Origin of the sequence: Cupriavidus sp. SK-4 (assembly GCF_000611125.1) — a bacterium.
In the GTDB taxonomy this organism is placed as follows: domain Bacteria; phylum Pseudomonadota; class Gammaproteobacteria; order Burkholderiales; family Burkholderiaceae; genus Cupriavidus; species Cupriavidus necator.
Genome location: NZ_JFJW01000181.1, coordinates 1 through 56,973, shown reverse-complemented (window position 1 = coordinate 56,973; position 56,973 = coordinate 1). Strand labels below are relative to the sequence as shown.

Sequence of the window (56,973 nt, the reverse complement as noted above, 5' to 3'; positions counted from 1 at the left end):
TTGATTCATTGCATCTTCCGTTATTTCAGGATGAAGCCGCCTTCAGGACGGCGGGGCTTGTCTCTCGGCACGGTTCAACGCTGCGGGGCGCGCATGCCGCCCCGCGGCAGGCAGCCGAGCAGCCTGTCGAAGGCCGGCGCGATGTCCTCCTCCGGCACGCAGGCGTACCCCAGCAGCAGGCCTCGCTGCACGGCATCGCCGATGAAATAGCGCGACAGCGGCCGCACCACGATGCCGCGCGCGCGGGCGGCGGCGGTGATGGCCACGTCGTCGGCATCGTCGGGCAGGCGCAGCACCAGGTGCAGGCCGGCATTGCTGCCGTGCTCGTGCAAGGCGCCGGGGCCGAGGTAGCGCTCGATCAACGCGGCCAGGATGGCGCGCCGCCTGGCATACAGCGGCCGCATGCGGCGGATGTGGGCGGCATAGTCGCCGGCCTGCATGAATTCGGCGACGGTCGCCTGCGTCATCAGGTGGCCGGCCCGGTATAGCTCTGCGTGCGCGGTCTGGAAGGCGCCGGCCAGGCTGCGCGGCAATACCAGGTAGCCCATGCGCAAGCCCGGATAGAGCGTCTTGCTGAAGGTGCCGATATAGATCACCGGCGCATCCGGTTCCATACCCTGCAACGACGGAATCGGCTGCCCGGAAAAACGGAATTCGCTGTCGTAGTCGTCTTCCACGATCCAGCTGCCACGCTGGCGGGCGTATTCCAGCAGCGCGCGCCGGCGCTTCAGGCTCATCACGGCGCCGAGCGGGTACTGGTGCGAGGGCGTGACGAAGATAAAGCGCGGCGCGGGCATCTCCCTGCCGGCTTCGGTGTCGGGCAGCGTCAGGCCCTCGTCGTCCACCAGCTTCGGCACCATGCCGATATCGCTGACCTGCAGCACGCCGCGAATGCCCCAATAGCTGGGTTCCTCCACCCACGCCTGGTCGCCGGGCGAGCCCAGCATCCTCACCACCAGGTCGATGGCCTGGTGAATGCCCTCGGTGATCAGCACCTGGTCCGGATCGCAGCGCACCGAGCGCGCCACCCGCAGATGCGCCGCCAGGGCTTCGCGCAACGCCGGCAGCCCACCGCCATGGCTGTAGCTCAGCCACTCCGGGTGCGGGTTGCGCCACACGCGGGCCGAGATCTGGGCATAGCGGCGATGCGGGAAGCGCGTGACGTCGGGCACGCCCGGCATGAAGGCGCCCCATTGCGTGGCCGAGGCCGAGGCATTGGCCAGCAGCCGCTGTCCGCGCGGCGACAGCCCGGGCATGGCCTGCGGCCCGACCTCGGTAGCCGGCACCGCGGCGGCGTTCAGGTAGCGCTCCGGCGCGGTGGCGGCAACGAAGGTGCCGCTGCCGGTGCGCGCGTACAGGTAGCCCTCGGCCAGCAGCTGGTCGTAGGCAAACATCACCGTATTGCGCGACAACCCCAGCTCGGCGGCCAGGTCGCGTTGCGGCGGCAGGCGCGTGGCCGGCGCAAGGCTGCCGTCCTGTATCGCGGCGCGGATGCATTCGTAGAGGCCGCGGTTGAGCGGTTTGCCCAGTGCCGCCGTGCCTTCGGGGCCCAGGCGCTGGAGCAGCTGGTCGCCGCAGATCGATTTCAAATTGGCACCATCGGAATTGCGAAAGCGGTACTGGATTATAGGGCCAAGGCCGGTTGAAATGGCTGGCATCGCTGGGCCCCTGCCAGCGGTGCCCGTTTCGCGAGTCGGCCGGTGCCGACAGTCCTTACCGCACAAAGACCATGAAAAACCTCGAACTGAACCAACGCCGTACCCTCGCGACGCCGCGCGGCGTGGGCGTGATGTGCGATTTCTACGCCGACCGCGCCGAGAACGCCACGCTGTGGGATGTGGAAGGCCGTGCCTACACGGACTTCGCCGCCGGCATCGCCGTGCTCAACACGGGCCACCGCCACCCGCGCGTGATGCAGGCCATCGCCGCGCAGCTGGAGCGTTTCACGCATACCGCTTACCAGATCGTGCCCTACCAGGGCTATGTCACGCTGGCCGAGCGCATCAACGCGCTGGTGCCGATCCAGGGCCTGAACAAGACGGCCCTGTTCACCACCGGCGCAGAGGCCGTTGAGAACGCCATCAAGATCGCCCGTGCGCATACCGGCCGCCCCGGCGTGATCGCTTTCTCTGGCGCCTTCCATGGCCGCACGCTGCTGGGCATGGCGCTGACCGGCAAGGTGGCGCCGTACAAGATCGGGTTTGGCCCGTTCCCCTCCGACATCTATCACGCCCCGTTCCCCAGCGCGCTGCATGGCGTCAGCACTGAGCGGGCGCTGCAGGCGCTTGAAGGCCTGTTCAAGACCGATATCGATCCGGGCCGCGTGGCCGCGATCATCGTTGAGCCGGTGCAAGGCGAAGGCGGCTTCCAGGCGGCGCCGGCCGATTTCATGCGGGGCCTGCGGGCGGTGTGCGACCAGCACGGCATCGTGCTGATCGCCGATGAAGTGCAGACCGGCTTTGGCCGTACCGGCAAGATGTTCGCGATGTCGCACTATGACGTGGAGCCGGACCTGATCACCATGGCCAAGAGCCTGGCCGGCGGCATGCCGCTGTCGGCGGTCAGCGGCCGGGCCGCGATCATGGATGCGCCGCTGCCCGGCGGCCTCGGTGGCACCTATGCCGGCAATCCGCTGGCGGTGGCCGCAGCGCACGCGGTCATCGACGTCATTGAGGAAGAAAGGCTGTGCGAGCGCTCCGCCAGCCTTGGCCAGCAGTTGCGCGAGCACCTGCTGGCGCAGCGCAAGCACTGCCCCGCAGTGGCCGAGGTGCGCGGGCTGGGTTCGATGGTCGCCGCCGAATTCTGCGATCCCGCCACGGGCCAGCCCAGCGCCGAGCATGCCAAGCGCGTACAGGCCCGCGCGCTGGAGGCCGGCCTGGTGCTGCTGACCTGCGGCACCTACGGCAATGTCATCCGCTTCCTCTATCCGCTCACCATCCCGCAGGCGCAGTTCGACGCGGCGCTGGCGGTGCTGGCACAGGCGCTGGCCGAATAAGGGGAACACATGGAACTCCAACATACCGCGCTGTTGCGCAGCCATTGCCTGATCGACGGCGAATGGACCGGGGCGCAAAGCGGCGCAGAACTCGCCGTCTTCAACCCGGCGACTCAAGAACGGATCGGCTCGGTGCCCCTGGCCGGCGCGGCTGAAGCCGAACAGGCGGTGCGCGCCGCCGAGCGTGCGCTGCCGGCGTGGCGCGCGCAGACGGGCAAGGCGCGCGCCGCCGTGCTGCGCCGCTGGGCCGACCTGATGCTGGCGCACCAGGAAGACCTGGCCCGGCTGATGACCGCCGAGCAAGGCAAGCCGCTCGCCGAGGCGCGTGGCGAGGTGGCCTACGCCGCGAGCTTCCTCGAGTGGTTTGGCGAGGAAGCCAAGCGGGTCGATGGCGAGGTGCTGGCCAGCCCGCGCAGCAGCCAGAAGATGCTGGTGCTGCGCGAGCCGGTGGGCGTGTGCGCGGCCATTACGCCGTGGAACTTCCCCGCGGCGATGATCACGCGCAAGGTCGGCCCGGCGCTCGCCGCCGGCTGCACCATCATCGTCAAGCCCGCCGAACAGACGCCGCTCACGGCACTGGCGCTGGCCGTGCTGGGCGAACAGGCCGGCGTGCCGCGTGGCGTGCTGCAGGTGGTGACCGGCGACGCCGTGCAGATCGGCGGCGTGCTCTGCGCCAGCCCGGTGGTGCGCAAGCTCAGCTTTACCGGCTCGACCGCGATCGGCAAGCTGCTGATGGCGCAGTGCGCCGGCACCGTGAAGAAGCTCTCGCTGGAACTGGGTGGCAACGCGCCGCTGATCATCTTCGACGACGCGGACCTGGATCGCGCGGTCGAGGGCATCCTTGCCTCCAAGTTCCGCAACAGCGGCCAGACCTGTGTCTGCGCCAACCGCATCTATGTGCACGACCGCGTCTACGACGAGGTCGCGCGCCGGCTGGTCAGCGCGGTCGAACAGCTGCGGCCCGGCCATGGCGTCGACAGCGGGGTCACGCAAGGCCCGCTCATCGACGCCGATGCGGTGGCCAAGGTCGAAGCGCATATCGCCGATGCGCTCGCGCACGGCGCCACGGTGCTGACGGGCGGCCAGCGCCATGCGCTCGGCGGCACCTTCTTCGCGCCGACGGTGCTGGCCAATGCGACTGCGTCGATGCGGGTCGCGCGCGAGGAGACCTTCGGCCCGCTGGCACCGCTGTTCCGCTTCACCAGCGAAGCCGAAGTGGTGGCAATGGCCAACGATACCGAATCGGGGCTGGCCGCTTACTTCTTCTCGCGCGACATGGCGAAGATCTGGCGCGTGGCGCAGGCGCTCGAGTACGGCATGGTCGGCATCAATACCGGGCTGATCTCCAACGAGGTGGCGCCGTTCGGCGGCGTCAAGCAATCGGGGCTGGGCCGCGAAGGCTCACGCCATGGCATCGACGAGTATCTGGAGACGAAGTACCTCTGCATGGAAGTCGAATAACAGCAATGGGGTAAAGCACACCCCACCACCAGGGCGGGGCATGGCGCACCCACGCAGTGCGCTGGCCCCATGGAGACAAGACAGTCCGGCAAATGCCGGTGCCAGGTGGGCGATGGCGGTGCAAGACCTGCGCAAACTTCCAGGAAAGGGAAGGGGGCGGACAGGACGCGCGCCGGGATCGGCCCAACGCCAATGGCACGCATATTGCGGACTGAGAAGTGCCATCCGTTGCTATCAGCGGATGCCATTTCTTCTATCGATGAGGGTACAAAGATGCGTTCCACTGCTATCCGCAGCCTGCTTGCAGTCACCATGCTGGCGGCCTCTTCACTGGCACTTGCGCAAGGCGCCCGCGACTGGCCCAGCCAGCCGGTGCGTATTGTCGTGCCGTTCCAGGCCGGCTCGGCCACCGACCTGATCTCGCGGCAGATCGGCATCGGGCTCGGCAAGGAATACGGCCAGACCTTCGTGGTTGAAAACCGGCCGGGCGCCGCCGCGATGATCGGCAGCGAGGTGGCCGCGCGCGCGCCGGCCGATGGCTATACGCTGCTGATGTCCGGGCCGGCGTCGATGGTGACCAACCGGTTCCTGTACAAGAAGCTCAGCTATGACCCGGATGCGTTCGAGAAGGTGGCGGTGGTCGCGGTCACGCCGAATATCCTGTTGTCCAACCCGTCGCTGCCGTTCAAGACGCTGCCCGAGATGGTCGCTTATGCCAAGGCCAATCCGGGCAAGCTGACCTATGCCTCGTTCGGTGCCGGCACCACTTCGCATATCGCCGGGGAGATGCTGAAGGCCGCGGCCGGCATCGATATCGTCCATGTGCCGTACAAGGGCGCGGGCGAAGCGATCCCGGCGTTGCTGTCGGGCCAGGTGTCGATGTATTTTGACACCATCATGACCGGCCTGCCGTATGTGAAGGCAGGCAAGCTGCGCGCGCTCGGCATGTCCACCGCAAAGCGCTCGCCCAACGCGCCGGAGATTCCGACGATTGCCGAGCAGGGTTATGCCGGCTTCGATATCGCGCCCTGGTATGGCATTGTCGCGCCCAAGGGCACGCCGGCCGACGTGGTCAGCAAGCTCAATGTCTCGATCAACAAGCTGCTCAAGGCCCCGGAATTCCGCGAGCGCCTGGCTGCCACCGGCGCCGAGCCGCGCGGCGGCAGCGTCGGCGATTTCAGCGCGATGGTCAGCGCGGAGATCCCGCGCACCGAAAAGCTGGTCAAGCAATCCGGCGTGACGCTGCAATAAGCCGCGTGCAGCAACCCTGGGGCGCCGCCCGCGCGCCCTTTTACCTGTTCTGAATGGAGTTCCCGATGTTGCCTTTCGACTGGACCTTTCCCTACCCGTCGCAAAAGATGCCGCTGCTGGCCGCCAACGCGGTCAGCACCAGCCAGCCGCTCGCCGCGCAGGCGGGGCTGCGCATGCTGTACGAAGGCGGCAATGCCATCGACAGCGCCATTGCCAGCGCGATTGCGCTGACCGTGGTGGAGCCGGTCATGAACGGCATTGGCGGGGACATGTTCGCGCTGGTCTGGCACGAGGGGCAGCTGTACGGGCTCAACTCCAGCGGCCGGGCGCCGGCGCGCTGGACCCTGGATCATTTCGCCGGCCACGACAGCATGCCCCAGGTGGGCTGGGATACGGTCACCGTGCCGGGCCAGGTCGCGGGCTGGAAGGCGCTGTCGGCCCGCTTCGGCAAGCTGCCGTTCGCGCGGCTGTTTGCTCCGGCCATCGAGTACGCTGAACAGGGTTTCCTGGTGTCGCCGCAGATCGCACGGCAATGGGCCGCGCAGGTGCCGGTGCTGGCCGGCCAGCCTGGCTTTGCCAAGGCGTTCCTGCGCGACGGCAGGGCGCCTCAGGCGGGCGAGCGCTGGCGCTTCCCGGAGCAGGCCGCCACGCTGCAGCGCATTGCCGAGAGCGATGGCGCAAGCTTCTACACGGGTGAACTCGCCGTGCGCATCGTCGCGTTCGCCGAGGAAACCGGAGGCGCCATCCGCGCCGACGACCTGGCCGCGCATCGCGCCGCCTGGGTCCAGCCGATGGCGCAGCAGTTCCGCGGCTACACGCTCCATGAAATTCCCCCGAACGGCCAGGGCATCGCCGCGCTGATCGGCCTTGGCATCCTGGACCGCTTCGACGTGGAAAGCATGGGCTGCGACAGCGCCGGCTTCTATCACGCCAGCATCGAGGCGATGAAGCTGGCCTTCGCCGACCTGCACCGCCACGTGTCGGACCCGTCCACCATGCAGCACGCACCCGCCGCCTTCCTGGATCCGGCCTATCTTGCAGAGCGCGCGGCGCTGATCGATATGAAACGCGCCGGCACACCCACCGCTGGCGTCCCGAAGAGCGGCGGCACCGTCTACCTGTCCAGCGCGGATGCCGCGGGTTCGATGGTGTCGTATATCCAGTCCAACTACCGCGGCTTTGGCTCCGGCGTGGTGGTGCCCGGCACCGGCATCGCGCTGCATAACCGCGGCGCGGGCTTCAACCTGAAGCCCGGCCACGCCAACTGCGTGGCGCCGGGCAAGCAGCCGATGCACACCATCATCCCGGGCTTCGTCACCCGCAATGGCGAGCCGGTGATGTCATTCGGCGTGATGGGCGGCTCGATGCAGGCGCAGGGTCATGTGCAGATGATGGCGCGGCTTGCTGCCTTCGGCCAGAATCCGCAGGCCATGAGCGATGCCCCGCGCTTCCGCGTGGAGCACGGGCCGGTGGTGAATGTCGAGGCGCATCTGCCGCCGGACGTGGTCTCCACGCTGCGCGGCATGGGCCATCGCGTTGAAGTGGCCCCGCGCGACAGCCTGGAGTTCGGCTCGGCGCAGCTCATCTACAAGGCGCCGGACGGCTATATCGCGGCGTCGGACTCGCGGCGCGACGGGCAGGCAGTGGGGTTTTAAGCGGGCGCGGGCGTTGCGGGGCAACCCAGCCGCGCCGGCGTCGATGGCTGGGTCAGCTCAGCTTAATCTGTGCCTCGCGAATCAGCGCGCCCCATCTGGCGTGCTCCGCGCGGATATGCGCGGCGAATGCGGCGGGCGGCGTCGGGGTCGCGATGCTGCCTTCCTGCTTCAGCCGTTGCTGGACATCTGGCCGGTTCATGACCTGGAGGGTTGCTGCCGCGAGCTTTGCTGTCACCTCGGCCGGCAGGCCCGCCGGCGCAACCAGGCCGAGCCAGGTTGTTGCCTCGAAGCCCGCGAAGCCCTGTTCCGCGACGGTGGGAACGGCTGGCAGCGCGGACAGGCGCTGCGCCGAGGTCACCGCCAGCGCGCGGATCTTGCCGGCAGCAAGCTGAGGCATGACCGACACCGTGTTGCCGAAGCAGGCAGCCACCTGGCCGCCAAGCAGGTCGTTCATGGCCGGGCCCGCTCCCTTGTAAGGCACTTGCATAAGGCGCACGCCGGCCCGCCGCGCCAGCATTTCTCCCGCCAGGTGTGCGACCGTGCCGTTGCCCGGCTGGGCAATGCCGGTCTCGCCGCTGCGCGCTTTTGCTGCCTGGATGAAGTCGGCGAGCGTGCGCAGCGGGGAGTCCTGCCGCACGACCAGCACCACCGGCTGTGCCGCGACGCCGGCAATGGGCGTGAAGTCCTTCAGCGGATCGAACGGCATCTTCGGGTAGAGCCCGGGATTGATGGCGAGATTGGCAGCCTGGCCCATGCCGATGGTGTAGCCGTCCGGCGCGGCCTTGGCCACCATGTCCAGGCCGATGTTGCCGCCGGCGCCGGGCTTGTTGTCGATCACTACGGTCCAGCGCTCGAGCGTTGCCAGCTTCTCGGCGATCAGCCGCGAGGTGGCATCGGTGCCGCCCCCGGGCGGGAAGGGCACCACCAGCCGGACAGGCTTCTGCGGCCAGGGACCTTGCGCCCGGACCAAGCCGGAGGCGGCCAGCGTCATCGCTGCGCCGGCCTGGATAAACTGACGTCGTTGCATCGTTGTCTCCGTAATCTTTGTTGTGAGGCCATGACGTAAGGCGAAGGCCCGTCAGACCGGCAGCCCCTTGGCCCGCAGCGTGGCATCGAAGCGCTCCGGATCCGACGTTCCCGTGGCATTGCCGGCGCGGATCTTTGCTTCCTTCTCCAGGTGGGCGCGCGTGCGCGCGAGGATCTCGGCGGCCTGCGCTGCCGGCACCGCGATCACGCCGTCCGCATCGCCCACGATCAGGTCTCCCGGCATCACGGCCATGCCCGCGCAGGTGATCGGCACGTTGATCTCCCCGGGACCGTCCTTGGTCGGGCCGCGATGGGTATTGCCGCGCGCGAAGAGGGGCATGCCGTCTTCCGCCCATTCCAGCACGTCGCGGATCGCGCCGTCGATCACCAGGCCGGCAAGCCGTTTTGCCACGCAGGTGGTGCGCATCAGTCCGCCCACCAGCGCCTGGGTGACATCGCCTGCGCCGTCGATGACGAGCACGTCGCCCGGGCGGACCATCATCAGGGCCTTGTGGATCATCAGGTTGTCGCCCGGGCGCACGCGCACGGTAACGGCCGGGCCGCACAGCACTGCCTCTGGCCGCCGATGGTAGGGACGCAGGCCGATCGTGCCGATCTGGCGGCTCATGGCGTCCCCGATGGCCGGCACCGGCAGCTCGCGGAATGCCGCGATCAGCGGGGCCGGAAAGCCGTCGGCACAGGGGGTGATGCGGTATCCCGCCGGCCATGACAGGGCCGTGGCTTGCTCGGTGTGCATGGGTATCTCTCTGGAAAGCTGGGTGGGAAGAGTGGCAGCCAGCCGCTATGCGATGCGCTGGTCCAGCCCGGCAAGCACGCCGGGATTCACGCACAAGGCCGGCGCGGGCGGCGTCCCTTGCAGGTAGCCGAGCACATTGCGCACGGCATCGCTGGCCATGGCCGCCAGCGCCGTCGGCGTGGAGCCGCCGACATGCGGCGTCAGCACGACGTTGCCGAGCGTGAGCAGCGGGCTGCCTGCCGGCAGCGGCTCGACGGCCATCGTGTCGAGGCCTGCGGCATGGAGCTGCCCGCCGCGCAAGGCGGCAACTAGGGCTGCTTCGTCGACGAGCTCGCCACGGGCCGTGTTGATCAGGATGGCGCCATGCCGCATGCATGCAAGCTGGGCGGGGCCGATCATCGCGCGCGTGTGCTGGTTCAGGGGAGCGTGCAGGCTGACCACATCGCTCACGGCAAGCAATGCTTCCAGCGTGTCGAAACGGGTGGCGCCGGCGGCCGGCACCGCAGTGCTGGCCAGGGCGGGATCAAAGGCCGCGACCTGCATGCCCAGCGCCAGGCAGACGCGCGCCACGCGTTGCGCGACCTGCCCGAATCCGACCAGGCCGATGGTGCGCCCATGCAGTTCCACCCCATCCTGCGCGCGCGTCCACCGGCCCGCGCGCAACTCGCTATCCATCCACGTCACACGCCTGGCGGCGGCGAACATCAGGCCAAGCGTGAGTTCCGCCACCGACTGGGCATTCGCGCCGGGCGTCACATAGACGGGAATGCCACGCTTGGTGGCCGCGCCGACATCGATGTTGCTGACGCCCACGCCATGCTTGGAGATCACCTTCAGCGTGGGGCAGGCGTCGATGGCGGCACCGGTCAGATCCACGGTGCGCGAGATCACCGCGTCTACCGGCAGTGTGCCGAGCAGGTGATGCAGCTCCTGCGAGTCATCGGGGTTGACCAGGCAGTGCAAGCTGGCGTTGGCGGCTTCCAGCAGGCGGACGCCGGCATCGGCAAGGCGGGGCGCGGTAACAAGGACGGTGTAGGGCATGGCTGCGATCGGTTTGGTATGGGGCCATTCTTGTCCCGCCAGTCAGATGCCGTCCAGCTTATAATTTTTCTTATTCGATAAATATAAGTAATCAGTCGTGCTTGCCCGACTTCCCGACCACCCGATGCGGAGTGCCGGTATGGATTTGCGTGACCTCAAGTACTTTCTTGCCGTGGCGAATGCCGGCAACTTCCGCCGTGCGGCCGAGCTGGTGCACCGTAGCCAGCCAACCCTGACCAAGGCGGTGGACCGGCTCGAAGCCTCGCTGGGCGCGGCACTGTTCGAACGCGACGGCAGGGGACAGAAGCTGAGCGCGGCAGGGACCGCGCTGCGCGCCCGGGCCGCCGGCCTGTTGCAGGAGGCGGAGCTGGTGCGTGATGAAGTCGGGGCCATTGCCCGGGGCGTTGCGGGTACGGTGAGACTGGGGAGCGGGCCGCTCGGCGCGGAATACCTGTTGCCGCCGATCTGCAGAATGCTGCTGCGCGAAGCTCCCAACGTGGTGCTGCAACTGAGTATTCGCAACAACTACGAGCTACGCGGCGATCTTCGGGAAGGGCGCGTGGACGTGATTCTCGGCTTCGTGCCGGAACAGGAAGACGAGTTTCACTGCGAGACGCTGCTGAAAGACACCGTGGTCGTAGCAGCAGTCAGGGGGCATCCGATCTTCCGGGTGCGCAAGCCGGGGCTGGAAGCGCTGACCGGATATCGTTGGGCCCTGCCCAATCGCGCCGTCCCCAGCCGGACCTGGCTCGACCACACGCTGGAGTCGCGCAGCCTGCCGCGGCCCGTGGTGCAGATCGAGACCAACTCGATCCCGCTGATTCCCCGTGTGGTCGCCGATACCGAGCTGCTGACCTTTGTCTCGCGCCGCACCCTGCGCGCCAGTGGTGGCGAGCTGGTGGAAGTGCCTTTGCCCGCTGCCACGCTAGTGCGGAACTTCGGCATCACGTTTCGCAAGGACCAGCCGCTTTCGCCCGTGGCAGACCGGCTGATCGGCCTGCTGCATGATTTTGGCAAGACGCTCTTCGACCAACTCCACTGAGGCGTGCGGCTAGCGCGGTCCACGGCGCCTGCGTGGACCGCGGGGCCCGTCACCGCGGCGCAGGCTGGGGCTGGCTGGCAGGCGTGGCCGCGGCGGGCTTCCTGTTGTCAGTGCCGCTATATGAAAAGTACCTCGCCTTCGCGCCCCTGGCCCAGTACGCCACGGTGAAGTGCTTGCTGTCGCGCCCATAGAGCAGTTCCAGGCTGCCATTGGCGGCGGCCCACTCGGCATAGCCATTCTCCGCCGCGCCTTCGGTCTTGCGCAGGGACGCATAGCGCTCGTCGAGCTTCTTGCGCACCTCATCCAGCGCCGTGCGCTCGAACGTCATCGTGATCAGCGCCACGGTGTCCTGCGCATCGCAGTTCAGGATCACGCGCGTCAGGCCCGGGAGGTGGAAGCGCTCCAGGTGCCTGAGCTCAACGGCGTCGCCACCGGCCCACTCGGACTTGCCGGTCCTGGCGTGATTCTGCGGCGGCGCCAGGCGAGAGCACCTGGCCTTGCCCAGCTCCAGTCCCAGCGGTGCCGCGGTGTTGCCGGCTGCGTCAGGCTGGGCAGGGGATGCGGCATGGATCGAAACGGATGCCAGCAGGGCGGCGCAGAGCAGGGCGGCCTGCTTCAGGTTCAGGCGGGAAAGTGCTTTCACGGTCTTGAGGGAAGTTGTCAGCCGGGGATTCTACGGCTTTCTTGCCTCCTGCCATGCATCTCCACGTCTGCCCGTGGCCCTTGCACCGCCGGGCCGCTTGTCATATAGTTCTATTCATAGAACTATAGAAGTAAGACAGGAGCAAGGATGGAGACAAGGACTGGAGCGCTGGCTGGCGTCAAGGTTGTGGACATCACGGCCGTGTTCATGGGCCCCTCGGCCACGCAGATGCTCGGCGATCTCGGCGCGGATGTGATCAAGGTGGAGCCGCCCACGGGCGACAGCACCCGTGGCATCGGGCCCTGCGGCAATGAGAAGATGGGGCCGCTTTTCCTGGGTCTGAACCGCAACAAGCGCAGCATCGTGATGGATCTGAAGTCGCCGCACGGGCGCGAGGCGCTGCTGCGCCTGGTGGCGGATGCGGACGTGCTGGCGTACAACGTCCGGCCCCAGGCGATGCAGCGGCTTGGCCTGGACTATGAGACGCTGGCGCAGATCAATCCGCGGCTGGTCTATGTCGGCATGTTCGGCTTCTCGCAGCGCGGACGCTATGCGCCGCAAGCGGCGTTCGACGACCTGATCCAGGCAGCCACCGGGCTGCCCCAGGCGGTCGCCATGGGCACCGGCGACATTCCACGCTATCTTCCGCTGACCATTGCCGACCGTTCCGTCGGGCTCTATGCCTTCGGCGTGATCTGCGCCGCGCTCTACGCGCGGGCGACCACCGGCCGCGGCCAGCGTGTCGATGTGCCGATGTTCGAAACCATGGTGCCATACGTGATGGGCGACCATCTCTATGGCGAGACCTTCGTGCCAGCCAAGGGCGGATTCGGCTATCCGCGCCTGCTGTCTCCCGAGCGCCGGCCCTACCGGACCCGCGACGGCCATGTCTGCTGCCTGATCTATCACGACCATCACTGGCGTGCCTTCCTGAGGGTGATCGGCAAGCCCGGCCTGTACGACACCGATCCGCGCTTCGCGGACATCACCACCCGGACGGCGCACATCACCGAGCTCTACGGCATGGTCAGCGACGAACTGGCCAGGCGGACCACGGAGGAATGGCAGGTGCTGCTGAAGGAGGCGGATATTCCGGTGTTCCCGATGCACACCTTTGAATCGCTGCTCGATGATCCGCACCTGAATGACATCGGCTTCTTCTGCGAAACCGACCACCCGGCGGTGGGCCGCATCCGCGAAATGGCAGTGCCCAGCGAATGGCACGGCACGCCACCATCGCAGCGCCGTCATGCCCCGGCCCTGGGCGAGCATAGCCGCGAGGTGCTGCGCGAGGCCGGCTACAACGAGGCCGACATCGACAGCCTGATGGCATCCGGCGCATCGCGCGAACCGCGCCAGGCATCGGCGCATACAACTGGCACGGGAAGCGAGGCCTGAACATGAATGAAGAACTCCTGAGCGAAGTCCGCGGCGCGGTCCTCTGGCTGACCATCAACCGGCCCGAGCGCCGCAACGCGATCAATCCGGCGGTACTGGACGGGCTGCACGCGGGGATCGACCGTGCCAATCATGACGAGGCCATCCGCGCCGTGGTCATCACCGGGGCCGGAGACCAGGCCTTTTGCGCGGGCGCCGACCTGCAGAGCGGCAAGTCCTTTGCGTTCGACTATTCGGAGCCGAGCCAGCGGCTTGCGGACCTGCTGCGCCGCGCGCGGCGCTCCAACGTGCCGCTGGTCGCGCGCGTCAACGGCGCCTGCATGGCGGGTGGCATGGGGCTGATGGCCATGTGCGACATGGCGGTGGCCAGCGAGCGGGCCGTGTTCGGCCTGCCCGAGGTCAAGGTGGGCGTGTTCCCGGCGCAGGTGCTGAGCGTGCTGCAGCACCTGGTGCCGCGGCGCGTGCTCAATGAGCTGTGCCTCTGCGGCGAGCCGCTGACCGCGCAGGAAGCGCTGGCGGCAGGGCTGGTCAACCACGTCAGTGCGGACCTGGACGGCAAGCTTGACTGGCTGCTGGGCCGGCTGCTCGACAAGTCGCCAGCTGCGATCCGGCGCGGGCTCTATACCCTCAAGCAGATCGATGTGATGTCCTTCGAGCAGTCGATGGCGTTCACGGAAAGCCAGATCGGCTTGTTCGCCATGACCGAGGACGCGCGCGAGGGCCAGCTCGCCTTCCGCGAAAAGCGCAAGCCGAACTGGACCGGCAAGTAAGCCAAAGGCAAGGAGACACGACCATGCATGACAAGACAGTGCGCATCGGCGGCGCTTCCGGATTCTGGGGCGACAGCAGCGTGGGCGCGCCGCAACTGGTGCGTCACGGCGAGATCGACTACCTGGTGTTCGACTACCTTGCGGAGCTGACCATGTCCGTGCTGGCCGCGGCACGCCTGCGCAAGCCGGAGCTTGGCTACGCCACCGACTTCGTGACGGTGACGATGAAGAGCCTGTTGCGGGAGATCGTTGAGCGCAACATCCGCGTGGTCAGCAATGCCGGCGGCATCAATCCGCAGGGCTGCGCGCAGGCGCTGGCGGCGATCGCCGCCGAGCAGGGCATTGCGGTGCGCATCGCCGTGGTGGAGGGCGATGATGTCATGCCGATGGTGGCGTCGCTGCGCCAGGCAGGCATCACCGACATGCAGAAAGGCTTGCCGCTGCCGGACAAGCTGGTCAGCGCCAATGCCTATCTCGGCGCGCTGCCGGTCTGCAAGGCGCTGGACCAGGGCGCGCAGATCGTCATTACCGGCCGCTGCGTGGACAGCGCAGTGACCCTGGGCGTGCTGATGCATGAATTCGGCTGGTAGGCGGACGATTATGACCGGCTCGCGCAGGGCACCCTGGCCGGCCACATCATCGAGTGCGGTTGCCAGGCGACAGGCGGGCTGCATACCGACTGGGAGCAGGTGCCGGACTGGCCGAACATCGGCTATCCGGTGGTGGAGTGCCGGGCGGACGGCAGCTTCCTGGTGGGCAAGCCACCCGCTACGGGCGGGCTGGTCACTACTGCCACGGTGGGCGAGCAGGTGCTGTACGAGATCGGCGACCCTTCGGCCTATCTGTTGCCGGACGTGACCTGCGATTTCACGCAGGTGGCGCTGCGCCAGGCCGCGCCGGACCTGGTCGAGGTGCGCGGCGCACGGGGGCGTGCGCCGGGCCGCTGCTACAAGGTCAGCGCCACCTATATGGAAGGCTACCGCTGCAATGCCCAGCTGACCATCGTCGGCATTGACGCCGTGGCCAAGGCCGAGCGCACGGCCGAGGCCATCCTGGCCCGCACGCGCAGGCTCTTCGCGGAAAACGGCTGGGGCGACTACACCCGCACCCGGGTCGAAGTGCTGGGCGCCGAATCCTGCTTCGGGCCGCACGCCGCGGCGCGCCATACCCGCGAGGCCATCATGCGGCTTGCGGTCATGCATCCCGAGAAGGCGGCCCTTGACCTGTTCGCCCGCGAAATCGCGGCAGCCGGCACGAGCTGGTCGCCGGGCACCACGGGATCGGGCGGCGGACGCGCCAGCCCGTCGCCATCGATCCGGCAGTATGCCTTCCTGCTGGACAAGGGCGCGCTGTCGCCGGCGGTGGTCATGGATGGCGTGTGGATGGCCGTCTCCATCCCGGCCGGGCACGCAGCGACGGACGCCGCCGCCCCCGCGACGGCGCAGGCTGCCGCCATCCCGGCCGGTGGCGACAGCATTGAAGTCCCCCTGGTCCGGCTTGCCTACGGGCGCAGCGGCGACAAGGGCGATATCTCCAATATCGGCCTGATTGCGCGCCGGCCGGAATACCTTCCGCTGCTGCGCGCCGAGGTCACGGCGGCGCGCGTGGCCGACTGGCTGGGCCACCTGGTGCTGGGGCCGGTCTCGCGCTATGACCTGCCGGGCTTCGACGCGATGAACTTTGTCTGCGAGTCGGCGCTCGATGGCGGCGGCATGGCATCGCTGCGCAATGATCCGCTTGGCAAGGGGATGGCCCAGATCCTGCTGACGATGCCGGTGCGCGTGCCGCGGAGCCTGCTGTCATGACGCGCGCCACCGCCAATGTCGCAGCCAATGACGGCATCGCGCTGGCCGACGACAGCGCCGGCGGCGTGACCCGCTACCGGCAGCTGGCCAGCGTGCTGCGCCACAAGATCGTCGCCGGCGAGTATCCGGTCGGGCACCAGTTGCCCACGGTGGAGCACCTGGCGCAGGCGTACGGCATTGCCAAGGTCACCGTGCGGCAGGCCTTTGCCTTGCTGACCGAGGAAGGGCTGATCAGCAGCCAGCGCGGGCGGGGCACGCACGTCATCATGGTGCCGTCCGGCCCGGGCGAAGGCATGCGCTCGGCCATCAATGATGTCTCGGTAGGCGCCAGCGACCTTGAGATCCGCATCCTGGAAAAGCGCAAGGATATGACCCTACCGCCCGGGCTTGCCACCTGCGGCGCGCCGATGGACCGCTACGTGATGCTGCGCAAGCTGCATGTGCATGACGGGATGCCGTTCTGCCTGATCGAGCTGTATGTGGCCGAAGCGGTGTTCGCCAGGTTCCCGCGCGGCGGTGAGAAGCATCACAAGATTGCCCACTTGCTGCGGGAGCAGCTGGGCGACCGGCTTGGCACGATGCGCCAGACCATGACCGTGGAGCCGGCCGACGCCATGCTGGCGCGCGACCTGGACTATGCCTTTGCGGCACCGGTCGCGCGCATTGTCCGTACCACGCTGGATGTCGACGGCAACGTGCTCACGGCGGGCCGGTTCTGGTACCGCGGCGACCGCTTCATCCTCGACGTGGAGATGCCCGCGCAGCTGACCGATCGTTACCCCGAGCTGGCCGTGCCGAAAGTCGCTGCCCGCCAAGAGGACTAACCAGGAGACAACGCATGACATCGCAATTCGTACGGCGCGCCGCCGATGTGCCCGCCTATTCCCCGGCAAACCATACCGGAACCGCCAACCAGCGCGTGATCGGCAAGGAGACGGTCGGCGCGCGGCGCGTCGAAGTGCTGTTGGGCACGATCTCTCGCGGCCATGGCGCCTTGCCCCATGCGCATCCGAACCTGGAGCAGGCGTCCTACCTGCTGGCAGGCGAGGGCATCGGCGAGGTCGCCGGCAAGGCGCGCACCCTGCGTGCGGGCGACTGGGGTTTCAATCCGATGGGGGTATTCCACCGCTTCGAGGTCGTCAGCGACGAGCCGGTGCAGGTCATGGTGGTGTACGCGCCGCCGTACAGCGAAAACCCGAACGCCGCCGTGGTCGCCAGCGCAGCGGATGATCCCCGCTGCAGCGCGCAGGCGGACAGCCTGCGCGAGGTGCCGACGCATGAGGCGGCCCAAAGCCTGCCTCACTACCATCGCGTCCGTGCAAGGCCCGTGATTACGCGCGACACGGTCGGCGCCCGGCACCTGGATATCCGCGCACTGGAACTGGAAGCCACGGGCGGTGCCGAAGCGCACGCGGTGGCGGCTACTGAGCAGGTGCTGTTCCTGCAGTCGGGTTCGGTCAGCGGCGAGATCAACGGCCAGCAGTTCTCGGCGAAGTCAGGGGACTGGGTCTTTGTTCCGGATGGCGGCACTTTCAGCTTTGTGGCGCAGGGTGGCCCGTGCGAGGCCATCTTGGTGCGGGCGCACGACGCGGTGCCCTGAATTCGGCCCGCGCAGGGTCCAGACAATCAACAGATGCCAAAGGCACGAGGAGACAAACCATGATTCATCCATGCATGCGCAAAGTGGCCATCGGGCTGCTGTTGCCGCTGGCCGCGGCCGCAGCCGGGACGGCGCAGGCCGCAGACGCCAGCCAATATCCCGACAAGGCAGTCCGCGTCATCGTGCCGTTTCCCGCGGGCAGCGGCACCGACAGCAGCGCGCGCTTTGTCGCCGAGCGGATCACCGCGCAGACGGGCAAGCCCGTGGTGGTGGACAACCGCCCGGGCGCCAACGGCTTCATCGCCGCCAAGGCTGTAGCAGGTGCAACCGGCGACGGCTACACCATGCTGGTGACGACCAACACCACGCATGCTGCCAATGCGTCCTTGTTCAAGAAGCTGCCCTATGACCCGATCAAGGACTTCGCCCCGGCATCGTTGATCGCCAAGAGCGGCCTGGTGTTGGTGGTGCCGCCCGACAGTCCGGTGCGCACGCTGGCAGACCTGACGGCGCTGGCCAAGGCAAAAAATGGGGCGCTGACGTTTGCCAGCGGCAGTTCGTCGACCCGCATCGCCAGCGAACTCTACAAGATGCTGGCCGGCGTGCAGGCGCTGCACGTGCCCTACAAAGGGGTGCCGCTGGCCCTGAACGACCTGATGGGGCACCAGGTCGATTTCATGATCTCCGACATATCGCCGGCCATGACGCTGATCCAGGGCGGCAAGCTGCGCGCGGTCGCGGTGACCACTGCGCAGCGCAATCCGGTGCTCAAGGATGTCCCGACGATGGCTGAGAGCGGCCTGCCCGGCTATGAGATGGTGGCATGGTCGGCGGCCTTCTTCCCGGCCGGGACGCCAAAGCCCGTGGTGGAGCGCATGAGCGAACTGATGCGGAACGGGCTGACCGGCCCGGCTGCCACCGACTACTTTGCCCGCACCGGAGGTCAGCCTGCGCCGTCGACGCCCGAGGAACTGGCCGCCTTTGTCCGCAGCGAAACCCTGAAATGGGCCAAGGTGATCAAGGCAGCGGGAATCGAGCCCGAGTGACGTAGAGGGGGCGTTGATGCGCAGAACGCCCCCTGCAGGCCTGTCCTACACCTCAGGTGCTTGCGCCGGCATGAAGCGCCGGGTGGCGGCCCAGAACACCAGCGCCAGCAAGCTGACCACGGCGCCCAGCGCGCAAACGCCCCGCCAGCCGGCAGCGTCATAGACCGCCGTGGTGGCAATTGCGCCCAGCCCGCTGCCCGCCGCGTAGAACAGCATGTACGCGCCCACCAGCCGGCTGTGCGCCGCGGCATCGGTGCGGAAGATCATGCTCTGGTTGGTGACGTGGATGGCCTGGCCGCCAAGGTCGAGCAGCACGATGCCAATGGCCAGCGGCCACAGCGATGTCTCCAGCCACGACAGCGGCAGCCAGGCCGCCACCAGCAGCACCAGTGCCGCGAGCGTGGTGCGCTGCCCGAAGCCCTGGTCCGCCCAGCGCCCCGCACGCGCGGCCGCCAGGGCACCCACCGCGCCAACCAGCCCGAAGGCGCCGATGGCCGTATGCGAGAGCCCGTAGGGCGGAGCGCTCAGCGGCAATACCAGGGCGCTCCACAAGATGTTGAACGCCGCGAACATCAGCATCGCGATCGTACCCCGGATCTGCAGGACCCGGTCGCGGCGCAGCAGCAGGAACATCGATGCGACCAGGCTGGCATAGCGCATCCGCTGGCCGGCGCTGGCCACCACTGGCAGCGCGCGCCATAGCAGCCACGCAAGCACCAGCATTGCCGCTGCGGCGCAGACATAGACGTTGCGCCAGCCGGCCACGTCGCTGACGCCGCCGGCCACGACACGCGCCAGCAGCAGTCCGATAAAGACACCGCTCTGCGCGGTGCCGACCACGTGCCCGCGCTCATGCGGTCCTGCTGCCGCGGCCGCATAGGCGATCAGTCCCTGGGTCATGGCGGTGCCGAGCAAGCCGGTCAGTAGCATCCCCGCCAGCAGCACGGTAACGGACGGCGCCAGCGCCACCGCAGCCAGCGCGCCGGCCAGGGCAAGCACCTGTGCCAGCATCAGGCGGCGGTGTTGTACAAGGTCGCCCAGCGGCACCAGCAACAGCAGAGCCAGGGCACAACCAAGCTGGGTGGCGGTGACCACGCCGCCGATGGCCCCGGCGCTGATGGAGAAATCCGCCATCAGCGCATCCAGCAGCGGCTGGGCGTAATAGACATTGGCGACGCTCAGGCCGCTGGCGCAGGCGAACAGCAGCACGGCGCCGCGCGGCAGGTTCGCGCGCGGTGCCGCAGGGCAAGTCGGAGGCGGTGCCGTCACCGGCGTAGCGGGGGAGGTTTCCATACCAGTCCATGTGGTTGCAAAACAAAACCAGTTGAAGCGTAAGCCTACTGGTTTTAAAATGCAACTACATTGACGGACTGCACAGCCCCAAGGCAACCAAGACATGGCCACCCGCAAAGACCCGAGCGATGAAACCTGCCCCGTTGCGCGCACCCTGGAGCTGGTAGGCGAGCGCTGGTCGCTGATGATCGTGCGCGATGCTTTCGACGGCATGCGCCGCTTCAGCGACTTCCAGCGCAGCCTGGCGGTCGCGCGCAACATCCTGGCCGACCGCCTGCGCCGGCTGGTGGAAGCCGGCATCCTGACGACGCAGCCGGCTTCCGATGGCAGTGCGTATCACGAGTATGTGCTGACGAAGAAGGGAGAGAGCCTGTTCCCCATCGTATTGGCCTTGCGCCAATGGGGCGAACACCATCTGTTTGCGCGCGGCGAGCGGCGCTCGCAGATGGTGGAAAAGCGGACCGGGAAGCCGGTGCCGCTGATGATGCCCCGGTCCAGCGACGGTGATGTGCTGTTGCCCGGGGAAACGGAAGTGCGCAAGCCGCGCTAGGGGCGGGCGGTGACGGGGTCGTCAACAGTCGCCCGCTTTTCAGCACGGGCGACTGTGCTGCCTTCAACTACCCCGATAAGTCCCGAAGCTCCACGGCGAACACAGCAACGGCACATGGTAGTGCTGCGCGGCGTCCGCGATGGTAAAGCGCACGGGAACGATGTCGGCGAACACGTCGGGGGTGCGGAAGTAGTCCGCCACCCAGAAGCGCAGCTCGAACTCGCCGGTGCGCGCCTGGGCCGGCGGCAGCATCGGCGTGTCGGTGCGGCCGTCGTGGTTGGTGCGGGTGCGCGCGATCAGCCGTGGCGGCTGGGTGGCGACGTCGAACAGTTCCACCTGCATGCCGGCCACGGGGCGGCCCAGGGATACGTCGAGCACATGTGTGCTGATGCCTGCCATGATGCGTTTGTCTCCGGGTTGGGCCGCGGCGTCAGCTGCCGCGGTAGTAGTTGTAGCTCCACGGCCCGAACAGCACGGGCAGGTGGATGCGCTGGCTGGCGTCGGTGACGCGCAGGCGCAGCGGGATCTTCGACAGGAACGACGGTTGCGGCAGGCTGGCCTTGCGCGCGGCAAAGTACTCGTCCGCGTGCAGGATCAGCTCATAGGTGCCGGTGCGGTAGCTGTCGCCGATCAGCAGCGGCGGTTCGCTGCGGCCGTTGGCGGCCAGCGTGACGGTCTGCAGCGGCGTGCGCTGGCCATTGTCGATGCGGAACATCTCCACGCGCATGCCGGCCGCGGGCGTGCCGTGGTAGGTGTCCAGCGCGTGCAGCGTCAGGCGCGGGCTCAGGCCGCCTTGCTGCACCGGTGCTGAGGTCTGGTTGGGGGCCGCAGCATCCGGCGTGGCGCCCCAGCTGGCGCCGGCCAGCAGCGCGCCGCCGCCCAGCGTCATCGATTGCAGCGCGAAGCGCCGGCGGGTGGGATCGAAGCTATGGTCGTCCATGTCAGGCCCCTTGCTTGACGTGCTTGCCGCCCAGCTTGCGGATGCCGACCAGCACCAGCACCGCGGCCAGCACCTCGATCACCGCCACCAGGTACAGGCCGGAAGTGAGCTTGCCGGTGGTGTTCTTGACCAGCCCCATCACATAGGGCGCGCCAAAGCCGGCCAGGTTGGCCACCGAGTTGATCAGGGCCACGCCCACCGCGGCGGCGCTGCCTGCCAGGTAGCGGTTGGGCAGCTGCCAGAACACGGGGATGGCGCTCATGGTGCCGACCAGCGCGGCAGTCATGGCCAGCAGGGCGATCACCGGCGACAGCACCTGCGCGCCCAGCAGCACGGCCAGCACGGCCATGGCACCGCCACCGACCAGCGCCGCGCCGCTGAAGTGCCAGCGCACTTCGTTGCGGCGGTCGGAATGCGCGCCGTTGAGGATCATGCCGGCGGCGCCGCACAGATAGGCCACGGCCGCGATCCAGCCCACCGCCATCGGCGTGGTGAAGCCCACGTCCTTGATGATGGTCGGGATCCAGAAGGTCAGCGTCGAGTTGGCGCACAGCAGGCAGAAGAAGATCGCGATCAGCAGCCACACCTTGGGGCTGGTGAAGAGCGTGCGCCAGTCGTGGCCGCGCTCGCCCAGGGCGGCGTTGTCGAGCTTGAGGGCGTCCTGCAGCACGCGCTTGTCGTCGTCGGAAAGCCAGCGCGCCTGCTCCGGCTTGTCGGTCATGTAGAACCAGGCAAAGATGCCGGCCAGCACCGACGGGATGCCTTCCAGGATGAACAGCCACTGCCAGCCGTGCATGCCGTTCACGCCAGCCATGCTGGTCATGATCCAGCCGGCCAGCGGCCCGCCCAGCACGCCGGCGATGGCCGATGCGGACATGAAGGTGCCGAAGGCGCGCGCGCGGCGCTGCGACGGGTACCAGTAGGTCAGGTACAGGATCACGCCCGGGTAGAAGCCGGCTTCGAACGCGCCCAGCAGGAAGCGCAGGATGTAGAACTGCGTGGGCGTGGTGACAAAGCTCTGCAGCATGCAGATCACGCCCCAGCAGATGGTGATGCGCATGATCGTCTTCTTGGCGCCGATCTTCTGCAGCAGCATGTTCGATGGCACCTCGAAGAAGAAGTAGCCAAGGAAGAAGATGCCCGCGCCCAGACCGTACACGGCCTCGCTGAAGTGCAGCGCGTCCAGCATCTGCAGCTTGGCGAAGCCGATGTTGACCCGGTCGAGCCAGGCCAGTACCCACAGCACCCCAAGGAAGGGCAGCAGACGCCAGGTTACCTTGCGGTAGACGCTGTCCTCGGCGTCGTCGGCGGTGCCGGCGAATACCGGGATGCCTTGTTTCGTGATCGACATGATGTCTCCTGTCTTGTCGTGTTCTGCCAGGTCTTGCTTGGCGGCGGTGCATGCCGTCCGCCGGGTTGGGAGCAAGTATATGAATGGCTCGCCAATGCGAAACGAGGGGGCTGGTATAGGCCCCATAGCAGCACCGATATGGGCTGCAATCCCTTGTGTGGCGCGGGTTTGCGGGTGCTCCGGCCGGGCCCTGGCGGACCTATGGATTACCCTAGGCAGGCCGTTTTCCGGGGTGCGCGCACGCGGACCGGGCAGGCTCGTGCGGGTTGTACCGGTTGCCGTGCGGTGCGCGACACGCTACAAAGTCGCCATTGCCTGGCATGGCGTTGCCGCCCGGAGCGGCGGCAGCCGCACCCGCCAGGCCTCCACTTTTCCTGCCACGGACCCAACATGATTCGCGCCGACGACCCGTTCGATACCTACCTGCTGCGCGTGCTGTGCATCCTGATCGCCGAGCAGAGCGTGTCGCGCACGGCGATCCGCCTGAACCAGTCGCAGCCGGCCATCAGCGCCGCGCTCAAGCGCCTGCGCGCGATCTTCAACGACCCGCTGCTCACGCGCGAGAAGAACGTGATGGTGCCGACCGAGCGCGCGCTGCAGCTCGCGCGCAATGCCCAGGCCGCGCTCAGCGCGCTGGACAACCTGCTGGTTTCGGACGAGCGCTTCGATCCCGCCACCACCGAGCAGAGCTTCGTGGTGGCCATGCCTGATTACCTGGCGCCGCCATTCTTCGCGCACGTGGTGCGCGCGGTGCGGCGTGCGGCGCCGCACGCGCGGCTGTCGGCGCTGCCGCTGGGGGCCACCTTCGATTACGAGCAGGCGCTGTCGGCGGGTACGGTCGACATCGTGATCGGCAACTGGCCCAACCCGCCTGAGCACCTGCACCTGTCCGTGCTGCTGGAAGACGAGGTGGTATGCGTGGTGGCGCAGGACAGCGTGCATGCGCAGCCCGGCAAGTTCACGGCCCAGGCCTACCTGGGTGCCTCGCATATCGTGCCCACGCCGTATTCGCGCGACCAGCGCGGCCTGGTCGATGCCGGCCTGAGCACCATGCGCGTGCACCGGGACAACCGCATCAGCTGTCCCTACTTCAACCTGGCGCCCAGCCTGATCCCCGGCACCGACCTGATCCTGACCACCGCACGCCACTTCGCCAACTACCATGCGCAGCATGTGCCGCTTGCGGTGCTGGAGCCGCCGATCGAGTTCCCGTTCATGCGCTTCTACCAGCTGTGGCATCCGTCGCGCCACCGCTCGGCCGCGCATGTCTGGCTGCGCGGCATGCTGACCGCCGCCTCGCAGGAGCTGCGCGACCTGCGCGACATGCGCCGCTAGCGGTATCGGTTTCTGTTATGGGATCTATAGGGCGCGGGCTCTCGCCGCTGCGGCGGGCCGTTCCTATACTCGGCCCCGTATCCAACGATTCCCCTGCGCGGGATCCCTACGGGAGAAGCATCCATGTCTCAACCACTCGACCTGGCGTCGGTCAACGCCCTGGACGAAGCGGCCTTTGCCGATGCCTTCGGCAGCGTGTTCGAACACTTTCCGCAGGCCGCCGAGGGCGCCTGGGTGCAGCGGCCGTTCGCATCGGCGACGGCGCTGCATGGCGCCATGATGGACGTGGTGCGCAAGCTCGACGAGCCGCGCCAGCGTGATTTCCTGAACCTGCACCCGCAGTTGTCGGCACGCAATATCCGCGCGGGCACGATGACCGCCGATTCCAACGCCGAGCAGAAGAGCGCCGGGCTGGATGCGATGTCGGCGCAGCAAGAGGCCGCGCTGGACCAGCTCAACGCTGACTACCAGGCGCGCCACGGCTTCCCGTTCATCATCTGCGTGCGCCACTACACCCGCGAAGGCATCTTCGCCGCGTTCGAGCGCCGCCTTGGCCGCAGCACGCAGCAGGAGCTTGACGAAGCGCTGGCACAGATCGCCGCGATCACGCGTGGGCGGCTGGCGGCGCGGCTGGCCGGTTGAGTTCAGCGCTTATCCAAAGGCTTCAAGACCCAGCGCCAGCATCCCCACCAGGATGAGGCTCGCGGCCCAGACCGCCTCCAGGTTGAACCAGCTTCGCGACACGAACCTCAATCCCAGGTAGCGGTAGACCAGCCATGCCATGCCGCCGCCCACGACGAACATGGCCAGGGTGTGGATAACGGCGACCACCAGCGCCATGCCCAGGTTGGCGCTGGCGAGCGTGGCGGCGGCCTGGTGCCCCAGGTCCGCCTCGACACGGCAGAGGCCGAGATAGATCGGCACCAGCATCAGACCGGCGCCATGCGCGATCGCCACCGCGAACGACCATAGCGCCAGCCGCGATGGCGCGATGCGCACCAGTGCGCGCGGGTGGCCTCGCCTGAGCAGCAGCGCGATGCCGCAGCCGATCAGCAGCACGCTGGCGCCGATGCGGATCTGCGCTTGCCAGGCGACCAGGGCCGCCAGCATGCCGAAAGGCAGCGTTACCGCCAATACCGCAAGCGCGTGCCCGAAGGCCAGGTACCCGAGCGCGGCAAGGAGGGCGCGGCTGCTATGCGCCAGCAGGCCGTTCGATACCGCCAGCGGCCACCCCATGGCGGGGTTGATGCCGTGATAGAGGCCGCTGGCCAGCACTGCCGACCAGAGGCCGATCTGTTCCCAGGCGTGACCGGTCAAGCCTTGACCGACGGATAGCAAAACGAGTCGGTCGAACAGTCACCGCCTTCCAGCCGGATCTGGTGCGCGCGGTAGCCTTCCGGAAACTCGACCCAGTAGTCATCGGCCAGCGTCAGCCCGCCGCCTGGCCCGGCATGCGCCATGACCTGCGTGCCAGGGATGCCGTCGGGATAGAACTGGTTGTCCCAGGTGGAGTAGAGCGAGTTGGTCCAGTAGACGCGCTTGCCGTCGCGGCTGATCTCGACCATCTGCGGGCCGCCGGCAAATGGCTTGCCGTTGGGATGCGGCGTGCGCCGGACGATGCCGCCGATATGGACCGAGCCGGCAAGCTTCAGGTTGCGCGGATCGCTCACATCATACTGCCGCATCTCGCCGGTGCCCCAGCAGGACACGTAGAGGAACTTGTCGTCGAGGGACAGATCGATATCGGTCACCAGCGGCGGCACGGCACCGAAGCCCTGCAGCAGCGGCGGCAGCAGGCTTGCGTCGGCGGCTTCGGGCGGGATGGTTGCCGTCTTCTCGACGTGGAACTTGCCGCCTTCGCGCCACCAGGTCCAGATCGAGCCTTCCAGGTTGGTGGTATCGACCACCACGCCAACAAAGCCGTATTCCCGGATCGGATCATGCGCAGGCCGGACTTCCAGCGCCATCTGGTGGTTGGCGCCCAGGTCGATGGTCTGCACGTTGCGGCGCGCCCGCAGGTCCCAGAAATGCAGCTTGTGCCCGTAGCGGTTGCCCAGCAGGTCCTCGGGCACCAGCCCGTTCTCGAACTGCGGCGGCAGGGCCCATTCGCTCGACACCATGTAGTCGCGCGGCAGGTTCCACCAGAAGTCGTAATGCTTCTCCTGTTCTCCGCGGTCGATTTCCCAGCGGCCCAGCACGTCGAAGGTCTCGCAGTCCATGATGAAGATGCCGGGCGCGCCGTCCGTGCCATCCGGGCCACTGCCCCCGAGCGTGCTGACGTAGATGCCCTCCGGCCCGCAGTGCACGGTGTGGGGCCTGGAGTAGCCGGTCTTGCGGAAGATCTCGTCCGGCTCAACGATCTTGTGGATCCGTGCCTGGGTCGGGTGCGGCTTGGTGTCGATGATATACAGGCGCGACGAGCGCATGCCCGGAATGATCAGGTAGCGCCGTTCGAGAAACGCATGGCCGGTCAGCGGCGACAACGACGACGAGCACGCATTCCAGCCGAAATGGTGCAACTCGTCGCCCTTGTTGGTCATCGGCACGGTATGCACCACCTGGCTGTAGGTGGGCGAGCCGGGTTTGGCGTCGATCACCGCGAGCGCGTCTGGCTGCGAGGCGTCGGGGCTTAGCAGCACCGTGTAGGCAAATGATTCCGCTGGTGCGCTGATCGCGAGTTCCGGCGAGGCGTGAAACGTCGGGTCTGGCCGCATGTTCATGGTGAGAGCCTCCTGGTTTTGCAGAACGTCGCAACGTCGCCGCTACATCACTTGCCCGTGGTGCGTGGCCAAGGTGCAGGGTAAGCTTACTTAGCCTAGGTCGTTCTCAATACCGAGTCAAAGGCGGCGCAGGCGCGGCATACGAATAACCCCCCAGGGTGCCTATTCATGCTGGCAAAAGATTCGCTTCGTGAAATAGAGATTTACGAAAAGCCGTAAATCAAGCAGAAATGAGGCTCCGGGCCAGCGCACGCAACGCGCGCTGCACCGGTATCAGGGAAACGATCAGCGAAATGGAAACCCAAGCAATGGATGCGGTGAAACCTCAAGGTGAGGGCGATGGTGAGTTCTGCCTGGACAATCCGGCACTGGAGAGCATCGGTGTCAGGATCACCCAGTGGCGCGACGACTATGTAGAACTTGAGCTGCCGCTCGCGCCCAATATGCTCAACCGCAGCCGGGTGGTGCATGGCGGCACCCTCTGCACGTTGCTCGATGCCGCCACTGGCTACTCGGGCCTTTACTCGGCGCCGGGCGAGGCCGCGCGCCATGCGGTCACGCTGTCGCTGACCTCGAACTTCCTGAGCAATGGCACGGGCAAACTGCTGACCGCAAAGGGCATGGTCGACCGGCGCGGACGCTCGATCTTCTTTTCGCGCGCAGAGGTGTGGCTGGATGGGGAGTTGCTGGTGGCAACGGGTGTCGCCACGATGAAGTACCTGAAGTAGGCAGAGCGCTCAGGCGCCGTCCTGGCGCCAGCGCGTCGGCGACTTGCCGAACTGTGCCGCGAACCAGCGCGAGAAAGCGCTGGGTTCCGAAAACCCCAGCAGCGTGGCGACCCGGGCCAGCGGCCGCTGCGGATCCTGCAGATAGCGTTGCGCAAGCTCGCGGCGCACTTCATTGACCAGCGCGGAGAAGGTATCGCCATCCTGCTCCAGCTGGCGCTGCAGCGTGCGCGGACTGATGCCAAGGCTTTGCGCGACCTGTTCCACCGCGCCGCGCCCGCGCGGCAACAGCTGGTGCAGGGTGCGCCGGACGTCGGCCGCGATGGAAGGCTTGCCGGCCCCCGGCTGCAGGTCGAGGAAGCCCCTGGCGTACCCGGCCAGGCTGGCATCGGCCAGCGGGTTGATGCGGTCCAGGTCGCCGCTGGCGAGCACCAGCCCGTCGAACTCCGAACCGAACTCAATGTGCTGCCCGAACAGGCGCCGGTGGATTTGCAGGTCGGCCGGCGCCGCATGGGCGAAATGCACGCTGTGCGGCTTCCAGGACGCGCCCAGGATGGCGCGGATCAGGCTGTACAGGGCGGCAACGGTCAGTTCCATGGCCTGCCTGCCGGGCTGGTGCCTGCCCGTCTGCAACGTCACATGCAGCACCGTGATCTCGGGATATTCCGTGACCAGGATGGAGATGGAGTCGCTGAGCCAGTGGCGGTAGCGCTCGATCTCCGCCAGCGCGTGGCGCAGCGTGGGCTGGTGCTGCAGCAGCAGGCTGACCGGGCCGAAGTCTGACAGGCGCCACGATTCCCCCACCATCAGGCCAAGCGAATGGCAGGCCGTGACTCGCGCCGAGGCCTCCAGCACTTCGGCCAGGCGCGCTTCCGGGATGCGCAGGTCCGGGGTGTACAGGCAGGCCTGGTCCAGGCCTGCCTGGGCCACCATGCGCACCGGATCCAGGCCCGCGCCCCGGGCAATCTCCAGGTATTTGGTCAGGGAAGCGCTGCGAACAAGGACGGTCATGGGGCTGCCGCGAGAGTGGGTGGGGGCGTCGGTCGTGTCCGTCATCAAATGTCAAATCCTGGCGCGATCGGTCAAGGGTGCCGCGCCATGGCTGTCTGACAATCGTTACCGTCGCGCCAATGATAGCGGCGCGGGCAGGACACGACAATCAGGAGACAGCCTTGGCAAAAGCCATTCGCATGTACGAAACCGGAGGGCCCGAAGTCCTCCGCTACGAGGACGCCGAGGTGGGCGACCCGGGCCCGGGCGAGGTACGGATCCGCCACGCCGCCGTCGGGCTGAACTATGCCGACACTTACTTCCGCAACGGCACTTACCCGGTGCCGCTGCCCTGCGGCATGGGCGTGGAGGCAGCCGGCGTGGTGCAGGCGGTCGGGCCGGGCGTGACCCATGTCGCGGAGGGCGATCGCGTCACATACACCGGCTTTATCAACACCTTGGGCGCGTACAGCACCGAGCGCCTGGTACCCGCCGCACCGCTGATCCGCGTGCCGGAAGCGATCGGCTTCGAGACCGCGGCGGCGATGACCATGCGCGGCCTGACCTCCGCCTACCTGATGCGCCGCATCTACCCGTTCAGCGGTGGTGAAACCATCCTGCTGCACGCGGCTGCCGGCGGCGTGGGGCTGATCGTCTCGCAGTGGGCCAGGCTGCTCGGCCTGACCGTGATCGGCACCGTCTCGACCGAGGCCAAGGCAGAGGTGGCGCGCACCCATGGCTGCGACCACATCATCAACTACAGCCATGAGGACGTGGCAAAGCGGGTACGGGAGCTGACCGATGGCGCGGGCGTGTCCGTGGTCTTCGACAGCGTGGGCAAGAGCACCTTCATGGCGTCGCTGGATTCGCTGAAGCGGCGCGGGTTGATGGTCTGCGTCGGCACGGCCTCCGGCACCATCCCGCCGTTTGATCCGCAGCTGCTGGCGAGGAAGGGTTCGGTCTACCTGACCCGTCCGGCGCTGGCCGACTACATTGCGGACCCCGCCGAAAAGGCCGAACTGGCCGCCGAGGTGTTCGGCCACGTTGCCGCTGGCCGTATCCGCATCGAAATCAACCAGCGCTATGCGCTGCAGGATGCCGTGCAGGCCCACCGGGACCTGGAATCACGCAAGACCACCGGGTCTTCGATCTTTGTGCTGTAAAGGAGCGTCCCCATGCGAGCCCAACCCCTTACCTGCAATATCGGCGCCGAAGTCAGCGGCGTCAGCCTGGCCGATGCCGCGCGCGACGACGCGCTGTTTGCCGAGATCAAGTCCCTGCTGCTCACGCACAAGGTGCTGTTCCTGCGCGACCAGGAAATCTCCCGCGCGGATCACGTGGCGTTCGCGCGCCGCTTCGGCGAACTGGAAGACCATCCCGTCGCCGGCAGCGATCCCGACCATCCCGGGCTGGTCCAGATCTATCGCAGTGACAAGCGCGAGAACTACGAGAACAGCTACCACACCGACGGCAGCTGGCGCGAAACCCCGCCCATGGGCTGCGTGCTGCGCTGCATCGAATGCCCGCCGGTCGGCGGCGACACCATCTGGGTCAACATGGCGGCGGCCTACGAGCACCTGCCCGAGGAAATCAAGCAGCGCATCGCCGGCCTGCGCGCCAAGCACAGCATCGAGCATTCGTTCGGCGCGGCGATGAGCCCGGAAAAGCGCGCCAGCCTTGCCGCGCAGTACCCCATGGTCGAGCACCCGGTGGTGCGCACGCATCCGGAAACCGGCGAGAAGGCGCTCTACGTCTGCGGCTTCTCCACGCATTTCGCCAACTTCCATACGCCCGAGAACGTGCGCTACGGACAGGACAAGACCCCGGGCGCCAGCCATCTGCTGAACTACCTGATCAGCCAGGCGGCGATTCCCGAATACCAGGTGCGTTTCAGCTGGCAGCCCAACAGCGTGGCCATCTGGGATAACCGCTGCACTCAGCACTACGCGGTGCAGGACTACTGGCCGGCGCCGCGCAAGATGGAGCGCGCCGCCATCATCGGCGACAAGCCGTTCTGAGGCGCGCCAGCCGCCGCCAGGCCACGTGCCTTTATCAATGGAGACATGCCGTGCACTACCTCGATGGATCCCTGTTCCCTGAAAACCAGCAGCCGCTGATCATCACCGCAGCACCCTATGCACCGGGCTGGCTGCCCTCCGATTTCCCGGAAGACATCCCCGTGACGATGGAAGACCAGATCCAGAAGGCCGTGGACTGCTACAACGCCGGCGCGACTGTGCTGCACCTGCATGTGCGCGAACTCGACGGCAAGGGCTCGAAGCGTCTGTCCAAGTTCAACGAGCTGATCGCCGGGGTGCGCAAGGCGGTGCCGGAGATGGTCATCCAGGTGGGCGGATCGATCAGCTTTGCGCCGGAAAACGAGGGAGATGCCGCCAAGTGGCTTTCCGACGACACGCGCCACATGCTTGCCGAACTCGACCCCGTTCCGGACCAGGTGACCGTCACGGTGAACACTTCACAGATGAATGTGACCGAGCATGCGGAACTCGCGGATTTCAAGGGCACCTCGCGCGAGAACCCCGCGATCTTCAACGCGTACAAGGAGATGACGGTTCCCGCCCAGCCTGGCTGGGTCGAAGAGCACATCCGCCGCCTGTCCGCTGCCGGCATCCAGAGCGCATTCCAGTGCTACAACATCAATAGCTTCGAATCCGTTGAGCGGCTGATCCGGCGCGGCGTCTACAAGGGCCCGCTGGTCATGAACTGGGTGGCGATCAGCGGCGGCATGGATGCGCCCAGCGTCTTCAACCTCGCCAACATCGTTCGCGCCGTCCCGGATGGCGCGGTGCTGACCGTTGAAAGCTCCGTGCGCAACGTGCTGCCTGTGAACATGATGGGGATTGCCCTGGGCCTGCATGCGCGGTGCGGGACCGAGGACTGCCTCTGGAACCAGTCGCGCACGGCCAAGATGAGCACGGTGAAGCAGATCGAGCAGCTGGTGCGCATCGCGGGCGAATTCGGCCGCAAGGTGGCAACGGCCCAGGAAGCGCGCGACATCCAGAAGATCGGCGTGTTCTACGACACCGTCGAAGAGACGCTGGAGGCCAACGGATTCGCGCCGAACCGCAATGGCGGCAATCAGGGCTTCCTGCGCAAGGCCGCCTGACCCGGGCCGGTTGGCACTGGCGATGCGCCAGCAGAAGGGCAGGGGTGGCAGATCACCGGCTCACGATGAAGCCGGCTGCTGCCCTGAACAACCCTCGAACATTCGGAGACAACCATGAATCAAGCACAACTGTTGGCGCGCCGCAGGGCGTCGCTGTCATGCATGCTTGGCCTGGCGCTGTCGGTGGCGCTGCCGGCTGCGCTCCCATCGACCGCCTATGCGCAGGCGTGGCCGACCAAGGTGGTCAGGATCGTGGTCGGCGGCCCCGCCGGCGGCACCGCCGATATCCTCGGGCGCATGCTGGCCGAGGGGCTGACGCAGTCGCTGGGCAAGCCGGTGATCGTCGAGCAGAAGCCGGGCGGCGCCGGCGCGATCGCGGTCAACACACTGCTTTCCGCACCGCATGACGGGCATACGCTGCTGCTGATCCAGGGCGGCATCGTTTCCGAAACGCCGCTTGCGCTGAAGGTCTCGTTCGATCCCTTCAAGGACCTGAAACCCGTTGCCCAGGTGGCACGTACGGGGCTGGTGCTGGTGGGCAACCCCAAGCTGCCGGCGAAGAACTTCAGCGAACTGCTTGCCTACATCAAGAGCAAGCCCGGGCAGATCGACTATGCCTCTTATGCCGCCGGCATGCGCGGCCAGACCATCGGCGTCCAGTTCAACCGCCTGGCCGGCGTGGATATGAAGCATGTCGGCTACAAGGGATCGCCGCCCGCGCTGCAGGACGTGATGGGCGGCCATGTGCCGCTGATGTTCGACGGCCTGGCCACGTCGCTGCCGCTGATCAAGTCCGGCAAGCTCAAGGCCTATGCCGTGGCGTATCCCAAGCGCATTCCCGCGCTGCCGGATGTGTCGACCTTCGCCGAAGTGGGCTACCCGGCGATGACGGAGCCCGGCTGGATGGGGGTGTGGCTGCCGCCGGACGTGCCGGCTGCGGTGCAGGAAAAGATCCGCAACGCCACGCTGGCCATCGTGCAGCAGCCCGGCTACCGCGAGCGCGTGGAGGCCATGGGCATGGACGCCGGGCAGCCGCTCAGCAGCGAGGCGCTGTCCAGGGATGCGCGCGCCGCCCATGAGCGGCAGGCGGAGTTGCTGCGGTCGATACATTTCGTGCCGGAGTAGGGGGGGCGCCCTGCTCGGGCCTCAGCGAATCGTTCAGCAAAGTTGTATGCTTTCTGAATGGCGTGCCGGGCGCCTTCAGCTCGTTGCGGCCACGGCGCAAAAAGTATGGCGGTGACGATATGAAGCCTGCTCACGCATTGATTGTGACTTGCGTCATGTTGGCCGCCTGCGTATCGACGGGCGTCGAGGTGAAACAGGAGCAGATGGCGAACTTCCTGCTCGGTTTCTCCACCCTCGACGACGTTACCACCCAGCTGGGGAAGCCCTCGTCGCAGACCACCCTGGTCAACGGGTCGACCATCCTGATCTATTCGTTTGCGGCCTCCAGGCCGCACCCTGAGAGCTTTATCCCGTTCATTGGCCCGCTGTTCGCCGGCGGCGCGATCCGGTCGTCGACGGTTTTCTTCGAGTTCGACGAGAACGGCGTCCTCAGGAGCCAGCGCCTGACCACGTCCGGCAGCATTTCGGGATGGAGCGTGCTGCCGCCCGAGATGTTGCCATAGGCGGGGGCGGTATACTTCCGCTCCTTTACGGCCCTGGCCAGACACCCGAGAGTCCCCATGAGCGCTTTGCCTCCCTGCCCAAAATGTCATTCCGAGTTCACCTATGAAGACGGGGGCCTCTACATCTGCCCGGAATGCGCGCATGAATGGTCGGCGCAGGCAGCGGCGCCGGCCGAACCGGAGGCCAGGGTTTATCGCGATGCAGCAGGCAATGTCCTGCAGGACGGGGACACCGTCACCGTCGTCAAGGACCTTAAGCTGAAGGGGTCGGCCGGTGTGGTCAAGATGGGTACCAAGGTGAAGAACATCCGCCTAGTCGACGGTGACCACGATATCGACTGCAAGATCGACGGCTTTGGTGCCATGAGCCTGAAATCGGAGTTCGTCAGGAAGGTTTGAACGGACGTTGCACCTTCGCCGCTCAGTCACCTGCGCGGCGGCTTCCGGGACGGGGTCGTCCCCCGACTGCGCGAACGGGCTGCCGCGAACATCTGCATGTCGCGCAGGATACAGTCCAGCAGCGTGTTCGCGGCCACGCCCATCGGGCGGCCTGCCTTCACCAGCAGGCGTGCCTTGGCGGCGTCGAACAGCGGATGGGCGATAGGCAGCGTCACCAGTTCGCCGGACTGCAATTCACGATAGGCCGCGAACCCGCCGATGAGCGTGATGCCATCGTGCCGCTTCACGAAATGGCGCAGCACGGCCAGGGAGTTCGTGGTCAGCGTCGGGCGGATCTGGACATTCTCCGTGTAGGCCAGCATCTGCACGACCTGCCCGAGTCCGAATGCCGGCGGCATCATCGCCAGCGGGTAGTCGCCCAGTTCATGCACGTCGACCTTGCCGCCCCGGCGTGCCAGCGGATGCCCGGCATGCACCAGCAGCACCACCGGCTGCGATGACGTGGCAACCCAGGTGATATCGGCATGCGCAGGCGGATTGTAGGCCAGCCCGATATGCGCGCGGCTTTCCGCTACCTCTTGCAGGACGTTGTTGACCGGGAGGATGTCGACGGTCACGTCGAGCCTGGGATAGCACGCACAGAAATCCGTCAGCACTTCGTCCATCAGTCCGTCGACATAGCCCTCGCTGGTGGCGATGCGCACCTGGCCGTGCTGCAGGCCGCGCAAGGCCTGCAGGCGGTCCTCGAAGAGCTCCTGCTGTGCGCGGCAGCCGCGCCAGTACTCGAGCAGATGCACCGCGGCTTCGGTCGGCTGCACCCCGCGTGCATGGCGGTCGAACAGCGGCGCGCCGACCTCCTCTTCCAGCAGCCGGATCTGGCGCGTGATCACCGATGGCGAGGTGTTGATGCTGTCGGCCGCGCCACGGATCGAGCCATGTGTCAGTACCTCGTGGAAATAGCGCAGCCTGCGCTGGTTCAGTTCCCGCATGTCGGATCCCGCTGTTGCCAATAGGGCAACGATAGCTGACTTAAGTTGCTCTTGCTCTGTTTTTTCATATGCCAGACGATCGACCCTGAACGACATCGCATCCACAAGAGATAGAGCCGACCACGGGAGAGACCGACATGTCCGCAACCCTGCCCCCACGTACCACGCCGGAGTACGGCAGCGCCGCGCAGCAGGCGCTGTACCGCAAGCTGAACTGGCGCCTGTTGCCGTTCCTGCTGCTCTGCTACACCTTTGCCTACCTGGATCGCGTCAATATCGGCTTTGCCAAGCTGCAGATGCAAAGCGATCTCGGCTTTTCCGATGCGGTGTACGGGCTGGGCGCCGGCATCTTCTTTTTCGGCTACGTCCTGTTCGAAATCCCGAGCAACCTGCTGCTGCCCCGGATTGGTGCCCGCAAGACCATCAGCCGCATCCTGGTGCTGTGGGGTCTCACTTCCGCGGGCATGATGTTCGTGCGAGACGAGACCACGTTCTATGTGCTGCGCTTCCTGCTCGGCGTGTTCGAGGCCGGCTTTGCACCGGGCATGATCTTCTACCTGACCTACTGGTACGGGCAGCGTCGCATGGCGCGCGTGATGGCCGTGGTGATGCTGGCCGGGCCCATCGGCGGGATCTTCGGCTCGCCGCTGTCCACGTGGCTGATGACAGGCCTGTCCGGCGCACATGGCCTGGCGGGCTGGCAATGGATGTTCCTGGTCGAAGGGCTGCCTTGCGTGCTGCTCGGTGCCCTGGCGCTGCGCGTGCTGGCCGACCGGCCCGCCGAGGCGAAGTGGCTCAGCGACGAAGAGAAGCGCATGCTGGCGGCTGAACTGCAGGTGCCGGCAGGCGGCCACCAGTCATTCGGCCAGGTCGCGCGCGACCGGCGCGTCTACCTGCTGGCCTTCGCCTATTTCACGATGATCTGCGGCATCTACGCCGTGAGCTTCTGGCTGCCGTCGATCCTCAAGGCCGACGGCGTCACGGACACCATGCAGATCGGGCTGTATTCGATGATTCCGTATATTGCGGCGGCGATTGCCATGGTCGTGATCGGCCGCAGCTCGGATCGTCGCGGCGAGCGCCGCTGGCATAGCGCGGTCCCCGCATTTGTCGGCGCCGTGGCGCTGGCCCTGGCCACGGTGTCGAGTGGAAACCTGCCGCTGTCATTGCTCTGCATGACCGTCGCCACGGCGATGATGTGGGCCGCCTATACGGTGTTCTGGGCGATTCCGTCGCAATACCTGAAAGGCGATGCCGCCGCGGGTGGCATCGCGCTGATCAATACCATCGGCCTGATTGGCGGCTTCCTGAGCCCGACCATCATTGGCGCGGTGCGCACCGCCACCGGCAGCATGCAGGCCGGCCTGCTGGTGATGGTGGCGCTGCTGATGGCCGGAGCGGCCGTACTGGTAGCCAACCGCATGCCCTCGCCCCAGGACGCGGTCTCGCCCGCCTGAGGCTGGCCATTCAATTCACGGAGAGAACTTTGGCAACACGGATTCTGATCGCCGGATTTCAGCACGAGACCAATACCTTTGCGCCGTCAAAGGCCACCTATGCCAGCTTCGAGCGCGGCGAAGGCTTTCCGGCGATGGTGCGTGGCGATGACGTGCTGTCGCTGCGCGACGTCAACATTCCGGCGGGCGGCTTCATTGCCGCGGCAGAGCGGCGCGGCTGGATGCTGCTGCCGGTGATCTGGGCCGGCGCAAGCCCATCCGCGCACGTGACCGAGGATGCGTTCGAGCGCATTGCCGGAGAAATCGTCGAGGCCGCGCGCGCCGGCGGATTCGATGCGGTCTATCTGGACCTGCATGGCGCGATGGTTGCCGAACATACGGACGATGGCGAAGGCACCTTGCTCGCGCGCATCCGAGCCGTGGTGGGGCCGGGCGTGCCGGTGGTCGCATCGCTCGACCTGCATGCCAACGTCACGCGGGCGATGCTCGAGGCCGCCGACGCACTGGTGGCCTATCGTACCTATCCGCATGTGGACATGGCCGAGACCGGCGAGCGGGCCGCGGCATTGCTGCAGCGCTTGCTGGAGGGCAGGGGGCCGCTGCATCGCGCAGTACGCCGGCTGCCGTTCCTGATCCCGATCAACGGCATGTGCACGATGCTGGAGCCTGCCCGCGCCATGTATTCGCTGCTGCAGCAGGGGGAAAGCGGCGCCGTGGTGTCGCTGTCGTTCGCGCCGGGCTTTCCCGCAGCCGATTTCCCGGAATGCGGGCCGGTGATCTGGGGATACGGCGAGGACGCCGCAGGGGTCGACGCGGCGGTGCAGGCCTTGTCCGACCGGATGCTGGCCGATGAGCCTGCCTGGGAGGTCCCGTTCCTCTCGCCGGACGAAGCCGTGCTCGAGGCCATGCGGCTGGCCGAGGGGGCGACGCGCCCGGTGGTCATTGCCGACACGCAGGACAACCCCGGGGCCGGCGGCGACTCGAACACCACGGGCATGCTGCGCGCCTTGCTGCGCCACGGCGCGCGGCACGCGGCCATCGGGCTGATCTGGGATCCGGCCGTGGCGGCCGAGGCGCACCGCGCCGGTGTGGGAGCCACCATCGACGTCGCTCTCGGCGGTGTTTCCGGGGTGCCCGGTGACGAGCCGCTGCGGGGGCGCTTCAAGGTGCTGAAGCTCTCCGATGGCGTATGCCGCTACGGCGGGCCGATGATGAACGGCATGCTGGCCGATGTCGGGCCCGTCGCGCTGTTGCGTATCGACGATGTGCTGGTGGTCGTCAGTGCCGGCAAGGCCCAGATGCTGGACCGCAACCTGTTCCGCGTGGGCGGGGTGGAGCCCGAGGCCATGAAGATTCTCGTCAACAAGAGCTCGGTGCATTTCCGGGCCGATTTCCAGGGCATCGCGCACGCCGTGCTGGTGGCCAAGGCGCCCGGCCCGATGACGGCGGATCCCGCGGACCTGCCCTGGACCAGGCTTGCCCCCGGCATCCGTCTCAAGCCGATGGGCAAGCCCTTCCAAGGCTAGTACCGCGCCAGCGGCGCGACCGGGCGACCCGGCGGGGCGTCAGTTGAAGACATCCTGCCGGTACCTGCCCGCGCTGACCAGCTCCGCCAGCCAGTCCGACGCCGCCTCTGGTGTCATCCCGCCTTGCTCTGCGCCGATCTGAATCAGCACTTGCCTGACCGCGGGCGCCATGTGGCGGCCGTCGCCGCACACGTAGAGCATCGCACCCTGGTTCAGCCGGGCCCAGACATCGGCGCGGCGATGCCACAGCAGGTCCTGCACGTAGCGCGGCTCGCCATCCACGACCGAACAGGCCAGGTGGACCTGCACCACGCCCTGAGCCTGCCAGCGCTCCACGTCGTCGCGGTACAGCCAGTCGTGCGCGGGGTGGCGGCAGCCGTAGTACAGCTGCACCGGGGCCTCCGGCTGGCCGGCCGCCTGTTGCGCGGCCCGCTCCTCAAGGAAGCCGCGGAACGGCGCAATGCCCGTGCCGGGGCCGATCAGGATCATGGGCGTGGCCGGGTCTGCCGCGGGCGCGAAGGTGGGATTGGGGGTGCGGATGGCGCCCGCCACCGCGGCGCCGGGCGCCAGGCTTTGCAGCCAGGTAGAAGCCACGCCGCGGAAGAGCCCGCGGCCAGACAGCGCCGGTGACCAGACCGTGCCGACGGTGATGGTCGCCACGTCGGGCGAGACCAGCGGCGATGAGGCAATCGAATAGAACCTCGGCCGCATCGGCACGGTGCAAGCCAGCAGGCCGGCCAGGTCCACCTCGATCGCGGGAAAGCGGTCCAGCACATCGGCCAGCCCGAGCCGGCGCGGCGCCACCTGGGCGGCGTACCCGCTCCCGGCGTCGTCCGAGGCCAGCTGTTGCAGCGCCTGGCGCGTGACCGGGCAGCGCGAAGACTGCGACAGCAGGCGCAAGGTATGGCGCGACACCACGTCCTGCAGTTCCACAAAATGGGTCAGCAGCTGGCGCACGGACAGGGCCTCGCCCAGCGGCAGGCCGCGCGCGGCCCCGCCGGAGGCGGACAAGGTAACGATGGCTTCCGGGTCGATGCCGATCCGCTCGCACAGGGCCGCGACCATCCCGGGCTGGTTCTGCGGATAGACGGCGAGGTGGTCGCCCGTGGCGTAGCGCACGCCTTCGGGCAGCCTGAGGCGGATATCGCGCGTGGAGGTCCGCGGCGCCTCGCGCGAGAAATCCCACAGGCCGGATGGATCGTTCACCAACTCGGTGTTGGCCAGGACCGTGAAGCCCTGGGTGTTTGCTGGCAGCGTGGACGCGCGGATCTCGGCGACGTCTCTTATCTGCACCCGGACCGGCGGCGTTCCGTGGGCCGGCCCGCCCACGCCGCCACCGGCCTGCAAGGCTTGCCACAGCAAGGCCAGCCAGCGTTCCGCGGCCTGGTCGAAGTCGCCGTTGCCGTCGGCTTCGCCACGCGGCAGCAGCGGACTGGCGCCGGCATTGGTGAAGAATTCATAGACCCGGCGCGGGAAGGCCTGGTACGTCGGCCATTGCGAGTTGCCGCAGCCCAGCACGGCCACGCTCAGCGCTTCTGCCCGGTAGCCGCTGGCGGCGCCGCTGTCGAGCAGCGCTTCGAGCCGCCTTGCCGAGTCCGGCGCGCGGCCGTTATAGGTGGCGGCGATGATGACGGCCAGGCCGGTGGTCGGCAGCGCGTCGGCCACGTCGTCCAGGTCGCGCAACGTCGCATCAAAGCCCGCCGCCAGCGCGCCGGCATGCACCTGCTCGGCCAGTTCGCGCGCGGTGCCAAGGCTGGATCCGCACAGCACGGCAAGCGGCCTGCCGCCGCCCTGCACATCGGGGCCCGCCTGCGGTGCTTGCGCGGTGCCGGCGAGCGGCGCCGCGGCGATGCGCTCATGCGGCCGGCGCCGGCGCGCACGCACCGTGAATCCGTCGGGCTTGATCGTCAGCGTTTCCTTGATGCGGAACTGGTAGTCGTGCGCGTCGGTGAACTGGAAATTGCGCAGCATCAGCGCCAGTGCCAGCTTGGCCTCGGTCAGCGCAAACTGGCGGCCGATGCAGGCACGCTCGCCGTTGCCGAAAGGCATGTAGGCATGGCGCGGCAGCTTGGCTTCCTGCTCAGGCAGGAAACGATCGATGTCAAAGCGTTCCGGGTCGGCCCATACCTTCGGGTCCCGGTGCAGCGCGGTCAGCACCACCGACAGGCGCCTGTCCTTGCGGATCAGGTAGCGGCCGCCCAGCAGCGTATCTTCAAACGGCGCCACGGCGAAGGCAGGCGCGGTAGGCCACAGGCGCAACGTTTCCTTCAGCACGCGGTCCAGTACCGGTAGCCGCGCCAGGTCGGCGTAGACCGGTGCCGCGTCGCCGGGCAGCACGGCGTCCACCTCCGCGTAAGCCTGTGCCATCACGCCCGGGTTGCGCAGCAGTTCATACAGCGCGAAGGTGAGCAGCCCGCTGGTGGTCTCGTGGCCCGCAATCAGGAACGTGATCACCTGGTTGCGGATGTTCTCGTCGTCCAGCCGCTGGTCGGTGTCCGGGTCCCGCGCTTCCAGCATCAGGCCGAGCAGGTCGTTGGCCGTGCCGCCCCGGCGTTCCGCCGCGTCGCCCGCGCGCCGCCGCCGGATCACGTCGTCAACCAGGTCGCGCATGAAGCGGGTGTCCTGGTCGAACTTCTGGTGTGCCGCATGCATGAAGCGGTCTTGCAGGGCAAAGCGCGTCAGCTTGGACATCGCCTCTTCCAGCGCGCCGACCATGGCCTCGATGAAGGGGTGCAGTTCCGCGCTGGCGAACGATTCAAAATCGTAGCCGAAGCCGGACAGCGCGATGGTATCGAGCGTCAGCCGCGTCATGTCGTCAGCGACCGCGATATCGGCATCCGGGCCTTGCCGGTCCCATTTGTCCACCAGCCGGTTGGCCACGCGCAGCATGACGTCGAAGTAGCCCTTCATCGCGCGCTGGCTGAACGCGGGCATCAGGATGCGGTGCGCCTTGCCCCAGTTGGCCTCGTCGGAGCGTGCGGTGAACAGCCCGTCGCCGGCCATGCCGCGCAGGTAGGACAGCGGCGGGCCGATGTACTTGCGGAACTGCGCCGCATCGCACAACTCGGAGGCCAGCGCCACCGATGTCACGAACGGCACGCGCCGGCCGGCGAAATTCAGCTCGAAGATGCCGTCATGGTGGCGGCTGCGCGCCAGCAGGTGCTGGCCCAACGCTCCTGGTGTGATCTGCAGCAGGTTGCCGACCAGCGGCCAACCCGGGTCGCGCGGGATGGGCTCGGGGATGGGTGCATGCATGGAGCGGGCAGGGGTTTGATGCGGCGCGTCGGAGGCCTGGTCGGGGCTGGACAGCTCAATGGGCGGCGGCATGGCGGGGCGGTGTCTCCTGAACGGGCGCTGACACGCGATTTGCCACGTGCGGCCGTTTCATTTAACGTAGACATCTGTCTACCGGCGCAAGCGTAGACAACTGTAGACATGCTGTCAACGAAGCATGTCGGGCAAAAACCGAGTCCTACTACTAAACCGCATTCATGGAAGCCATTGCCGACGGCAAACGCCGCCTGATCGACGCCGCGTTGCGGCTGGCCGCAGCCAAGCGCAGCTTTGCGGCACTCAAGCTGCGCGAGATCGCGCGCGAGGCCGGCCTGAATCCCAACACGTTCTACCGGCATTTCAGCGACATGGAAGACCTGGCCATCACCGCCATGGCCGAGGTCAGCGCCGAACTGCGGCCGATGCTGCGCGCGGTCCGATGGGCCGCTGCCCGCGACAACCCGGGTGAAGTGGCCACGCGTGCGTGCGAAGCGCTGTTCCTGTACGCGCAGCATCACCCGGATGCATTCATCGTTGGTGTGTGCGGGATCACGGGCCCGCAGCCCGCGCTTCGCGTTGCCATTCGCACGGTGCTGGATGACATCGCCGCCGAGATGGCGGAAGACATCGAACGGCTGGGGTTGTGTCCCAAGCTCTCACGCCCGGCCGTTGACGACGTCTGCGCGTACGTCGTTTCCTACCTTTTCCATCAATGCGTCGACTACATCGAAGCCGATGCCGCCGGACGGCGCAGGCTGATGGCGCGCTCGGTGCAGTTGAGTTGCTGGCTGCTGCAGGGTGCGGCAGGGCCGAATGCCCAGCCGGGAACGAAATCAGGCAGGGAGCGCAAGGCCGTGGCGGCGTAGCCTGTTGCGACGAAACACGCAGAAGGAAGAACCTCAGCCGCAGCAGTGGCCGAAGCGAAGGCGTGTGTCCGGGCCAGCGCTCATCCTGAAATCGTGATGCCGCACTCTTGCGCCACCGCCAGGAGCTTCTCCATGTCCGGCGCGCCTGGCGCAATTTCCTCATCGAGCCGCGTGAACAGGCGCGATGCGTTTCCGCCGTGGCTGGTGACTGAAATCATTTCGCCGTCGCCGAAGCCGAAACGGAAGTAATGCACCGTGCCCGCTGGCACATGGACAAAGGTGCCAGCGGCAGCAGTGATCGCTTGATCGCCATAGCCGATCTCGACCGTCCCCTTGGTAATGAAGAACGATTCGTCCCAGTCATGGCTATGGGGCGGTGGGCCACTGCCTTCTTCGCCCTGCTGCAGAAACACCTCGTAGCCTTGCGTGGCGGTCTTGGATGCCAGCACCGTGATCCTTTCTCCCACCACGTTGAGCGCGCGTCCATACGCATCCGGAGTCACCGCAAATGGTTCTGGTTTCATGCTTTTCTGCTCCGTCAGTGAGAACGCCGACGTGGCGATGCTGTCCAGGTGTGAGGCATGCGGCAGCTCCAAAGCGAGCCGGCCACGATGCCGGACGGGCGGGGCATGGGCTGCCCCCTTATTTGATGTCTGGGAATTCTAGGCGGCTCACGATCGGAAGTCATCGCCAGGAATGAGGATTGCCGCGGCCAATGTGCGTCAGCAAACGTTCTTCCCATGCGCAATGTCACTTGCCCCTGGCTCGCTTTCCCATTTCAATGGAGTTGACAGGGAAAGGGGATGACATCATGGCAGTCACTCGCTTGCAGAGCATTCCCGGCATCGGGGTTGACAGGATGGCCGACAAGGCTGACTCGATGCGAAACACCAATATCTTGCGGCTGGAGAACCTCGACACTGACTTGCGGCCGCCGCCAGCAGCCATCCGGCGCACGCATGAGGCAATCGATGACGATGCTGCCAACAGCTATCTGCCATTCATGGGCCAGCATGCACTGCGGGAAGCCGCGGTGGAGCGCGTCCGGCGCATCTCCGGCGTCACATACAACCCTGATACCGAATGCATCATCTCCGCGGGTGGATTGGCCGGGATTCTGAATGTCCTGTTATCCACACTCGAGACGGGGGACGAGGTGGTACTGACGGATCCGACCTACGCAGGCCTGATCAATCGTGTCTACCTCGCAGGCGGGCTGCCAAGATTTGCGCGCCTCATACCAGGGGTCGACGGCTGGCGAATCGACCTGGGCAGCCTCGCCGACGCGATCGGGCCGCGCACACGGGCATTGCTCATCATGTCGCCGTCGATGCCCACCGGCTTCGTCGTGTCCGCGCCGGAGTGGGAGGAGATTGCCCGGCACTGCGAGCAGGTCGGAGCGTGGCTGGTATATGACGCAGCCATGGAAAGAATCCTGTTCGACGGTCGGCAGGTGATCCACCCCGTTTCTCTGCCTGGCATGCGCGAGCGCACCATCACCGTTGGGTCGGTCTCCAAGGAATATCGCATGATTGGCTGGAGAGTCGGTTGGATAGTCGGGCCGGAGCCGCTGATGGCCGACGTGCGGCTGACCAGCTTGTCGAACGTCGTGTGCCAGGTCGGTATCGCCATGCCAGGGGCCACAGCCGCACTGACTGCCAGCGACGATGGCGTGGCCGCGGCAACGGCAGAGTGGGAATCACGCCGCGATGTGTTGTTGTCCGCGCTGGCCGATCTCCCCGTGATTCGCCCGCACGGCGGATGGTCGCTTCTGATGGACACCCAGCGGCTCGGCCTTGCCCCGTCGGAAGCGTCCAGGCGCTTGCTGGCCCGCGGCGAAGTGGCGGCCACGCCGATGGATAACTGGGGGCCAAGCGGCATCCGGTACCTGCGTTTCGTATTTGCCAATGAGCCGGTCCAGCGCCTGGCTGACATTCGCGAGCGGATTCGCCTGGCGTTGGACCTCTGATACGTGCAACGCTGAGCTACGAAAATGCCGGCCGCTTCTGGTCATAGTGGTTCCGAGGGCAGTGACCGAACCCTGCTGTACTTCGGCTGGCTGACCCTGTTCATCGCTCTGGCAACGCCGGCCGGTTACCTGGTTGATATACAGACGTCGTACCTGCTCAAGAACCAGTTGCATGCGACGGCGACGGAGATCTCGACCTTCCGGCTGGTGACGGGCATACCAGTCTACCTTGCCTTCGCTTTTGGCCTCGCGCGCGACCAATGGAACCCGCTGGGATTGCGGGATCGCGGCTTCTTCCTGATTTTCGCCCCGGCGACCGCGGTGGCATTCATCTGGATGGCGTTTTCAGGTTTCTCATACGCGGGACTGGCCATCGGGATGCTGCTGGCAATGCTGTCGTCCCGATTTGTCGCCGCGGCGTATCAGGGGTTGATCGCTCTGGTGGGCCAGGAGAAGCTCATGTCCGGGCGCCTGAGCGCGCTGTTGAACGTGGTCGGCTCCGTCCCGGTCGTTGCGGGAGCGTTCGCCTCCGGGTACATCTCCGATCATCTTGCCGCAAAGGAAGCCTTCCTCCTGATGGCGATGCTCGCCTTATTGATTGCCGTGTTTGGGTTCTGGAAGCCCGCTTCCGTCTTCGGCCATCTCTACGAGAAGCCGCAAGCCAGGGGCACAGATCTCGTTGGCAATGTCAGGCGGCTGGTGAGACATAAGGCTGTCTATCCAGCGGTTCTCATCTGCTTTCTGTGGAATTTTGCGCCAGGCGCGGCCACGCCGCTGCAGTTCTATCTGAGCAATGAGCTGCATGCATCGGATTCCGTTTACTCGTACTACAACGGGATCTTTGCCGCCGCGTTCATCCCGACATTCTTGCTGTATGGCTTTCTGTGCAAGAAGGTATCGCTGAACAAGCTGCTGTGGTGGGGAACGATCGTCGCAGTGCCGCAGATGATTCCGCTGGCATTCATTCACTCAGCCAATCTTGCCCTGGTATTGGCGGCACCGATAGGGTTGATGGGCGGTGTCGCCACGGCAGCATACTTCGATCTCGCGATGCGGTCCTGTCCGCCGGGCCTGCAAGGAACCTTGATGATGCTGGTGGATGGCGTTCTCGCGCTCTCGGCGCGTGCCGGCGATCTCCTGGGCTCATGGATCTATAACAGCAGCCCAACGCACGGTTTCACATATTGTGTGATCGCGACTACCGTGGTGTACGCACTGATCCTGCTTTTGATCCCGCTGACGCCAAAGGCATTGATTGCTACCAGGGATGGCGAACCAAATCCGGAGGTCCAAGCCTAGGCGTCGGCCCGCTGGTGCTCCAGCGTGCGCAATCGCTGGCGGGCGAGGAGGGGGCAGGCCCCTAGTAATGTATGGTGGCCGGGCTCTGGATGCCGGCGTTCTCGTCAACGACATACGCTTCGATTCCTGCGCTGCCGCCATTCCACCAGTTTGTCATATCAAAGACAGTCTCGTCGTCCAGTCGCTGGACATGGACGCCGTAGATGGTTAGCGGCTTGCCGGGCGCGCAGACCGCGGGCGAAGTCAGCGGCCTCAGGAAGTGAACAGCGCTGGGCGATGTCGTGGATATGTTGGTGACGCGCTGTGCAACGAAGCGGCCTGAGATCTTCTGAATCTGCAACGCTGTCTCGACGTCAAGACCAATCCCTCGGGCGGCCGACGGGTTCTTCAGGACGCCTCCCTCGCAGCCCGAACCGGACCATGGCGCAATGCTTCTTGACAGGAACGTGACCAGCCTGCCCATGCGATCGCGCGAGTCGAAGTGCGGATCGACGAATGTATTGTCCAATGCCGTAGCGTCCAGGAAACTTGGGCCGGAGAAACCTTTCGGATCAAATGTCATGTACTTGTTGTACGGATCGCTCAGCGCCTGCGTCGATGTGACCGTTCCTTCGATGGCTGAGAAAACGAACTGCCCCAGGACGTTGGCCCCGGCGCTGGTGCCGCCAACAGGAACGTTCTGCTGCATGAGCGCGGCGATGGTGGCGTTGAGCTTCGTGCCTTTCCAGAATTTGATGTAGTTGCCCTGATCGCCGCCCGCAATCCACAACGCGTTCGCGCTGCCGACAACGGCATTTACAAACGGGTCATTCGCCGCAGCAGTGTCGGTAATGACCAGCGTTTCCGCGGCAGTCAGGCCGAGGTACGCGCCACCGACATACCCGTCCACTGCGGGGATATCGGTCGCGTTCTTCTTGTTGCTGTAATAGAAGTAAGGGTCGTAAGCGTCGGTGCCGGTCGCGCGAATCACGACCATGCGACCACCCGTTGCTTTCGTAATGCCCGCCTGCTGAATCATCCAGCGATACGCGCCATCGACATCAGGCCCGCCACCCATGATGACCACCGGCTGTACCGCCTGTGGCTGCGGTGTGGGGAGGGGCTGCACCGGCACCGGATTGCCAGTCTCGAAGTACTGTGTTCCGGTTACGAAGTAGCTGTAGGAGGGGGTAGTCTTGTCACCTGCAAACGCAGGGGGCATCAGCACCCCGAGTACCACGCTGATGCAGGCGAGCGCGTGGTACGCCACCACCCTGCAATTCTGTGTGAGCTTGGAAATGGATTCCATGGCGTGACACCCCCTGCCGCTATCTTCTTTGTACAACTCGGTGATGACAGAAAAGCAACGCGCCAAATCCCTGGAAGAGCTGGCAGATGTCACGTCGCCAGGCAGAGGCTCCCGGCTGTTATTCCGAGCACAAGTGCGGGACGTGCAGGCGTTCCGTTATAGACGCTGGCGCACAAAAACTCCAGCCGACCCTGGTCCCGACAGGAGATGCGGTGAGGCAGAAACGACCACCAGCAACAAAGCCGCTATCGCGGCCAGCTTCCAAAGATCACTACTGGCAGCGCTCTCGCATGCCGGATTGCCATGAGAGCAAGGGTGCCACAGCAATTGGAAAGGTCTGTTCGCTGGCATACGTAGGCGTTGCACTGCTTGCCAGTCCCCGCTTGGAAGCCTGCGCAACCGGCCTCGCCATGCGACCCAGCGCTCAGTCAGCGCACCGTTGAATGAACTGGGTCATGGCAGGCAGGATGGATTGCCGGAAACGCTGGCCGGCGAAGGTGCCGTAGTGACCCACGCCGTCAACGACCAGGTGTTCTTTCCGGTCGGCGGCAATACCTGCGCAGAGCGCGTGAGCCGCTTCGGTCTGGCCGCGGCCGGTGATGTCATCCTCGCTGCCTTCGATGGTCAGCAATGAAACGTTGGTAATGGCCTCGGGGTAGACGCGGCGCTGGCCGACTTCCATGCAGCCGCGGCACAGGTGATGTTCCAGGAAAACCTTCTGGATGGTTTCCAGGTAGTACTCGGCCGGCACGTCGAGCACGGCGTTGTACTCGTCATAGAACTTGCGGTGCCTGGCTGCCTCGCTCTGCCTGCCATCGACTAGGTGGCGGTAAAAGTCGAGGTGCGCACCGGCGTGCTGTGCGACGTTCATCGACACGAAGCCGGCAAGCTGGAGGAAGCCCGGATAAACCCGGCGCCCGTTTCCCGGGTAGCCGGCGGGCACCCGTTCGATGACGTTCGCCTCAAACCACGCCAGCGAATATTGCTGCGCGAACTGGTCGACCGCCGTCGGGCTGACGCGGGTGTCGATCGGCGCGGCGATCAGGGTCATTGAGCGGGGCTGGACCTGCTCGTTGTCTTCGGCCATCTGGGCGACCGCGCAAAGCACCGGGACCCCGGGCTGGCAAACCGCCACGATATGCGTGCTGGCGCCGAGGTATCGCAAGAACTTTTTCAGGTAATCGACATAGCAGCCAAGATCGAAGTGCCCGGCGTCAAGCGGGACCAGGCGTGCATCGGCCCAGTCGGTGATGTAGACATCATGCTCGGGCAGCAGTGCCTCGACCGTCGGGCGCAGCAGGGTGGCGTAGTGGCCCGAGAGCGGCGCCACCAGCAACACCCGGGGGCCAGGATTGGACATGTCCTTCCTGAAATGCAGCAGCCGGCAGAAGGGCTCCTCGATGAGCGCGGTCTCGGTGACGGCCACCCGTTGGCCGCGCACGAAGACCTCGTCGATCTCAAAGCGTGGTTTCCCGTAGGCCTTGGTCAGCCGGGTGAACAACTCAAGCGCGGCGTCGGCCTCGCGCAGCCCCGGAAGCCAGGCGACCGACTCGCCCCAGAAATTGACTGTACGATAACCTGCTTCGATCATCGCCCCGAGCGGGCCAAGGGACTGCAGCGTGAGTTCCCGCAGAGCATAGAGCGCCATGGCGATTCCCGCCTTCTTGAATTGGTTGGTGTGTTGTTCTGGCGCAGGGGCCGGCAAACCGGGTGCTGCGCAATGCGGGCTTCAGCGCAGTTGGCGCGCAGGACAGCCGCACGGCCGGCTTCGTGCAAGGTGGGCGGGCGGGCGACAGGCTTCCGCCGCGGGTGCGTCAGTGGGAAGGTGGCGCTGGTGCACTGAGAAGTGCTGCGCGCGGCTCAGGTGCCGTCGATGTCGAATGGACTGGCTGCGGGAAGCACCGGTGTTGCCGTGGCGGCCGTTGCGGCCGGACTGATGCGCGCGGCCCAGGTCGCACACGAATCGGCTGGAATGCTGCATGATGCCCCCCACTACTCAAAGCCACCAACATTGCATCGCAATGCCAGCGGCGGTACAACGTGCAATCAAGTTACGCCATTTACATTCGGTAACATACTCGATCTAACCCTATTGCAACGCTTTGCATACACCCTTCGCAACGAAAGCGGAAAAGCTGGCTCATTCGATACGAATGTGGGGTTATGTGCTTGCGATATGTGATCTTCTATCGCCAGCAGGGCGGACGCAGCCGCGCCGTCTGCTGGGCTATTTGTAAATCTTTGCAAGTTGCGTTCGGACAAAACGCTAGGCAGGCGGATGTCGTTGACCCGCCCGGTCCCGCTTCCTCTCTGTCACGCTGCCCGGCCAATGACCGGAATCACGCCGAAGGCAACGGTAGCCAGCATCATGACCACTGCCGCCGACAGCGCCCAGAGCAGCGTATAGCGCTGGTGATCGCCAAATTCGACCTCGGCCAGGCCCACCAGCAGGTAGGTCGACGCGACCAGGGGGCTCAGCAGATGAACCTGCTGCCCGATCAGCGAGGCGCGTCCGATCTCCGCCGCGCCGATGCCATAGACGGCGGCAGCCTTGGCCAGGATCGGCAGGATGCCGAAGTAGAAGGCGTCGTTCGAGATAAAGAACGTGAACGGAATGCTCAGCACCCCGGTCACCAGGGCCATGTAGGGACCCATCCAGTCGGGCACGGCGCTGATGACGCTGTTGGCGATGGCGTCGACCATCTTGGTGCCCGACAGGATCCCGACGAAGATGCCGGCGGCGAAGATCAGCGACACCACCGGCACGACATTGGCGGCATGCGCGCCCATGCGCTCCTTCTGTTCGTGCAGGCTCGGGTAGTTGACCATCAGCGCGATAGCGGATGCGATGATGAACAGCGCAGGCAGCGGCAAGGTGCCGAGAATCAGCAGCACCATCAGGGCGATGGTCAGCAGGAAGTTGAACCACAGCAGCTTCGGCCTGGCGATCCGCGGATCGCCGGCGGCGGCCTCCGGCATGGCATGGCCGTCATCGCCGGCCCCGGTGCGCATCAGTGCGATGCTGCCAAGCCGGTTGCGTTCGCGGCGGCCGAGCAGGAATGCCACGAACAGGCCCCACATGCCGGTGACAATCATCGGCAGGATCATCGGCACGAACAGCGACCCCACGTCCACGCCCAGCGCGCTGGCGGCACGCGCGGTCGGGCCGCCCCAGGGCAGGATGTTCATCAGCCCGCCCGCCATCATGATCACGCAGGCCAGCACCAGCCGGCTGATGCCCAGGCGCTTGTAGAGCGGGAGCATCGCCGCGCAGGTGATCATGTAAGTGGTCGAGCCGTCGCCGTCGAGCGACACCAGCGCGGCCAGCACGAAGGTGCCCATGATGATCTTGACCGGATCGCCGCCCACTATCTTCAGGATCGCGCGCACCACCGGATCGAACAGCCCGGCATCGATCATCAGGCCGAAATACAGGATGGCGAACATCAGCATCACGCCGGTCGGCGCCAGCTTCTTGACGCCGTCCAGCATCATCGGGCCGAGTTCCGGGCCGAAACCGCCGACCGCGGCGAACGCAATCGGAACCAGGATCAGCGCCACCATGGCGGAGAGCCGCTTGGTCATGATCAGTGCCATGAACACGATCACCATCGAATAGGCGAGCAGGGTCAACATCTTTTTCTGGATCTCTTTGCCGCCCTGCAGCGTGGGGCGCTTGCGGGCGGGTGTGTGTGCGTCCGTCCGGCGCACGAGGTTAAGGGCGAGGCCGATCCCGCCGGCACGCCAGGGCGTGCTGGGTACGGAATGACCGCGGAGGGTGGCAGTCTTGCGCGCTGGCCCGGGCAGGCCGCGCGGGCGTGGCTCAGCCGGCGGAAACGATGCGTTTCACTACCGCGTCCGCGAACTGCAGCGTGGTGGCCGTGCCGTGCAGGTCGCCGGTCTTCACCTGGTCCTGGCCGAGCGTCAGCTCGATTGCTGTGCGCAGGCGCGTGGCCAGGTCCTGGCGGCCCACGTGGTCGAGCATCAGGCCGGCGGCCAGCATCAGCGAGATCGGGTTGGCAATGCCTTTGCCGGCGATGTCTGGCGCCGAGCCGTGCACGGCTTCGAAGATCGCGGCCTGGTCGCCGATGTTGGCGCCCGGCGCCATGCCAAGCCCGCCAACCAGGCCGGCGATCTGGTCCGACAGGATGTCGCCGAACAGGTTGGTACAGAGCAGCATGTCGAAGCGCCACGGGTTGAGCACGAGCTGCATGGCGCAGGCGTCGACAATGATGTCGTCCATGTCCACGCGGCCCGCGTAGTCCCTGGCGACCTCGCGCGCCGCTTCCAGGAAGATGCCGGTGAGCGCCTTCAGGATATTGGCCTTGTGCACCACCGTGATCTTCTTGCGGCCGTTTTTGACGGCGTACTCGAAGGCGAAGCGGGCAATGCGCCGGCAGGCGTCGCGCGTGTTGGTGCCGGTGGACACCGCTACCGCATGCGGGTCGTCGCCAACCGCAATGTAGTAGTCATGGGCCACATAGAAGCCGCCGACGTTCTCGCGCACCAGCACTAGGTCGATATTCTCGAAGCGGCCCGGCACCAGGGTGCGGGCCGGGCGCACATTGGCATAGAGGTTGAACGCCTCGCGCAGGCGCACATTGACCGAGCGGAAGCCACCGCCAACCGGCGTGGTCAGCGGCCCCTTCAGGGCCAGGCCGGTGCGGCCGATGCTGTCCAGCGTGTCTTGCGGCATGGGATCGCCGCTGTATTCGACGCCGGCCATCCCCGCCCGCCGGATATCCCAGGCAAACGGGGCGCCCAGCGCATCCAGCACCCGGACGGTGGCGTCCACTACTTCGGGACCGATCCCGTCGCCGGGGATCAGCGTGGCCGGGATCTGTTCGCGTGCACCGTTTTCCATTTGCGTTCCTGTCGTGAATTGAGCGTTTCGCTGGCCGGCCAAGGCGCCGGGCCAGGGATGCTGTGTTTCTCGTCCCCGGGAGGGCGCCGGTGGCGGATTCCGGCGTTTGCCCCCGGTCCGGCTAACCAGGGGCCCGATTCTAGGCGGGGAAGGCTGTCAGGAAACTGTCAATGTGCCGGCTATGTCATTGGGGTTTACGCGGAGGGCGACCAACCCTGCTGACCGAGGACGACTGACGAATCGGGGCCGGCGACAGTAACGTCGCCGGTGCCGTGCGCCAGGACTGGCCGCGACGATGAACGTGCACCGACGCCCGGAAGCCGGGCTAAGCGGGCAGGCGTGCCGCCTTGAATTGTTTCCAGAGGCGGCGCAGCGGCTGCCTGTCAACGCTGACAGCCCTGGCGATATAGCCGCGCGCATAACCACAGCCAATCGCAAGTTGCTGCCGCTCTGTCGCAAGGCGCAGCAACAATCCCTCTGCAACCGCCATATCATTGCGCCATCCCAGGTCATCCTGCAGGCGCGACAGTTGCCGGCGATAGCGGCGCACCTTATTCGCGGCAAACAAGGATTCAAAGAACTCGGTCGCGTAGCGCAGCTTCTTTGCCGCGATACGCGCACGATGGCGCCGCTGTTCATCGAGCTTTGCCATGCCCCGCCCCCGCTTGAGCAGCCTGCGTTGCCGCTTGCGCAACGTGGTCAGCGCGAAGTCCCTGGCGGGTCCGGTGAGTGCCGCGCGCTGCGCCTCGTCAAGGCCATGGCGCCAGTCCGCGCTGCCCAGCCAATGGCTCAGCGTCAGGATCAGCCGGGTGTAACGATCGGAATTCACGGCCTGGGCCGCGCGTTGCCGGGCATCGGCTGCGACTGCCTTCGCTGCGGCAAGCACCGCGCCCGCGCCCACGTCCTCCGGCGCCCCATCGAATGCGTCACGCAAAGTGGCGTTGGCAAGAACTTCCCAGTCACGTGCGGGGCCCAGTTCATCGGCAATCCATTTGAGGTCCGATTGCAGTGCCGGCGGGCAGGCAAGCAGCGGCTCGAAGATGTCAAGCGCGGAGCGCAGGCGACGCAGGCCGACACGCATCTGGTGCACGCTTTCCGGATTGGAGCCGTTGACCACGCCGCGTTCGTTCCCCGAGATTTGCGCCAGGCAGTTCTCGGCAATGCACTGAAACACCGCCTCCGCCGACCCGGCATCGGCCAGCCTGAGGGGCTGCGCCCGTACCGCTTCATTGGCCTCGTCAGCGACCAGCGCATAGCCCCGGTCGCCTTTGCTGGCGCGGCTCAGGCGCATTGGCACTGCGTCGAGCAGCCGCAGGGCAAACGCTGACAGATGGGCCGGCTCGCCGGCCTGGATCTCCATCTCGAGCTCGCGGATCGGCTCCGTGGCGTCGTTCGCACGGACAACGCCGCGATCGACCGCCAGTTCGACCTCGTCCCCCTGTGGCAAGCGCAACAGCAGGACCGTGCGCCGGACATCCGTGATGAAGATCGGCTTCAGCCGTTCTGCCAGGTCGTCTTCACGGAGCAGCGTCCCCAACGCAGTGCCCACGGGCAATTGGTCTCGCAGCGCACCAAGATCTGGCGTATTTTCGGGAACTGCCGACTCAAACTCTTCCCGCTCGTAAAGCGCGCCATGCTGCGTGCCCCAGGTCTTCAAGGTCTGCACAAAATGTTCACCCGCTTGCCGCACGCGCAGCGATGCGTGCATACGCCGAAAAGCAAGATCCGACGTATCGAAATACGTGCTCACGAGCCTGTCTTCGTGCGGCGGCTCCACGCAGCAGGACGACACCAGGGGCAAGCCGATCAGCCCTTCGGCCTGGTCCTGCAGCAACTCGAGCTTGAGTTCGCGTTCCATTTATCCGAGCTTTGCCGTGCCCTCGAATTTTGCGAATACCCTGGCCTGGACTGCGTTCATCACTGCAAGGGTCTCGTCACTGGCGGGGGCGCTGGTCGTCACCCCGGTGGCGTTCTTCGGCTTCGAGCCGGGCGGGTCGAAGATAAAGAGCGTATCGAACTTTCCGGCCGATTCCCTCTTCAGTCGCCGGTTAAGTGCCTTCAGGTATCGCTTCTTGTCAGTCTTTGACATAGGTTCCAAGGTTATCTGCGGTGGTAATAACGGCCCCGGTCATTGAACCATCTGCTTAATGAATTCACTTCACCAGGCAGCGTGCTAATGCGGCTGGCTTGCATTCGACTCGCCGCCGGCGAAGGGGATTTCGTGCTCCCGCAACCTCTGCAGCGATTGGGTCAGCCTGGCGCCGTGCTTGCGGTCCGCGGCCAGCAGCAGGGCCTCTATGCCCTCGTCCAGCCCCGCAACCTCGCGGTCACCCGGCAGCCTGGTCGCTTTCATCTCCTGCAATTCGTTGGCAATGCGCTTTCCCAGCTTGCGCACAAACTCCGGGTCCAGGTGACCTTGCGCTGCAGCATCTCCAATATGCTCGATCAAGCGCTTCAGGCCTTCCGGGGTGGTCTCGGTCGCAGATGGTATTTCGTGTGTCATTGGCAACTCCAGTGGGCGCGTCAGATAATTCTACGCATCGGATGCTCGCAAGGTGGTATGTATTTCGCGGGAGCAGTGCGATCAAATTCGCCTCGATATGCGCGATACGCCAGCTAGAATCGGGAAGGATTCCCCCGCACAGGCATGCAAATCATGAAACCCGAATCCGATCCCACGCAGAATGCGCCGCCGATTGACGCGGAGGAGGGGCGTCTCGGCACCCCGGTCGACCCGGATGGCCTGCTGAATGGCAATGAGCTCTATATCAACCGCGAACTCAGCCAGCTGGAGTTTTTCGGCCGCGTGCTGGAGCAGGCCGCCGATCCCGCGGTGCCGCTGCTGGAGCGCCTGCGTGCCCTGTGCACCTTCAGCAGCAACCTGGATGAATTCTACGAGATCCGCGTGGCCGGCCTGAAGGAGCAGTGCTTGCTTCAGTCTCCGGTGGCCGGCCCGGACGGGCTGACGCCGCAGGCGGTCTATGCCAGGGTCAACCAACGGGTCCGGGAGCTGGTCGATCAGCAGTACCGCCTGTTCAATGACATGCTGATTCCGGCCATGGCCGAGCAGCAGATCCGCTTCTTGCGGCGGCCCTCGTGGAACCCTGCGCAGGCGGAATGGATCCGCGAGTTCTTCTTCGCCGAGCTGATGCCGGTCCTGACACCGATCGGGCTGGACCCGGCGCATCCGTTTCCACGGGTGCTCAACAAGAGCCTGAACTTCGCCGTTGAACTCGAGGGCAAGGATGCGTTCGGGCGCAACTCCGGCTATGCGATCGTGCAGGCGCCACGAGCGCTGCCGCGGGTTATCGCCTTGCCACCGGATATTGCCGGATGCGAGCACGGCCTCGTTTTCCTTTCTTCCATCCTGCATGCCCACGTCGGCGAGCTGTTCAGTGGCATGACGGTGCGCGGCTGCTACCAGTTCCGCGTGACCCGCAACAGCGAGCTGTTCGTGGACGAGGAAGAGGTCAAGAACCTGCGCGAGGCGCTGCAAGGCGAACTGCCGCACCGTCATTATGGTGATGCGGTCCGGCTGGAGGTGGCCGACAACTGCATGCCGGCAATGACTGAGTTCCTGCAGCACCAATTCGGGCTGGCGGCAAACGAGGTGTTCTCCGTCAACGGACCGGTCAACCTGGTTCGCCTGATGCAGGTGCCAGATCAGGTGGACCGGCCGGAACTGAAGTACCTGCCTTTCCGGGCCGGCCTGCCGAAGGTGCTGCACGAGCATTCCGATATCTTCCGCGCCATTCGCGAGGGCGACATCCTGCTGCATCACCCGTTCCAGTCGTTCACACCGGTGGTGGACTTTGTCGTGCAGGCGGCACAGGACCCCGATGTGGTGGCAATCAGCCAGACTGTGTATCGGGCCGGGCACGATTCGGTCCTGCTCTCGGCACTTATCGAGGCTGCGCGCAACGGCAAGGAGGTCACCGTCGTGGTGGAACTGCTGGCCCGCTTCGATGAAGAGGCCAATATCGGTTGGGCGACGCAACTGGAGGAAGTCGGCGCGCATGTCGTCTATGGGGTCGTCGGTTTCAAGGCGCACGCCAAGATGGTGATGGTATTGCGACGCGAGGGTGGGAAGCTCCGGCGCTATGTGCATCTCGGAACCGGGAACTATCACCACCAGACCACGCGCACCTATACGGATTTTGGATTGCTCACATGCAATGAGTCGCTGACGCAGGATGTGGCGCAAGTGTTCAGCCAGCTGACCGGCCGCGGCCAGACCCATAGCATGACCCATATCTGGCAATCGCCCTTCACCTTGAAGGCGGCGTTGCTTGAAGCGATCCGGCGCGAAGCCGGGCACGCCAGGGCCGGCCGCAAGGGATGGATCGTGGTCAAGATGAATGCGCTGCTGGAACCCGACCTGATTCAGGCGCTGTACGACGCCTCACGCGACGGTGTCCGTATCGACCTGATCATCCGGGGCGCCTGTGCGCTGCGCCCCGGCGTTGCCGGCCTGTCAGAGAACATTGCAGTGAAATCCGTCATGGGCCGGTTTCTCGAACACTCGCGCATCTTTTACTTTCACGATGGCGGGGCGGAAAGGGTCATGCTATCCAGCGGTGAATGGATGGAACGAAGCCTGTCCCGGCGGATCGAGATCTGCTTTCCCATCCTTGATGCCGGGTTGAAGGAGCGCGTCATCGCGGAAGGGCTGAAACCGTACCTGGCAGACCGGCGTGACGCCTGGCAGATGGCGCCGGACGGAAGATACGAGCGTCAGGCCTCGCGTGACGGCGAGGGCGCGCAGAATGTCCTGCTGTCGGCTTTGACGTGATCCCTGCATAAGGGCGCCGCTGGCGCGGCACCGCGCCAGCGTGGCCGTGCCTCTGCTCAGCCGAGATCGTCCTGGATCGGCCGGTGTTTGAACACCGCGCGGATGATGCCATGGTCGTTGGTGCCCAGGCCCTTGTGATCGCTGAAGTTCAGGTGATCGTTATTGATAATGAGCCCGTCGAACAGCCAGCGGCGCCGCTTGCTGTTGTCATATAGCTGCTCGCGGACCAGGATGTGATCAAGCGATTCGCGAAAATCCTGGAAGACATGGGTGTAGTAGACATCGCGCGTGTCCCGGTATTCCTGCAATGTCTGCGCGGTATAGAGCGCAATATCGCCACCACCGACCGAGTCACCCACCAGATAGGCAGGCTGCTCGGTCAGGATATTGGCGGTATTGCTCAGTTGCCCGTCGTTGATATCGCCCATCACCACCACTGCGGTGTTGTTGCCTTTCATGCTGTCGGTCAGCATGAAGCGCAGCGCGGCCGCTTCGGCGGTACGCCGGATCGTCGACAACGCAGCGCCGACGGCTTTGGCATGCTTGGCGTAGATTTCCTTTTCATACCAGGCCTCGCCATCGATCCGGGTCGGCTGCTTCGACTTGAAATGGCATACGTACAAATGCATGGCAGGCTCATCCTCGCGCGGCCGGATGGTGAAATGCAGGACCGGCCGGGAAAAGCCGCGAATACTGACGCTGATCTGCGGTGTCTGCGGATCGTCTCCCTTCGATTTCAGCACGAATTTCTCGGGAAAATCGGCGATCCACTCGGCCGCGCCTGCCAGCAGTCCGCGGCGAACGATGGCGGCACACACAATGCCCTTGCCATTGGCGTTGTCCGGCACCAGCACGTCATAAGCGTCGGCCAGGCCGGCGGCCTCGACTGCCGCGAGCAGCGCGTCGCCATGCCACAGCTCCTGGAATCCGACCACGTCGGCGTCGATCAGCTTCAGCTGGCTCGCCGTCCAGGCGATCTTGCGCTCGTATTCCTGCTCGCTCCAGCCGTTGCGGTCAGTATAGAGAGGCAGGCCCGGCACATTCAGGTTGTACAGGTTGAACGTCGCGATACTTAGGGCGTGTTCACACTAATTGGATTTAG

At 66.1% G+C, this 56,973-nt stretch carries 51 protein-coding genes and 1 pseudogene (1 of these 52 only partly in view); 28 read left to right on the top strand and 24 right to left on the bottom strand.

Annotated features, from left to right (window positions below; translation table 11 throughout):
• On the bottom strand, positions 1–9 hold the 5' portion of the coding sequence (locus CF68_RS34245; RefSeq protein ID WP_035827822.1) for an amidohydrolase family protein. The gene continues 1,176 nt to the left of window position 1, outside the view; 9 of the gene's 1,185 nt are visible here — the first part of the coding sequence; its start codon is at positions 7–9; the stop codon falls past the left edge of the window.
• A gap of 65 nt (positions 10–74) precedes the next feature.
• Positions 75–1,589, bottom strand: coding sequence for a PLP-dependent aminotransferase family protein (locus CF68_RS34240; RefSeq protein WP_035827818.1), 1,515 nt, complete (start codon positions 1,587–1,589; stop codon positions 75–77).
• Between the two features lie 140 nt (positions 1,590–1,729).
• On the opposite strand from CF68_RS34240, the gene CF68_RS34235 reads away from it, so the two are divergent.
• The 4 genes from CF68_RS34235 (at position 1,730) to CF68_RS34220 (ending at position 7,362) form a co-directional block, all read left to right on the top strand.
• Positions 1,730–2,995, top strand: coding sequence for a 4-aminobutyrate--2-oxoglutarate transaminase (locus CF68_RS34235; protein ID WP_035827816.1), 1,266 nt, complete (start codon positions 1,730–1,732; stop codon positions 2,993–2,995).
• A gap of 9 nt (positions 2,996–3,004) precedes the next feature.
• On the top strand, positions 3,005–4,456 hold the full coding sequence (locus CF68_RS34230) for an NAD-dependent succinate-semialdehyde dehydrogenase (protein WP_035827814.1): 1,452 nt from the start codon (positions 3,005–3,007) through the stop codon (positions 4,454–4,456).
• Positions 4,457–4,729: 273 nt separating this feature from the next.
• The gene (locus CF68_RS34225; RefSeq protein WP_035827812.1) at positions 4,730–5,707 is read left to right on the top strand and encodes a tripartite tricarboxylate transporter substrate binding protein; all 978 of its coding nucleotides are present in this window, start codon (positions 4,730–4,732) and stop codon (positions 5,705–5,707) included.
• A gap of 65 nt (positions 5,708–5,772) precedes the next feature.
• On the top strand, positions 5,773–7,362 hold the full coding sequence (locus tag CF68_RS34220) for a gamma-glutamyltransferase family protein (RefSeq protein ID WP_035827809.1): 1,590 nt from the start codon (positions 5,773–5,775) through the stop codon (positions 7,360–7,362).
• Positions 7,363–7,414: 52 nt separating this feature from the next.
• On the opposite strand, the gene CF68_RS34215 is transcribed toward CF68_RS34220, so the two are convergent.
• Genes CF68_RS34215 through CF68_RS34205 form a run of 3 tightly spaced genes read right to left on the bottom strand, consistent with a single transcriptional unit; the run spans position 7,415 to position 10,186 of the window.
• Complete coding sequence (locus tag CF68_RS34215; protein WP_035827807.1) at positions 7,415–8,389, bottom strand: tripartite tricarboxylate transporter substrate binding protein; 975 nt, start codon at positions 8,387–8,389, stop codon at positions 7,415–7,417.
• Positions 8,390–8,440: 51 nt separating this feature from the next.
• A complete protein-coding gene (locus tag CF68_RS34210) occupies positions 8,441–9,145 on the bottom strand; it encodes an RraA family protein (protein ID WP_035827805.1) in 705 nt (234 codons plus the stop codon).
• Between the two features lie 45 nt (positions 9,146–9,190).
• Positions 9,191–10,186, bottom strand: coding sequence for a hydroxyacid dehydrogenase (locus CF68_RS34205; protein ID WP_035827802.1), 996 nt, complete (start codon positions 10,184–10,186; stop codon positions 9,191–9,193).
• Between the two features lie 97 nt (positions 10,187–10,283).
• Between CF68_RS34205 and CF68_RS34200 the strand changes: the two genes are divergently transcribed.
• Positions 10,284–11,228: a LysR family transcriptional regulator gene (locus CF68_RS34200; protein WP_152548606.1), complete on the top strand. Its 945-nt coding sequence runs from the start codon at positions 10,284–10,286 to the stop codon at positions 11,226–11,228.
• 49 nt (positions 11,229–11,277) lie between these two features.
• Here the strand turns inward: CF68_RS34200 and CF68_RS34195 are convergent, their stop codons facing one another.
• Positions 11,278–11,871, bottom strand: coding sequence for a hypothetical protein (locus CF68_RS34195; RefSeq protein WP_035827797.1), 594 nt, complete (start codon positions 11,869–11,871; stop codon positions 11,278–11,280).
• Between the two features lie 147 nt (positions 11,872–12,018).
• Between CF68_RS34195 and CF68_RS34190 the strand changes: the two genes are divergently transcribed.
• The 6 genes and pseudogenes from CF68_RS34190 (at position 12,019) to CF68_RS34165 (ending at position 18,490) form a co-directional block, all read left to right on the top strand.
• A complete protein-coding gene (locus tag CF68_RS34190; protein WP_035827795.1) occupies positions 12,019–13,269 on the top strand; it encodes a CaiB/BaiF CoA-transferase family protein in 1,251 nt (416 codons plus the stop codon).
• A gap of 2 nt (positions 13,270–13,271) precedes the next feature.
• Entirely contained in the window at positions 13,272–14,039 is a 768-nt protein-coding gene (locus tag CF68_RS34185) for an enoyl-CoA hydratase/isomerase family protein (protein WP_084187594.1), read from the top strand.
• 23 nt (positions 14,040–14,062) lie between these two features.
• Positions 14,063–15,844: pseudogene (locus CF68_RS34180) on the top strand (acyclic terpene utilization AtuA family protein).
• A complete protein-coding gene (locus tag CF68_RS34175; protein WP_035827790.1) occupies positions 15,841–16,668 on the top strand; it encodes a GntR family transcriptional regulator in 828 nt (275 codons plus the stop codon). Before CF68_RS34180 ends, CF68_RS34175 begins: the two are co-directional and overlap by 4 nt.
• Before the next feature lie 14 nt (positions 16,669–16,682).
• On the top strand, positions 16,683–17,444 hold the full coding sequence (locus tag CF68_RS34170; protein ID WP_035827788.1) for a cupin domain-containing protein: 762 nt from the start codon (positions 16,683–16,685) through the stop codon (positions 17,442–17,444).
• Between the two features lie 59 nt (positions 17,445–17,503).
• A complete protein-coding gene (locus CF68_RS34165; RefSeq protein ID WP_051591819.1) occupies positions 17,504–18,490 on the top strand; it encodes a tripartite tricarboxylate transporter substrate binding protein in 987 nt (328 codons plus the stop codon).
• Between the two features lie 45 nt (positions 18,491–18,535).
• Here the strand turns inward: CF68_RS34165 and CF68_RS34160 are convergent, their stop codons facing one another.
• Positions 18,536–19,783: an MFS transporter gene (locus CF68_RS34160; RefSeq protein ID WP_035827783.1), complete on the bottom strand. Its 1,248-nt coding sequence runs from the start codon at positions 19,781–19,783 to the stop codon at positions 18,536–18,538.
• Positions 19,784–19,886: 103 nt separating this feature from the next.
• On the opposite strand from CF68_RS34160, the gene CF68_RS34155 reads away from it, so the two are divergent.
• Positions 19,887–20,333 (top strand): helix-turn-helix domain-containing protein, encoded by a 447-nt coding sequence (locus tag CF68_RS34155; RefSeq protein ID WP_035827781.1) that lies wholly within the window; start codon positions 19,887–19,889, stop codon positions 20,331–20,333.
• Positions 20,334–20,396: 63 nt separating this feature from the next.
• Here CF68_RS34155 and uraH (CF68_RS34150) read toward each other — a convergent pair whose 3' ends face one another.
• Genes uraH (CF68_RS34150) through CF68_RS34140 form a run of 3 tightly spaced genes read right to left on the bottom strand, consistent with a single transcriptional unit; the run spans position 20,397 to position 22,624 of the window.
• Positions 20,397–20,732 carry a hydroxyisourate hydrolase gene (uraH, locus tag CF68_RS34150; protein ID WP_011616942.1) on the bottom strand — a complete coding sequence of 112 codons (336 nt, stop codon included), beginning with the start codon at positions 20,730–20,732 and terminating at the stop codon, positions 20,397–20,399.
• A gap of 31 nt (positions 20,733–20,763) precedes the next feature.
• Entirely contained in the window at positions 20,764–21,273 is a 510-nt protein-coding gene (gene uraH, locus CF68_RS34145) for a hydroxyisourate hydrolase (protein WP_035827778.1), read from the bottom strand.
• Position 21,274: 1 nt separating this feature from the next.
• Positions 21,275–22,624 (bottom strand): MFS transporter, encoded by a 1,350-nt coding sequence (locus tag CF68_RS34140; protein WP_035827776.1) that lies wholly within the window; start codon positions 22,622–22,624, stop codon positions 21,275–21,277.
• Between the two features lie 390 nt (positions 22,625–23,014).
• On the opposite strand from CF68_RS34140, the gene CF68_RS34135 reads away from it, so the two are divergent.
• Both CF68_RS34135 and uraD read left to right on the top strand, forming a co-directional pair.
• Positions 23,015–23,959 carry a LysR family transcriptional regulator gene (locus tag CF68_RS34135; protein ID WP_035827774.1) on the top strand — a complete coding sequence of 315 codons (945 nt, stop codon included), beginning with the start codon at positions 23,015–23,017 and terminating at the stop codon, positions 23,957–23,959.
• Positions 23,960–24,082: 123 nt separating this feature from the next.
• Positions 24,083–24,601 (top strand): 2-oxo-4-hydroxy-4-carboxy-5-ureidoimidazoline decarboxylase, encoded by a 519-nt coding sequence (gene uraD / locus CF68_RS34130; protein ID WP_035827771.1) that lies wholly within the window; start codon positions 24,083–24,085, stop codon positions 24,599–24,601.
• A gap of 9 nt (positions 24,602–24,610) precedes the next feature.
• On the opposite strand, the gene CF68_RS34125 is transcribed toward uraD, so the two are convergent.
• Both CF68_RS34125 and CF68_RS34120 read right to left on the bottom strand, forming a co-directional pair.
• Positions 24,611–25,276, bottom strand: a complete 666-nt coding sequence (locus CF68_RS34125) for a hypothetical protein (protein ID WP_035827769.1) — start codon at positions 25,274–25,276, stop codon at positions 24,611–24,613.
• Positions 25,273–26,679: a selenium-binding protein SBP56-related protein gene (locus CF68_RS34120; RefSeq protein ID WP_035827766.1), complete on the bottom strand. Its 1,407-nt coding sequence runs from the start codon at positions 26,677–26,679 to the stop codon at positions 25,273–25,275. The genes CF68_RS34125 and CF68_RS34120 overlap by 4 nt, the downstream gene beginning before the upstream one ends.
• 308 nt (positions 26,680–26,987) lie before the next feature.
• Between CF68_RS34120 and CF68_RS34115 the strand changes: the two genes are divergently transcribed.
• Positions 26,988–27,407, top strand: coding sequence for a PaaI family thioesterase (locus tag CF68_RS34115; RefSeq protein ID WP_051591818.1), 420 nt, complete (start codon positions 26,988–26,990; stop codon positions 27,405–27,407).
• A gap of 9 nt (positions 27,408–27,416) precedes the next feature.
• Here the strand turns inward: CF68_RS34115 and CF68_RS34110 are convergent, their stop codons facing one another.
• Entirely contained in the window at positions 27,417–28,415 is a 999-nt protein-coding gene (locus tag CF68_RS34110; protein WP_035827764.1) for an AraC family transcriptional regulator, read from the bottom strand.
• A 161-nt stretch (positions 28,416–28,576) separates the two neighbouring features.
• Here CF68_RS34110 and CF68_RS34105 point away from each other — a divergent pair, with 161 nt between their 5' ends.
• The 6 genes from CF68_RS34105 to CF68_RS34080 all read left to right on the top strand — a co-directional run bounded on the left by CF68_RS34105 (position 28,577) and on the right by CF68_RS34080 (position 33,548).
• Entirely contained in the window at positions 28,577–29,557 is a 981-nt protein-coding gene (locus CF68_RS34105; protein ID WP_035827763.1) for a quinone oxidoreductase, read from the top strand.
• A 12-nt stretch (positions 29,558–29,569) separates the two neighbouring features.
• Positions 29,570–30,412, top strand: a complete 843-nt coding sequence (locus CF68_RS34100) for a TauD/TfdA family dioxygenase (RefSeq protein ID WP_035827761.1) — start codon at positions 29,570–29,572, stop codon at positions 30,410–30,412.
• Positions 30,413–30,462: 50 nt separating this feature from the next.
• Positions 30,463–31,521 (top strand): 3-keto-5-aminohexanoate cleavage protein, encoded by a 1,059-nt coding sequence (locus tag CF68_RS34095; protein ID WP_035827760.1) that lies wholly within the window; start codon positions 30,463–30,465, stop codon positions 31,519–31,521.
• Between the two features lie 114 nt (positions 31,522–31,635).
• Positions 31,636–32,646 carry a tripartite tricarboxylate transporter substrate binding protein gene (locus CF68_RS34090; protein WP_035827759.1) on the top strand — a complete coding sequence of 337 codons (1,011 nt, stop codon included), beginning with the start codon at positions 31,636–31,638 and terminating at the stop codon, positions 32,644–32,646.
• Positions 32,647–32,765: 119 nt separating this feature from the next.
• The gene (locus CF68_RS34085) at positions 32,766–33,149 is read left to right on the top strand and encodes a hypothetical protein (protein WP_035827758.1); all 384 of its coding nucleotides are present in this window, start codon (positions 32,766–32,768) and stop codon (positions 33,147–33,149) included.
• A gap of 57 nt (positions 33,150–33,206) precedes the next feature.
• On the top strand, positions 33,207–33,548 hold the full coding sequence (locus CF68_RS34080) for a zinc ribbon domain-containing protein YjdM (RefSeq protein ID WP_035827757.1): 342 nt from the start codon (positions 33,207–33,209) through the stop codon (positions 33,546–33,548).
• Positions 33,549–33,574: 26 nt separating this feature from the next.
• Here CF68_RS34080 and CF68_RS34075 read toward each other — a convergent pair whose 3' ends face one another.
• Positions 33,575–34,537, bottom strand: a complete 963-nt coding sequence (locus CF68_RS34075; protein WP_035827754.1) for a LysR family transcriptional regulator — start codon at positions 34,535–34,537, stop codon at positions 33,575–33,577.
• Positions 34,538–34,674: 137 nt separating this feature from the next.
• Here CF68_RS34075 and CF68_RS34070 point away from each other — a divergent pair, with 137 nt between their 5' ends.
• Positions 34,675–35,994 (top strand): MFS transporter, encoded by a 1,320-nt coding sequence (locus tag CF68_RS34070; RefSeq protein WP_035827753.1) that lies wholly within the window; start codon positions 34,675–34,677, stop codon positions 35,992–35,994.
• 29 nt (positions 35,995–36,023) lie between these two features.
• Positions 36,024–37,520, top strand: a complete 1,497-nt coding sequence (locus tag CF68_RS34065; RefSeq protein ID WP_035827751.1) for a M81 family metallopeptidase — start codon at positions 36,024–36,026, stop codon at positions 37,518–37,520.
• 39 nt (positions 37,521–37,559) lie between these two features.
• On the opposite strand, the gene CF68_RS34060 is transcribed toward CF68_RS34065, so the two are convergent.
• Positions 37,560–40,847 carry a bifunctional cytochrome P450/NADPH--P450 reductase gene (locus CF68_RS34060; protein ID WP_051591817.1) on the bottom strand — a complete coding sequence of 1,096 codons (3,288 nt, stop codon included), beginning with the start codon at positions 40,845–40,847 and terminating at the stop codon, positions 37,560–37,562.
• A 164-nt stretch (positions 40,848–41,011) separates the two neighbouring features.
• Here CF68_RS34060 and CF68_RS34055 point away from each other — a divergent pair, with 164 nt between their 5' ends.
• Positions 41,012–41,659, top strand: a complete 648-nt coding sequence (locus CF68_RS34055) for a TetR family transcriptional regulator (protein ID WP_035827749.1) — start codon at positions 41,012–41,014, stop codon at positions 41,657–41,659.
• Positions 41,660–41,739: 80 nt separating this feature from the next.
• Here CF68_RS34055 and CF68_RS34050 read toward each other — a convergent pair whose 3' ends face one another.
• Positions 41,740–42,183, bottom strand: coding sequence for a cupin domain-containing protein (locus CF68_RS34050; protein ID WP_035827849.1), 444 nt, complete (start codon positions 42,181–42,183; stop codon positions 41,740–41,742).
• A 287-nt stretch (positions 42,184–42,470) separates the two neighbouring features.
• Here CF68_RS34050 and CF68_RS34045 point away from each other — a divergent pair, with 287 nt between their 5' ends.
• Entirely contained in the window at positions 42,471–43,628 is a 1,158-nt protein-coding gene (locus tag CF68_RS34045; protein ID WP_035827848.1) for a pyridoxal phosphate-dependent aminotransferase, read from the top strand.
• A 24-nt stretch (positions 43,629–43,652) separates the two neighbouring features.
• Positions 43,653–44,927, top strand: a complete 1,275-nt coding sequence (locus CF68_RS34040; RefSeq protein WP_035827747.1) for an MFS transporter — start codon at positions 43,653–43,655, stop codon at positions 44,925–44,927.
• Positions 44,928–44,988: 61 nt separating this feature from the next.
• Here the strand turns inward: CF68_RS34040 and CF68_RS34035 are convergent, their stop codons facing one another.
• Both CF68_RS34035 and CF68_RS34030 read right to left on the bottom strand, forming a co-directional pair.
• Positions 44,989–46,215 (bottom strand): cyanophycinase, encoded by a 1,227-nt coding sequence (locus CF68_RS34035; RefSeq protein WP_035827845.1) that lies wholly within the window; start codon positions 46,213–46,215, stop codon positions 44,989–44,991.
• 424 nt (positions 46,216–46,639) lie between these two features.
• Positions 46,640–47,863 (bottom strand): polyhydroxyalkanoate depolymerase, encoded by a 1,224-nt coding sequence (locus CF68_RS34030; RefSeq protein ID WP_035827744.1) that lies wholly within the window; start codon positions 47,861–47,863, stop codon positions 46,640–46,642.
• A 225-nt stretch (positions 47,864–48,088) separates the two neighbouring features.
• On the opposite strand from CF68_RS34030, the gene CF68_RS37395 reads away from it, so the two are divergent.
• Complete coding sequence (locus CF68_RS37395; RefSeq protein ID WP_152548605.1) at positions 48,089–48,397, top strand: hypothetical protein; 309 nt, start codon at positions 48,089–48,091, stop codon at positions 48,395–48,397.
• Between the two features lie 131 nt (positions 48,398–48,528).
• Here the strand turns inward: CF68_RS37395 and CF68_RS34025 are convergent, their stop codons facing one another.
• The 5 genes from CF68_RS34025 to CF68_RS34005 form a co-directional block, all read right to left on the bottom strand.
• On the bottom strand, positions 48,529–49,851 hold the full coding sequence (locus CF68_RS34025; RefSeq protein ID WP_035827843.1) for a CitMHS family transporter: 1,323 nt from the start codon (positions 49,849–49,851) through the stop codon (positions 48,529–48,531).
• A 187-nt stretch (positions 49,852–50,038) separates the two neighbouring features.
• Positions 50,039–51,079 carry an isocitrate/isopropylmalate dehydrogenase family protein gene (locus CF68_RS34020; protein WP_035827741.1) on the bottom strand — a complete coding sequence of 347 codons (1,041 nt, stop codon included), beginning with the start codon at positions 51,077–51,079 and terminating at the stop codon, positions 50,039–50,041.
• Positions 51,080–51,404: 325 nt separating this feature from the next.
• On the bottom strand, positions 51,405–52,937 hold the full coding sequence (locus tag CF68_RS34015; protein WP_035827739.1) for a CYTH and CHAD domain-containing protein: 1,533 nt from the start codon (positions 52,935–52,937) through the stop codon (positions 51,405–51,407).
• On the bottom strand, positions 52,938–53,168 hold the full coding sequence (locus CF68_RS34010) for a hypothetical protein (RefSeq protein ID WP_035827737.1): 231 nt from the start codon (positions 53,166–53,168) through the stop codon (positions 52,938–52,940).
• An 84-nt stretch (positions 53,169–53,252) separates the two neighbouring features.
• Complete coding sequence (locus CF68_RS34005) at positions 53,253–53,582, bottom strand: hypothetical protein (protein ID WP_035827735.1); 330 nt, start codon at positions 53,580–53,582, stop codon at positions 53,253–53,255.
• A gap of 153 nt (positions 53,583–53,735) precedes the next feature.
• Between CF68_RS34005 and ppk1 the strand changes: the two genes are divergently transcribed.
• Positions 53,736–55,871, top strand: coding sequence for a polyphosphate kinase 1 (gene ppk1 / locus CF68_RS34000; RefSeq protein WP_035827732.1), 2,136 nt, complete (start codon positions 53,736–53,738; stop codon positions 55,869–55,871).
• A gap of 56 nt (positions 55,872–55,927) precedes the next feature.
• Here the strand turns inward: ppk1 and CF68_RS33995 are convergent, their stop codons facing one another.
• Positions 55,928–56,911, bottom strand: a complete 984-nt coding sequence (locus tag CF68_RS33995) for an endonuclease/exonuclease/phosphatase family protein (RefSeq protein ID WP_235205980.1) — start codon at positions 56,909–56,911, stop codon at positions 55,928–55,930.
• Positions 56,912–56,973 lie beyond the last annotated feature (62 nt).

Bases quoted from the DNA above. Each gene is read 5' to 3' on its own strand.
- CF68_RS34220 (WP_035827809.1), top strand. From the start codon at position 5,773: ATGTTGCCTTTCGACTGGACCTTTCCCTACCCGTCGCAAAAGATGCCG.
- CF68_RS34225 (WP_035827812.1), top strand. From the start codon at position 4,730: ATGCGTTCCACTGCTATCCGCAGCCTGCTTGCAGTCACCATGCTGGCG.
- CF68_RS34070 (WP_035827753.1), top strand. From the start codon at position 34,675: ATGTCCGCAACCCTGCCCCCACGTACCACGCCGGAGTACGGCAGCGCC.
- CF68_RS34010 (WP_035827737.1), bottom strand. From the start codon at position 53,168: ATGTCAAAGACTGACAAGAAGCGATACCTGAAGGCACTTAACCGGCGA.
- CF68_RS34140 (WP_035827776.1), bottom strand. From the start codon at position 22,624: ATGTCGATCACGAAACAAGGCATCCCGGTATTCGCCGGCACCGCCGAC.
- CF68_RS34025 (WP_035827843.1), bottom strand. From the start codon at position 49,851: ATGTTGACCCTGCTCGCCTATTCGATGGTGATCGTGTTCATGGCACTG.
- ppk1 (WP_035827732.1), top strand. From the start codon at position 53,736: ATGAAACCCGAATCCGATCCCACGCAGAATGCGCCGCCGATTGACGCG.
- CF68_RS34215 (WP_035827807.1), bottom strand. From the start codon at position 8,389: ATGCAACGACGTCAGTTTATCCAGGCCGGCGCAGCGATGACGCTGGCC.
- CF68_RS34090 (WP_035827759.1), top strand. From the start codon at position 31,636: ATGAATCAAGCACAACTGTTGGCGCGCCGCAGGGCGTCGCTGTCATGC.
- CF68_RS34035 (WP_035827845.1), bottom strand. From the start codon at position 46,215: ATGGAATCCATTTCCAAGCTCACACAGAATTGCAGGGTGGTGGCGTAC.
- CF68_RS34020 (WP_035827741.1), bottom strand. From the start codon at position 51,079: ATGGAAAACGGTGCACGCGAACAGATCCCGGCCACGCTGATCCCCGGC.
- CF68_RS34185 (WP_084187594.1), top strand. From the start codon at position 13,272: ATGAATGAAGAACTCCTGAGCGAAGTCCGCGGCGCGGTCCTCTGGCTG.
- uraH (WP_011616942.1), bottom strand. From the start codon at position 20,732: ATGGCAGGCATCAGCACACATGTGCTCGACGTATCCCTGGGCCGCCCC.
- CF68_RS34100 (WP_035827761.1), top strand. From the start codon at position 29,570: ATGCGAGCCCAACCCCTTACCTGCAATATCGGCGCCGAAGTCAGCGGC.
- CF68_RS34080 (WP_035827757.1), top strand. From the start codon at position 33,207: ATGAGCGCTTTGCCTCCCTGCCCAAAATGTCATTCCGAGTTCACCTAT.
- CF68_RS34235 (WP_035827816.1), top strand. From the start codon at position 1,730: ATGAAAAACCTCGAACTGAACCAACGCCGTACCCTCGCGACGCCGCGC.
- CF68_RS34060 (WP_051591817.1), bottom strand. From the start codon at position 40,847: ATGCCGCCGCCCATTGAGCTGTCCAGCCCCGACCAGGCCTCCGACGCG.
- CF68_RS34115 (WP_051591818.1), top strand. From the start codon at position 26,988: ATGGATGCGGTGAAACCTCAAGGTGAGGGCGATGGTGAGTTCTGCCTG.
- uraD (WP_035827771.1), top strand. From the start codon at position 24,083: ATGTCTCAACCACTCGACCTGGCGTCGGTCAACGCCCTGGACGAAGCG.
- CF68_RS34110 (WP_035827764.1), bottom strand. From the start codon at position 28,415: ATGACCGTCCTTGTTCGCAGCGCTTCCCTGACCAAATACCTGGAGATT.
- CF68_RS34205 (WP_035827802.1), bottom strand. From the start codon at position 10,186: ATGCCCTACACCGTCCTTGTTACCGCGCCCCGCCTTGCCGATGCCGGC.
- CF68_RS34015 (WP_035827739.1), bottom strand. From the start codon at position 52,937: ATGGAACGCGAACTCAAGCTCGAGTTGCTGCAGGACCAGGCCGAAGGG.
- CF68_RS34190 (WP_035827795.1), top strand. From the start codon at position 12,019: ATGGAGACAAGGACTGGAGCGCTGGCTGGCGTCAAGGTTGTGGACATC.
- uraH (WP_035827778.1), bottom strand. From the start codon at position 21,273: ATGGACGACCATAGCTTCGATCCCACCCGCCGGCGCTTCGCGCTGCAA.
- CF68_RS34045 (WP_035827848.1), top strand. From the start codon at position 42,471: ATGGCAGTCACTCGCTTGCAGAGCATTCCCGGCATCGGGGTTGACAGG.
- CF68_RS34160 (WP_035827783.1), bottom strand. From the start codon at position 19,783: ATGGAAACCTCCCCCGCTACGCCGGTGACGGCACCGCCTCCGACTTGC.
- CF68_RS34135 (WP_035827774.1), top strand. From the start codon at position 23,015: ATGATTCGCGCCGACGACCCGTTCGATACCTACCTGCTGCGCGTGCTG.
- CF68_RS34210 (WP_035827805.1), bottom strand. From the start codon at position 9,145: ATGCACACCGAGCAAGCCACGGCCCTGTCATGGCCGGCGGGATACCGC.
- CF68_RS34040 (WP_035827747.1), top strand. From the start codon at position 43,653: ATGCCGGCCGCTTCTGGTCATAGTGGTTCCGAGGGCAGTGACCGAACC.
- CF68_RS34175 (WP_035827790.1), top strand. From the start codon at position 15,841: ATGACGCGCGCCACCGCCAATGTCGCAGCCAATGACGGCATCGCGCTG.
- CF68_RS34085 (WP_035827758.1), top strand. From the start codon at position 32,766: ATGAAGCCTGCTCACGCATTGATTGTGACTTGCGTCATGTTGGCCGCC.
- CF68_RS34230 (WP_035827814.1), top strand. From the start codon at position 3,005: ATGGAACTCCAACATACCGCGCTGTTGCGCAGCCATTGCCTGATCGAC.
- CF68_RS37395 (WP_152548605.1), top strand. From the start codon at position 48,089: ATGTCGAATGGACTGGCTGCGGGAAGCACCGGTGTTGCCGTGGCGGCC.
- CF68_RS34030 (WP_035827744.1), bottom strand. From the start codon at position 47,863: ATGGCGCTCTATGCTCTGCGGGAACTCACGCTGCAGTCCCTTGGCCCG.
- CF68_RS34005 (WP_035827735.1), bottom strand. From the start codon at position 53,582: ATGACACACGAAATACCATCTGCGACCGAGACCACCCCGGAAGGCCTG.
- CF68_RS34165 (WP_051591819.1), top strand. From the start codon at position 17,504: ATGATTCATCCATGCATGCGCAAAGTGGCCATCGGGCTGCTGTTGCCG.
- CF68_RS34050 (WP_035827849.1), bottom strand. From the start codon at position 42,183: ATGAAACCAGAACCATTTGCGGTGACTCCGGATGCGTATGGACGCGCG.
- CF68_RS34075 (WP_035827754.1), bottom strand. From the start codon at position 34,537: ATGCGGGAACTGAACCAGCGCAGGCTGCGCTATTTCCACGAGGTACTG.
- CF68_RS34055 (WP_035827749.1), top strand. From the start codon at position 41,012: ATGGAAGCCATTGCCGACGGCAAACGCCGCCTGATCGACGCCGCGTTG.
- CF68_RS34155 (WP_035827781.1), top strand. From the start codon at position 19,887: ATGGCCACCCGCAAAGACCCGAGCGATGAAACCTGCCCCGTTGCGCGC.
- CF68_RS34120 (WP_035827766.1), bottom strand. From the start codon at position 26,679: ATGAACATGCGGCCAGACCCGACGTTTCACGCCTCGCCGGAACTCGCG.
- CF68_RS34170 (WP_035827788.1), top strand. From the start codon at position 16,683: ATGACATCGCAATTCGTACGGCGCGCCGCCGATGTGCCCGCCTATTCC.